Origin of the sequence: Thermocatellispora tengchongensis, assembly GCF_014202315.1 — a bacterium.
GTDB classification, from domain to species: Bacteria; Actinomycetota; Actinomycetes; order Streptosporangiales; family Streptosporangiaceae; genus Thermocatellispora; species Thermocatellispora tengchongensis.
In genome coordinates this window covers 115,344-173,014 of the sequence record NZ_JACHGN010000018.1, presented here as the reverse complement: position 1 = coordinate 173,014, position 57,671 = coordinate 115,344, and the positions used below count along the sequence as shown (strand labels likewise).

The window sequence follows — 57,671 nt, the reverse complement described above, 5'->3', positions numbered from 1 at the left end:
GAAAACCGCTCGACCACCAGCACGCCGACGCCCTCGCCCCAGCCGGTGCCGTCGGCCGCGTCCGCGTACGCCTTGCACCGGCCGTCGGCGGCCAGCCCCCGCTGCCGGGAGAACTCCACGAAAATGCCAGGGGTGGCCATGACCGTCACTCCCCCGGCCAGGGCCAGCGTGCACTCCCCCGACCTCAGCGCCTGCACCGCCAGGTGCAAGGCCACCAGGGACGACGAGCACGCGGTGTCCACCGTCACGGCCGGGCCTTCCAGGCCGAGCGCGTAGGCGACCCGCCCGGACGCCACCCCGCCGGACATCCCGGTGCTGACATAACCCTCGACATCACCGGGCACGACACCGCCCGCGCTGTAGTCGTGGTAGATCAGCCCGGTGAACACCCCGGTCGCACTGCCGTGCAGGCTGCCGATGTCGATCCCCGCGTCTTCCAGGGCCTCCCACGAGGTCTCCAGCAGCAGCCGCTGCTGCGGGTCCATCGCCAGCGCCTCACGCGGCGAGATGCCGAAGAACTGGGCGTCGAACTGGGCCGCCTCGCCCAGGAACGCGCCTTCGCGAGCGTAGCTCTTGCCCACCGCGGCCGGATCGTGGTCGAAGACGCTCTCCCACTCCGGGCCGCGATCGGCCGGGAACCCGGACACCGCGTCGGCACCGGAAGCCAGCAGGTCCCAGAACTCCCCGGCGGAGGAGACGCCACCGGGGAAACGGCAGCCCATCCCGACGATCACGATCGGATCGTCGCCGTCCTGGACGCCGGTCCGCGCCGTGGGAAGCGCCACCGAGGTGGCGTCGCCGAGCAGTTCGGCCAGCACATAGGTGACCAGCGCCGACGGCGTCGGGTAGTCGAAGACGAGCGTCGCCGGCAGCCGCAGCCCCGTCACCTCACCGAGGCGATTGCGCAACTCCACCGCAGTCAGGGAGTCGAAACCCAGCTCCCGGAAGGACCGGCCCGCATCCACCGATTCCGGCCCGCCCATGCCCAGCACCAACGCCGCCTGGGTCAGGACCAGGTCGCGCACGGTCGTCTCCCGCTCGGCCGGCGGCAGGCCGGCCAGGCGGGCGGCGAGGCCGGACCGGCCCTCCGCACCGCCCCCTCCAGCGGCTCGCCGGGTGGCTCGGGCGGACGCCGAGACCAGGCCCGACATCAGCGCCGGCACCTCGCGGCCTCGGCGGCGGAACGCGGACGGGTCGAGCCGGGCCGGGATCAGCAGGGCGCCCGCGCCGTCGAGCGGCCGGCCACCTGGCTCACCCACACCCCGCACCGCGTCCAGCAGAGCCAGACCATCGGCGGCGGTCAGAGGTTGCAGGCCCTGGGCGGCCAGACGCTGCCAGTCGGCCGGGCTGAGCTGCCCGGCCATCCCCCCGGACCGGGTGTCGGTGAGCTGCCACAATCCCCAGGCCAGGGAGGTGGCGGGAAGACCGGCCCGGCGGCGATGAGCCGCCAGGGCGTCCAGGAAGGTGTTGGCCGCCGCGTACGCGCCCTGGCCCGGGTTGCCCCAGATCCCGGCGATCGAGGAGAACAGCACGAACAGGTTCAGGTCCAGGCCGCGCGTCAGTTCGTGCAGATGCCAGGCGCCGTCCACCTTGGGCCGCATCACGGCTTCCAGGGCGGCCGGGGTGAGCGAGGTGATCACACCGTCGTCCAGGACCCCGGCGGCGTGCACGACTCCCCGCAGCGGCGTGTGGGACGGGACAGCGGCGATGACCTGGGCCAGCGCGGCACGGTCGGCGACGTCGGCGGCGACGACAGTGACCCCGGCTCCTTGAACGGCGAGCTCGGCGGCGAGCTGTGCCGTGCCGGGGACGGCCGGTCCCCGCCGGGAGACCAGGACGAGGCATTCGGCCTGCCGGTTCTGGGCCAGATGCCGGGCGACCAGGCCGCCGAGTGCGCCGGAGGCGCCGGTCACCAGGACCGTCCCCCGAGAATCGGCGGTGGCGGGCATGGTCAGGACGACCTTGCCGACGTTGCGGGCCTGACTCAAGTGCCGGAACGCGTCCGAAGCCCGGCGTACGTCCCAGCACGCCACCGGCAACGGCCGCAACACCCCAGCCGCGAACAGCTCCGACAACGCCCCCAGCATCCGGGCGATCTCATCCGGATCCAGGTCCAGGAGATCGAACGCCTGATACCTCAGACCCTCATGCTCCCGCGCCACCTGCTCCGGATCACGGATGTCCGCCTTGCCCATCTCCACGAACCGGCCCCCCGGACCGGCCGCCAACCGCAGCGACGCGTCCACGAACTCACCCGCCAGCGAGTCCAGAACCACATCCACCCCACCGCGCACCGCCCGGAACGCCGCCTCGAACTCCAGCGTCCGCGACGAGGCCACATGCGTGTCCGGCAGACCCAGCTCATACAACACCGGCCACTTCGACGGACTCGCCGTCCCGAACACCTCCGCACCCAGATGCCGCGCCAACTGCACCGCCGCGATCCCCACACCACCCGCAGCCGCATGAATCAGAATCGACTCACCCCGCTGGAGGCCGGCCAGCTCGACCAGCGCGTAATACGCGGTCAGGAACACCACCGGAGCCGCCGCCGCCTCCGAAAGCGTCCACCCCTCCGGCACCGCCGCCAGCAACCGCTGATCCGTCACCGCCTCCGGACCGAAAGCCCCCGAGAACAGCCCCATCACCAGATCACCCGGCGCGAACCCGGTCACACCCGGACCCGTCTCCAGCACCACACCGGCACCCTCAAGACCCAACCGGCCCGCATCCCCCGGATACATGCCCAGCACATTCAGCACGTCCCGGAAGTTCACCCCACCAGCCCGCAACCCCACCCGCACCTGACCGGCACCCAAAACCCGATCCGCATCGGCGGGAGCCAGGACCAGGTTCTGGAGTGTGCCGCGCTCGGTGAAGTCCAGCCGCCAGGTGTCCGTGCCCACCGGGACCTCAAGGACGGCCGCCGGCCTCACCCGCGCCAGCCGCGGGACCAGGAGCCGACCGGCCCGGACGGCGACCTGCGCCTCCCCGGTGGCCACGGCCGCGCGCACCAGGTCTCCCACACCCTCGGCACCGGGCTCGACGTCGAGATCCACCAGGACCAGCCGGCCCGGATTCTCGGCCGCGGCGACCCGGACCAATCCCCAAATGCCGGAGCCGGTCACGTCGATCGGGATGTCGCCGGAGCCGGCGGCGACGGCGCGCTCGGTCACCACCACCAGCCGCGCTTCGGCCAGGTTCTCGGCCGCCAGCCACTCCCGCACGATGTCGAGGGCACGGGCCGCCGCCGCACGGGCGCGCTCGCCGACATCGGCGCCCTCCGACCGCACCCGGCAACCCACGATGACGATCTCCGGGACCGGATCGTTGCCGGCCACCGCCGCAGTCAGCTCGCCGATGCCGGAATAGCGCGCGACGCGGGAAAGCTCGCCGAACGGTGACGGGGCGCCGAGGCCCAGCACAGCCCAGCGACTCAGATCCGCAGGCCCGTCGCCGTCACCGTTACGCACGGGGACCCAGTCAAGGGTGAACAGCGCCTCGCCGCCGATGGTGGAACCCGCCTGAACCATCGGAAGCGGACGCAGGGCCAGCGCACCCACCGTGGCGATCAGCGCACCGGCCTCATCAGCGAGGGTCAGCGACATCCCATCCCCGGTGGGGACCAGACGCACCCGGGCCGCACGAGCGCCGGTCGCGTGCACCACGACATCGGTCCAGGCGAACGGCAGCAACGGCCCCGACGCCACGCCGGTGGCCGAGATCGGGTGCAGGGCGGCGTCCAGCAGGGCCGGATGCAGCCCGAACCCGGCCACGGGCGTGTCATCGGCGAGGGCGATCTCCGCGAAGACCTCCTCACCGCGCCGCCAAAGCGCCCGCACGCCCTGGAACAACGATCCGTAGCTCAAGCCGGCCGCGGCCAGCGCGGCATAGAAGCCGTCCACATCCTGCGCGACCGCCCCGGCCGGCGGCCAGGAGCCCAGATCAGCGGCGTCCGTGCTCTCGGCCGTGCTCTCTGCCGCGGCCAGGACGCCGGTGGCATGCCGGACCCAGGCACCGGCCGGGTCCTCGTGCTCCGGCTGAGAGTAGATCGCCACCGCACCACGCGAGGCGTCGTCATCCGTCGAGTCGACCGTGACCTGAACCCGGACACCACCCCGCGCCGGAAGGACCAAAGGCGCCTCGATCACCAGCTCGGCCAGCCGAGACCGGCCGATCTCATCCCCCGCCCGGATCGCCATCTCCACCAAAGCCGCGCCCGGCAGCACCACCCGCCCGGCCACCACATGATCGGCCAGCCACGGCTGGGCGCCCAGCGACAGCCGGCCCGTCAGCACAAGCCCCCCGCTGGCCGGCAGATTCACCGCCGCGCCCAGCAACGGATGACCGGACACGCCCAGCCCCACACCGGCCACATCGCCCGGAACCCCGCCGGAAGTCAGCCAGTAGCGCTGCCGGGCGAAGGCATACGTGGGCAGGTCCACCCGGGACGCACCGGTCCCGGCGAAAAAGCGCGGCCAGTCCACCACACCGCCACGGGCGTGCAACTGCCCGACCGCTGAAACCAGGGTCAGCACCTCGTCCCGATCCCGACGCTGCGCTGGAAGCCACGCCTCCGCCGGCAGATCCTCCCCGGCCCCGGACACCGACTGCGCGCCGAGCGCGGACAGGACTCCATCCGGGCCGAGCTCGACGAACGTCCGCACCCCGCTCGCCCGCAGCGTGGCGACGGCGTCGGCGAACCGGACCGGCTCGCGCACCTGCCGCACCCAATACCCAGGGTCCGTCAGTTCGTCGGTCACCGGCGCCCCGGTCACCGTGGACACCAGGGGAATCCGCGGCGGCGCGTACGACACCGACGCCGTCACCTGGGCGAACTCGGCCAGCATGGGTTCCATCAGCGGCGAGTGGAACGCGTGTGAGACCCGCAGGTTGCGCACCCGGACGCCGCGGGCGGTGAACTCCCCGGCGACCGCGGCCACGGCCTGGGCCGATCCGGACACCACCACCGCGGCCGGGCCGTTGACGGCGGCGACGCCGACCTCGGTCAGGCCCGAAAGCACCTCCAGGACCTCGGCTTCGCCGGCCTGGACGGCGAGCATCTCGCCGCCGGACGGCAGCGCCTGCATCAGCCGGCCCCGGGCCCCGACCACGGCACACGCGTCAGACAGGGACCAGACCCCGGCCACGTGCGCGGCGGCCAGCTCACCGATCGAGTGCCCGGCCACCATCGCCGGAGTCACGCCCCACGACTCCAGCAGCCGGAACAAGGCGACCTCGACCGCGAAAAGACCCGCCTGGGCCCAGACCGTCTGGTCCAGGACGCCGTCCTCACTGCCGCCCCAGATGACCTCCTTCAGGTTCCGGCCGGGCTGATCGAGGTGTTCCTCCAGCCCCGCGCATACGGCGTCGAACGCCTGGGCGAACGCGGGATAGGCCGCGTAGAGGCCCTCCCCCATCTTCACCCGCTGGGCCCCCTGCCCGGTGAACACGAATCCGACCTTGCCCACGGATTCGACCGAGCCGGTCACCGCCGACGGCGACTGTCGGCCGGACGCCACGTGGTCCAGCCCGGCCAGCAGTTCCTGCCGGTCCGCGCCGACCACCACCGCCCGGTGGGGCAGCGCCGACCGCGTGGTGGCGAGGGACCATGCGACGTCGGCCGGGTCGAGGTCCGGCCGCGAGCCGGTGAACTCCTGCAGCCGCCGCGCCTGGGCGGCCAGCCCGTCCGCGCTCCGGGCCGAGATCAGCCACGGGACCACCGGCAGCGGCCGGGTGGCGGCGTCGCCGGGCTCCTGGGGGATCTCGGGGGCCTGCTCCAGGATGACGTGCGCGTTGGTGCCGGAGAACCCGAACGACGAGATCCCCGCCCGGCGGGGGCGGCTGGTCTGGGGCCAGGCCGTGGCCTCGGTCACCAGCTCGACCGCACCCGACTCCCAGTCCACCTGGGAGGAAGGGGCGTCCACGTGCAACGTCGCCGGGACCACGCCGTGGGACATCGCCAGCACCATCTTGATGATCCCGGCCACCCCGGCCGCGGCCTGGGTGTGGCCGATGTTCGACTTCACCGACCCCAGCAGCACCGGACGATCGTCGTCTCGGTCCTGCCCGTAGGTGGCCAGCAGCGCCTGCGCCTCGATCGGGTCGCCCAGCCGCGTGCCGGTCCCGTGCCCTTCGATCACATCGACGTCACCCGGCCGCAGACCCGCGTTCGCCAGCGCCGCCCGGATCACCCGCTGCTGGGAGGGGCCGTTCGGCGCGGTCAGGCCGTTCGAGGCGCCGTCCTGGTTGACCGCCGTCCCCCGGACCACCGCGAGCACCCGATGCCCGTTCCGGCGGGCGTCCGACAGCCGCTCCACCACGAGGACGCCGACGCCCTCGCCCCAGCCGGTGCCGTCGGCCGCGTCCGCATACGCCTTGCACCGGCCGTCGGCGGCCAGGCCACGCTGCCGGGAGAACTCAACGAAGATGCCAGGGGTGGCCATGACCGTCACTCCCCCGGCCAGGGCCAGCGTGCACTCCCCCGACCTCAGCGCCTGCACCGCCAGGTGCAGCGCCACGAGGGAGGACGAGCACGCGGTGTCCACCGTCACCGCCGGGCCTTCCAGGCCGAGCGCGTAGGCGACCCGCCCGGACGCCACCCCGCCGGACATCCCGGTGCTGACATAACCCTCGACATCACCGGGCACGACACCGCCCGTGCCGTAGTCGTGGTAGATCAGCCCGGTGAAGACCCCCGTCTGGCTGCCGTGCAGGGTGCCGATGTCGATTCCGGCGTCTTCCAGGGCCTCCCACGAGGTCTCCAGCAGCAGCCGCTGCTGCGGGTCCATCGCCAGCGCCTCACGCGGCGAGATGCCGAAGAATTGGGCGTCGAACTCGGCCGCCTCGCCCAGGAACGCGCCCTCCCGGGCGTAGCTCTTGCCCACCGCGGCCGGATCGTGGTCGAAGACGCTCTCCCACTCCGGGCCGCGATCGGCCGGGAACCCGGACACCGCGTCGGCGCCGGAGGCGAGCATGGTCCAGAAATCCCTGGCGGAGGCGACGCCGCCGGGGAATCGGCAGCCGATCCCGACGATCACGATCGGATCGTCGCCGTCCTGCACGCCCGTCCGCGCCGTCGGCGGCGCTACGGAGGTGACCTTGCCGAGCAGTTCCGCCAGGACGTACGTGACCAGCGCCGACGGCGTCGGGTAGTCGAAGACGAGCGTGGCCGGCAGCCGCAGGCCGGTCGCCTCACCGAGCCGGTTACGCAGTTCGACGGCGGTGAGCGAGTCGAAACCCAGGTCCCGGAAGGACCGGCCGGCGTCCACCGATCCCGGACCGGCCATCCCCAGCACGAGCGCCGCCTGCGTCAAGATCAGGTCGCGCACGGTCGTCTCCTGCTCCGCCGGGGACAGGCGGGCCAGGCGGGCGGCGAGGCCGGCCCCGCCGTCCGCACCGGTCCGTCCGGCGGTCCGGCGGGTGGCTCGGGCGGTCGCCGGAACCAGGCCCGACATCAGCGCCGGCACCTCGCGGCCTCGGCGGCGGAACGCGGACGGGTCGAGCCGGGCCGGGATCAGCAGGGCGTCCGCGCCGTCGAGCGGCCGGCCGCCGGGCTCGCCCACGCCCCGGACGGCGTCGAGCAGGGCCAGACCGTCGGCAGCGGTCAAGGGTTGCAGGCCCTGGGCGGCCAGGCGCTGCCAGTCGGCCGGGCTGAGCTGCCCGGCCATCCCCCCGGACGGGGTGTCGGTGAGCTGCCACAGTCCCCAGGCGAGGGAGGTGGCGGGAAGACCGGCGCGGCGGCGATGAGCCGCCAGGGCGTCCAGGAAGGTGTTGGCCGCCGCGTACGCGCCCTGGCCCGGGTTGCCCCAGATCCCGGCGATCGAGGAGAACAGCACGAACAGGTTCAGGTCCAGGCCGCGCGTCAGTTCGTGCAGATGCCAGGCGCCGTCCACCTTGGGCCGCATCACGGCTTCCAGGGCGGCCGGGGTGAGCGAGGTGATCACACCGTCGTCCAGGACCCCGGCGGCGTGCACGACTCCCCGCAGCGGCGTGTGGGACGGGACAGCGGCGATGACCTGGGCCAGCGCGGCACGGTCGGCGACGTCGGCGGCGACGACGTCGAGCCCGACGCCCTGGCCGGCGAGTTCGGCCGCGAGCCGGGCGGTGCCGGGCACGGCGGGGCCTCGCCGGGAGACCAGGACGAGGCGTTCGGCCTGCCGGTTCTCGGCCAAATGGCGGGCGACCAGGCCGCCGAGTGCGCCGGAGGCGCCGGTCAGCAGCACGGTGCCCCGGGAGTCGGCGGTGCTGGGCATGGTCAGCACGACCTTGCCGACGTTGCGAGCCTGGCTCAGATACCGGAACGCGTCCGGTGCCCGGCGTACGTCCCAGCACGCCACCGGCAACGGCCGCAACACCCCAGCCGCGAACAGCTCCGACAACGCCCCCAGCATCCGGGCGATCTCATCCGGATCGAGCTGAAGAAGATCGAACGCCTGATACCGCAACCCCTCATGCTCGGCCGCCACCTGCTCCGGATCACGGATGTCGGCCTTGCCCATCTCCACGAACCGGCCCCCCGGACCGGCCGCCAACCGCAGCGACGCGTCCACGAACTCACCCGCCAGCGAGTCCAGGACCACATCCACCCCGCCGTTCACCGCCCGGAACGCCGCCTCGAACTCCAGCGTCCGCGACGAGGCCACATGCGTCCCCGGCAAACCCAGCCCATACAACACCGGCCACTTCGACGGACTCGCCGTCCCGAACACCTCCGCACCCAAATGCCGCGCCAACTGCACCGCCGCGATCCCCACACCACCCGCAGCCGCATGAACCAGAACCGACTCACCCCGCCGCAGACCCGCCAGCTCCACCAGCGCGTAATACGCCGTCAGGAACACCACCGGAGCCGCCGCCGCCTCCGCCAGCGTCCACCCCGCCGGCACCGCCGCCAGCAACCGCTGATCCGTCACCACCTCCGGACCAAAAGCCCCCGAGAACAGACCCATCACCAGATCACCCGGCGCGAACCCGGTCACACCCGGACCCGTCTCCAGCACCACACCGGCACCCTCAAGACCCAACCGGCCCGCGTCCCCCGGATACATGCCCAGCACGTTCAGCACGTCCCGGAAGTTCACCCCACCGGCCCGCAACCCCACCCGCACCTGCCCCGGCCCCAAAACCCGATCCGCATCGGCGGGAGCCAGGACCAGGTTCTGGAGTGTGCCGCGCTCGGTGAAGTCCAGCCGCCAGGTGTCCGTGCCCACCGGGACCTCAAGGGCCGCCGCCGACCTCACCCGCGCCAGCCGCGGGACCAGGAACCGACCGGCCCTGACCGCGACCTGCGCCTCCCCGGTGGCCACAGCCGCGCGCACCAGGTCTCCCACACCCTCGGCACCGGGCTCGACGTCGAGATCCACCAGGACCAGCCGGCCCGGATTCTCGGCCGCGGCGACCCGGACCAATCCCCAGACGCCGGAGCCGGTCACGTCGATCGGGACGTCACCGGAGCCGGCGGCGACGGCGCGCTCGGTCACCACCACCAGCCGCGCCCCGGCCAGGTTCTCGGCCGCCAGCCACTCCCGCACGATGTCGAGGGCACGCGCCGCCGCCGCACGGGCCCGGTCGCCGGCGCCCTCGGAGTGCGCCGGGCAGGCGACGACGACGGTGTCCGGGGCCGGATGGCCGCCCGCCACCGCCGCCGTCAACTCGCCGACGCCGGAGTAGCGTGCGGCGTGGGTGAGGTCGCCGAACGGTGCCGGGTCGCCGAGGCCCAGCACGGCCCAGCGACTCAGATCCGCTGGCCCGTCGCCGTCACCGTTACGCACGGGGACCCAGTCGAGGGTGAACAGCGCCTCGCCGGCGACGGTGGAGCCCGCCTGAGCCGCCGGGAGCGGGCGCAGGGCCAGGCCGCCCACCGTCGCGATCAGCGCGCCGGCCTCGTCGGCCAGGGTCAGCGACATGCCGTCGCCGGTGGGGACCAGACGCACGCGGGCGGCACGGGCACCGGTCGCGTGCAGGACGACGTCGGTCCAGGCGAACGGCAGCAGCGGGCCGCGGCCGGGGCCGTCCTGGCCGATGGCGGAGATCGGGTGCAGGGCGGCGTCGAGCAGGGCCGGGTGCAGCCCGAACCCGGCGACGGGCACGTCATCGGCGAGGGCGATCTCGGCGAAGACCTCCTCGCCGCGCCGCCAGATCGTCCGCACGCCCTGGAACAGCGGCCCGTAGTCCAGGCCGGCCGCGGCCAGGGCGGGGTAGAAGCCGTCCAGATCCTGGGCGACCGCCCCGGGCGGCGGCCAGGAGCCGAAGTCGGCGTCCGTGCTCTCGGCCGTGGCGAGGACGCCGGTGGCGTGCCGGGTCCAGGCGCCGGCCGGGTCCTCGTGCTCGGGCTGGGAGTAGATCGCGACTTCACTGCGCGGGGCGTCGCCGTCCGGCTCGACGGAGTCCACGGTGACCTGAACCCGGACGCCGCCCCGAAGCGGAAGGACCAGGGGCGCTTCGATCACCAGCTCCGCGAGCCGGGGCTGGTTCGTCTCGTCCCCGGCCCGGATCGCCATCTCCACCAGGGCCGCGCCGGGCAGAACCACCCGGCCGGCGACCACGTGGCCGGCCAGCCACGGCTGGGCGCCGAGCGACAGCCGGCCGGTCAGCACAAGACCGCCGCTGGCCGGCAGATTCACGGCCGCGCCCAGCAGCGGATGACCGGACGAGCCCAGCCCCAGGCCGGCGGCGTCGCCGTGCCCGCCGCCGGAACCGAGCCAGTAGCGCTGCCGGGCGAAGGCGTAGGTGGGCAGTTCGACTCGGGCCGCGCCGGTCCCGGCGTAGAAGCGGGGCCAGTCCACGGCGCCGCCGCGGGCGTGCAACTCCCCGACCGCCGAGACCAGGGTCAGCGCCTCGTCCCGGTCCCGGCGTTGAGCCGGGAGCCACGCCTCCGCCGGCGAGTCCTCGTTCTCGCCGGTCTCGGACGCCGGCTGCGACCCGAGGGCGGACAGGACGCCGTCCGGGCCGAGTTCGACGAACGTGCGCACCCCGCTCTCGCGCAGCGTGGTGACGGCGTCGGCGAACCGGACCGGTTCGCGCACCTGCCGCACCCAGTACTCCGGGTCGGTCACCTCGTCGGTGACCGGCCGGCCGGTCAGCGTGGACACCAGCGGAATCCGGGGCAGTCCGTACGACACCGACGCGGCGACCTTCGCGAAGTCCGCCAGCATCGGTTCCATGAGGGCGGAATGGAACGCGTGCGAAACCCGCAGGTTCCGCACCCGGACCTCCTGCGCGGTGAACGCCTCGGCCACCTCCGCCACCGATCGTTCCGGACCGGACACCACCACGGCGGCCGGGCCGTTGACCGCCGCGATGTCCACGCCTTCGATGCCGGCGAGTACCCGACGGACGTCGTCCTCACCGGCGTGCACCGCCAGCATCGCCCCACCGGCGGGGAGTGCCTGCATCAACCGGCCCCGGGCCGCCACCACCGCGCACGCGTCGGCCAGCGACCACACCCCGGCCACATGCGCGGCGGCCAGCTCACCGATCGAGTGCCCGGCCACCATCGCCGGAGTCACGCCCCACGACTCCAGCAGCCGGAACAGGGCCACCTCGACCGCGAAGAGACTCGCCTGGGCCCACATCGTCTGATCCAGGGTTTCCGGCTCCGCACCGTGCACGACCGCTCGCACGGACTGGTCCAGGTGCTCTTCCAGGCCCGCGCACACCGCGTCGAACGCCTCCGCGAAGGCCGGATACGCCGCGTACAGGCCCTGTCCCATCCCGGCCCGCTGCGCGCCCTGACCGGTGAACAGGAACGCGACCTTGCCCACGGAACCGGCGCTCGCCGATTCGGTCGATTCGGTCAGGGTGGCCAGGCGTGCGATGAGTTCGGCGCGGTCTGCGCCGACGATCACGGCGCGGTGGTCGAGGTGCGCGCGGGTCGTGGCCAGCGACCACCCGACATCGACCGGGTCGAGTTCGGGCCGGGAGATCAGGTGGTCGCGCAGCCGCTCGGCCTGCGCGGCCAGCCCGTCCGTGCTCCGGGCCGAGATCAGCCACGGCACCACCGGCAGCGGCCGAACCTCGGCCTCGCCCGGCTCCTGGGGGATCTCGGGGGCCTGCTCCAGGATGACGTGCGCGTTCGTGCCGGAGAACCCGAACGAGGACACCCCGGCCCGGCGCGGACGATCCACCTGCGGCCAGGCCGTCGCCTCGGTCACCAGCTCGACCGCACCCGACTCCCAGTCCACCTGCGAGGAAGGGGCGTCCACGTGCAACGTCGCCGGGACCACCCCATGGGACATCGCCAGGACCATCTTGATGATGCCGGCCACCCCGGCCGCGGCCTGGGTGTGACCGATGTTCGACTTCACCGACCCCAGCAACACCGGCTTGTCCGCGTCCCGGTCCTGCCCGTAGGTGGCCAGCAGCGCCTGCGCCTCGATCGGGTCGCCCAGCCGGGTACCCGTTCCGTGCCCCTCGATCACATCCACATCACCGGCCGACAACCCGGCGTTCGCCAGCGCCGCCCGGATCACCCGCTGCTGGGAGGGCCCGTTCGGGGCGGTCAGACCGTTGGACGCGCCGTCCTGATTGACCGCCGTCCCCCGGACCACCGCCAGCACCCGATGCCCGTTACGGCGGGCGTCCGACAGCCGCTCCACCACCAGCACGCCGACACCCTCGCCCCAGCCGGTGCCGTCGGCCGCGTCCGCGTACGCCTTGCACCGGCCGTCGGCGGCCAGCCCTCGCTGCCGCGAGAACTCCACGAAGGTTTGCGGGGTCGCCATCACGGTCGCCCCACCGGCCAGGGCCAGGCCGCACTCCCCCGACCGCAGCGCCTGTACCGCCAGGTGCAGGGCCACCAGGGAGGACGAGCACGCGGTGTCCACCGTGACGGCCGGGCCTTCCAGGCCGAGCGCGTAGGCGACCCGGCCGGACGCCACCCCGCCCGAGTTCCCGGTGCTGACGTACCCTTCCACTTCCTCGGGGGCCGCGCTTCCGGTGCTGTAGTCGTGGTAGATCAGCCCGGTGAACACGCCGGTCGAGCTGCCCGCCAACGATCCCGGGTCGATTCCGGCGTCTTCCAGGGCCTCCCACGAGGTCTCCAGCAGCAGCCGCTGCTGCGGGTCCATCGCCAGCGCCTCGCGCGGCGAGATGCCGAAGAACTGGGCGTCGAAGTCCCCGGCGTCGTGCAGGAATCCCCCGGTATCGGCGTAACTCTTCCCGGCCGCGGCCGGGTCCGGATCGACGACGCCTTCCCAGGCCGGTCCCCGGTCCACCGGGAACCCGGTCAGGGCGTCGGTCCGCGCGGACAGCAGATCCCAGAACTCGCCCGCCGAGGCGACGCCGCCGGGGAATCGGCAGCCCATCCCGACGATCACCACCGGATCGTCGCCGTCCTGCACGCCAGTCCGCGCCGTCGGCAGCGCGACGGAGGTGACCTCGCCGAGCAGTTGCGCCAGGACGTACGTGACCAGCGCCGACGGCGTCGGGTAGTCGAAGACGAGCGTGGCCGGCAGCCGCAGGCCGGTCGCCTCACCCAGCCGGTTACGCAGTTCCACGGCGGTCAGGGAGTCGAAGCCCAGCTCCCGGAAGGACCGGCCGGCGTCCACCGACTCGGGTCCGGCCATGCCCAGCACGAGCGCCGCCTGGGTCAGGATCATGTCCCGGACGGTTTCCTCGCGTTCGGTCGCGGACAGCGCGGCCAGCCGGTCGGCGAGGCCGGTACGGCCGCCGCCGATCGCCCCGACCGTGCGCCGGGCCGTGCCGCTCGAAGCGGGGATCAGGCCGGACAGCAGCGGGTGCGTTCCCGATCCGCGACGGCGCAGGTTCGACCGGTCGAGCCGGGCCGGGATCAGCAGGGCCCGAGCCCCCTCCGGATGCCGGGCGCCCGTCACCGCGCCCAGCAGGGCGAGACCGTCGGCGTCGCCGAGCGGTCGCAGGCCCTGTGCGGCCATCCGCTGCCAGTCGGCCGGGGTGAGGTGCCCGGTCATCCCTGCGGCCGGAGCATCGTCGAGCTGCCACGGTCCCCAGGCCAGGGACACCGCGGGCAGTCCCTCGCCGCGCCGGTGGGCGGCCAGGGCGTCCAGGAAGGTGTTCGCGGCGGCGTAGTTGCCCTGGCCCGGGTTGCCCCAGATGCCGGCGATCGAGGAGAAGAGGACGAACAGGCTCAGGTCGCGGGTCCTGGTCAGCTCGTGGAGGTGCCAGGCGCCGTCGATCTTCGCGCGCATCACCGCGTCCATCCGGGCCGGCGTCAGCGAACCGATCAGCCCGTCGTCGAGCACTCCGGCGGCGTGGACGACACCGCGCAGCGGCGCCTCGGCCGGCACGCGGGCGAGGAGCGCGGCGAGCTGGTCGCGCTCGGCGACGTCGGCGGCGCGTAGCTGGACCTGGACGCCCCGGGTGGCGAGTTCGGCGGCCAGCCGGCCCATCCCGGGGGCTTCGGGCCCCCGCCGGGAGAGGAGCATCACGTTCGCCACGCCGGGACGAGCGGACAGGTGGCGGGCGACGAGACCGCCGAGTGCGCCGGAGGCGCCGGTCACCAGGACCGTCCCCCGAGAATCGGCGGTGGCGGGCATGGTCAGGACGACCTTGCCCACGTTGCGGGCCTGACTCAAATACCGGAACGCGTCCGGTGCCCGGCGTACGTCCCAGCACGCCACCGGCAACGGCCGCAACACCCCAGCCGCGAACAGCCCGGACAACACCCCCAGCATCCGACCGATCTCATCCGGATCAAGCTGAAGAAGATCGAACGCCTGATACCGCAACCCCCCGTACTCGGCCGCCACCCGCTCCGGATCACGGATGTCGGCCTTGCCCATCTCCACGAACCGGCCCCCCGGACCGGCCGCCAACCGCAGCGACGCGTCCACGAACTCACCCGCCAGCGAGTCCAGGACCACATCCACCCCGCCGTTCACCGCCCGGAACGCCGCCTCGAACTCCAGCGTCCGCGACGAGGCCACATGCGTCCCCGGCAGACCCAGCCCATACAACACCGGCCACTTCGACGGACTCGCCGTCCCGAACACCTCCGCACCCAGATGCCGCGCCAACTGCACCGCCGCGATCCCCACACCACCCGCAGCCGCATGAACCAGAACCGACTCACCCCGCCGCAGACCCGCCAGCTCCACCAGCGCGTAATACGCCGTCAGGAACACCACCGGAGCCGCCGCCGCCTCCGCCAGACTCCACCCCGCCGGCACCGGCGCCAGCAACCGCTGATCCGTCACCACCTCCGGACCAAAAGCCCCCGAGAACAGACCCATCACCAAATCACCCGGCGCGAACCCGGTCACACCCGGACCCGTCTCCAGCACCACACCGGCACCCTCAAGACCCAACCGGCCCGCATCCCCCGGATACATGCCCAGCACATTCAGCACGTCCCGGAAGTTCACCCCACCGGCCCGCAACCCCACCCGCACCTGACCGGCACCCAAAACCCGATCCGCATCGGCGGGAGCCAGGACCAGGTTCTCCAGCGTGCCGCGCTCGGTGAAGTCCAGCCGCCAGGCGGGAGCGTCGGGAACCGCCAGCCCTCCGCCGGGCCGGGCCAGTCGCGGCACGAGCACCTGCCCCTGCCGGATCGCGAACTCGGGTTCGCCCAGGGCCACGCCTGCCCGCAGCAGCGGGCCCAGGCCGATGGGATCGGCGGCCAGGTCATCGACGTCGGCCAGGGCCAGCCTGCCGGGGTTCTCGGCCGCGGCCGACCGGACCAGGCCGGTCACCGGCGACGATCGCAGCTCCGGTCCCGGACCGGCGTCGGCGGCGCGTTCGGTGACCACCAGCAGACGGGCGCCGGCCACGTTCGCGCAGGTCAGCCACTCCTGGATCACGCCCAGCACGTCAACGGCGAGCGTCCGGGCGGCCACCGGAACCGCATCGTCGGCGCCACTCGTGCGGCAGCGGACGACCGCGGTGTCGGGGACCGGGGCGCCGTCCTCGATGGCCGCCAGCAGTGCGGCCAGGTCGGCGTAGTGGACGGCGCCGGGCAGGCCCGGGAGGGTGTCGGGGCCGATCACGGCCCACGGCGTCTCCGGCCCGGCCTCGGCCGGGGTGGCCGGCACCCAGTCCAGTCCGAACAGGGCCTCGCGCACCAGCGCCGCGTCCTGGGCCGGGTCCGCCGCCGGAAGGGGCTGGAGGGCCAGCGACTCCACCGATGCGATCGGTTCGCCGGACCCGTCGGCCAGGGCCACCGTGACGCCGTCGCCCTTCGCGGCGGGGGCGATCCGTACGCGCGCGGTGGCGGCGCCGGTGGCGTGGAAGACGACGCCGGTCCAGGCGAACGGCAGCAGCGGCTCCGGCTCGGCCCGGCCGGCCGCGATGCCGTGCAGGGCGGCGTCCAGCAGGGCCGGGTGCAGCCCGAACCCGGCGACGTCCACGCCGTCGCCCAGCGCGACCTCGGCGAAGACCTCCTCGCCCCGCCGCCACAGGGCGCGCACGCCTTGGAATACCGGGCCATAGGCCAGCCCGGTCTCGGCCAGCGCGGGATAAAGGCCGTCCAGCGGCGTCTCCACCGCTCCGGCGGGTGGCCAGGAGGCGAGATCGGCGGTGGCATCGGCCGGTTCGTGTGCGGCCGGCTCAAGGACGCCGGCGGCGTGCCGGGTCCAGGCGCCGGTGACGTCGTCGTCCTCGGCCTGGGAGTAGATCGTGACCTCGGTACGGCCGGCGTCCAGCGAGTCGAGGACCACCTGGACCCGCACCCCGGACGCGGCGGAGGGCAGCACCAGCGGGGCTTCCATGACCAGTTCGGCCAGCCGGGGCGCGCCGATCTCGTCTCCGGCGCGGATCGCCATCTCGACCAGCGCCGTCCCCGGGACGATCACTCGCCCGGCCACCATGTGATCGGCCAGCCAGGGCTGCGTGCTCAGGCCGAGGCGCCCGGTGAGCATCAGGCCGCCGCTGGCGGCGAGGCTGACGGTCGCGCCCAGCAGCGGATGACCGGCCACCGACTGGCCCAGGCCGATCACGTCGGTGCTCCCGGCCCCGGGATTGAGCCAGAACCGCTGCCGGGTGAAGGCGTAGGTCGGCAGGTCCACCCGCCGGGCGCCACTGCCGTCGTAGAACCGCGCCCAGTCCACCGTGGCGCCGCGGGTGTGGAGCCGTCCCACCGCCGACACCAGGGTGACGGCGTCGTCCCGGCCGCGCCGCAGCGCGGGCACCCACTCCTCCGTCTTCGCCGGGTCGTCCGCGGCCTGGGGGCCCAGCGCGGACAGCACGCCGTCCGGGCCGATCTCCACGAAGGTGCGCACGTCCCGCTCGCGCAGGGCGGTGACGGCGTCGGCGAACCGGACCGGCTCGCGCACCTGGCGGACCCAGTACTCCGGGTCGGTCACCTCGTCGGTGACCGGCAGGCCGGTCACCGTGGACACCAGGGGGATGGCCGGAGGCCGGTACGACACCGACGCCGTGACCCGCGCGAACTCGGCCAGCATCGGCTCCATCAGCGACGAGTGGAAGGCGTGCGACACCCGCAGGTTGCGGACCCGCACGTTGCGGGCCTCGAACCGCTCCCGCAGCGCCGACACCGCCTCGGCCGGTCCCGAGACCACCAGCGCGGCCGGGCCGTTCACCGCCGCGATCCCGACCCCGTCGCCCAGCAGTGGACGGACCTCGTCCTCCCCGGCCTGGACGGCGAGCATCGCGCCGCCGGCCGGGAGGGCCTGCATCAGGCGGCCCCGCGCGGCGACCACCGCGCACGCGTCCTCCAGCGACCAGACCCCGGCCACGTGCGCGGCGGCCAGCTCACCGATCGAGTGCCCGGCCACCGCGTCCGGGCTCACTCCCCACGACTGGAGCAGCCGGAACAGCGCGACCTCGACCGCGAACAGCCCGGCCTGCGCCCACATCGTCTGGTCCAGCAGCTCGGCGTCGTCCCGGATGACGGCGGCCAGGGACCGGCCCGGCTGACCGAGGTGCCGGTCCAGGCCGGCGCAGACGGCGTCGAACGCCTGCGCGAACGCCGGGTAGGCCGCGTACAGGCCCTGTCCCATCCCGAGCCGCTGCGCGCCCTGGCCGGTGAAGACGAACCCGATCCGGCCAAGGCTCCCGGCCGTGCCGGTCGCGGCCTCACCCGACGACGGCGACGCCGCCAATGCGGCCACACCGGCGAGGAGCTCATCGCGGCCGGCCCCGACGACGACCGCGCGGTGCGGCAGACCGGAGCGGGACGCCGCCAGCGACCAGCCGACGTCGGCCGGGTCCAGGTCCGGGCGGGAACGGAGGTACGCCCCCAGCCGCTCGGCCTGCGCGGCCAGCCCGTCCGCGCTCCGGGCCGAGATCAGCCACGGCACCGCCGGCAGCGGCCTTGTGGCGTCGTCGCCGGGCTCCTGGGGGAGCTCGGGGGCCTGTTCCAGGATGACGTGCGCGTTGGTGCCGGAGAAGCCGAACGACGAGACCGCGGCCCGGCGGGGGCGATCGGTCCGCGGCCAGGGGGTCGCCTCGGTCACCAGCTCGACCGCGCCGGCCGTCCAGTCGATGTGCGAGGACGGCGCGTCCACGTGCAAGGTCGCCGGTACGACGCCGTGCGCCATCGCCTGGATCATCTTGATGACGCCGGCCACCCCGGCCGCGGCCTGGGTGTGACCGATGTTCGACTTCACCGACCCCAGCAGCACCGGGTTGCCGGCGTCACGGTCCTGCCCGTAGGTGGCCAGCAGGGCCTCGGCCTCGATGGGGTCGCCCAGCCGGGTGCCGGTGCCGTGACCCTCGATCACGTCCACCTCGCCGGCCGACAGCCCGGCGCCGGCCAGGGCCGACCGGATCACCCGCTGCTGGGAGGGGCCGTTGGGGGCGGTCAGCCCGTTGGAGGCGCCGTCCTGGTTCACGGCGCTGCCGCGGACCACCGCCAGCACCCGATGCCCGTTCCGGCGGGCGTCGGACAGCCTCTCCATGACCAGGACCCCGACACCCTCGCCCCAGCCGGTGCCGTCGGCCGCCTCGGCGAACGCTTTGCACCGGCCGTCCGCGGCCAGCCCGCGCTGGCGGGAGAACTCCACGAAGGTGCCCGGCCGGGCCATCACCGTGACCCCGCCGGCCAGCGCGAGCGTGCACTCGCCCGAGCGCAGCGAGGCCGCGGCCAGGTGTATCGCCACCAGTGACGACGAGCACGCCGTGTCCACGGTGACCGCCGGGCCCTCCAGGCCGAGCGTGTACGCGACCCGGCCGGAGGCGACGCCGCCCGAGATCCCGGTGCTGACGTATCCTTCGACGTCGCCCACCCCGCCGGCGGCGTAGTCGTGGTAGATCAGCCCGGCGAACACCCCGGTGGCCGTGCCGCGCAACGAGACCGGGTCGATCCCGGCGTGCTCCAGGGCTTCCCAGGACGTCTCCAGCAGCAGCCGCTGCTGCGGATCCATCGCCAGCGCCTCACGCGGCGAGATGCCGAAGAACTGCGCGTCGAAGCCGGCCGCCTCGCCGAGGAACCCGCCCTCGCGCGCATAGCTCTTGCCGGCCGCCGCCGGATCGGGATCGTAGACGCTGCCCCACTCCGGGCCCCGGTCCTGCGGGAACGGCGAGATCGCGTCCGTTCCCGAGATCAGCAGGGTCCAGAAGTCGTCCGGTGACGCCACCCCGCCCGGGAACCGGCAGGCCATCCCGACGACGGCCATGGGTTCCAGCCGCTCGTCCTCCAGCTCGCGCAGGCGCTTGCGAGTCTGGTGAAGATCGGTGGTGACCCGCTTGAGGTAGTCACGAAGCTTCTCTTCGTTCGCCATCCGACGACCCTTTCCGTCAACCACGAATGCGCTTCGGCCGCGCTCTAAATTCCGAGCTCTTTGTCGATGAATTCGAAGATGTCGTCGTCACCGGCCGCCTCGATCCGGTCGGCGACCGAGATCTCCTCGGTCTCGGTGGTCTCGACCTTGCGCAGCGCGGAGAGCAGTTCCTGGACCCGCGCCGTCACCCGGGTCCGGGCGGCGTCGTCCTGGAGTATCCGGGTGAGGGCGGATTCGACCTTCTCCAGCCCGGAGAATGCCTGAAGAACGATGTTCTCCTCCGCGGCCGGCCCGCCCAGTTGCCGGTTGATGTGGGCGGTCAGCGCGTCGGGGGTGGGGTGGTCGAAGACGACGGCCGCTCCGAGCCGCAGCCCGGTCGCCGTGCCGAGCCGGTTGCGCAGTTCGACCGCCGTCAGCGAGTCGAACCCGAGTTCCCGGAAGGACCGGCCGATGTCCACGGCGCCGGCGCCGGGCAGGCCGAGCACCAGGGCCGCCTGCGTGACGACGAGATCCCGGATCGCCTTCTCGCGGTCGTCCGGTCCGAGGGCGGCCAGCCGCGCGGCGAAGTCGTTCTGGCCGCCGGGGCTCGCGCCCACCGCCCGCCGCGCCGGGCCGGACGCCGGCCTCGCGATCAGACCGGCGAGGACCGGCGATGGTCCGGCGCCGTCGAGGTCGCGCAGGGCGGCCCGGTCGAAGCGGGCCGGGACCAGCAGGGCCCGTCCCGCGCCCGGGGTGTGGCCGTCCACGCCGGCCGATCCGGTCGCGAGGTCCAGCAGGGCCAGGCCGTCGGCGGCGGTCAGCGGCACGAAGCCCTGACGGGCGAGGCGCCGGCGATCGGCGTCCGACAGGGTCCCGGCCATGCCGGCGGTGGTGCCGGTGACGTCCGGGTCGAGTTCCCACGGCCCCCAGGCCAGCGACGAGGCCGCCAGACCGGCGCGCCGGCGCGCCACGGCCAGGGCGTCCAGCGCGGTGTTGGCCGCGGCGTAGTTGCCCTGCCCCGGATTGCCGCAGATCCCGGCGCTGGACGAGAACAGCGCGAACAGGTCCAGATCCAGGTCCCTGGTGAGCTCGTGCAGGTTCCAGGCTCCGTCCACCTTCGGGCGCATGACCGACTCGATCATGTCCGGGGTGAGCGAGCCGATGACGGCGTCGTCCAGGACCCCGGCGGCGTGGACCACGCCCCGCAGCGGTGTGGTGTCAGCGATGTCCGCGAGCACCGCGCCCAGCCCGTCCCGGTCGGCGGCGTCGCCGGCGACGGCCTGAACCCGGACGCCCGACTCGGCGAGCCCGGCCGCCAGCCGCGCCGCGCCGGGAGCGGCCGGGCCCCGCCGGGAGAGCAGCACGAGCGACTCGGTGTTCCCGGCGGCGGCCAGATGCCGGGCCACCAGGCCACCCAGTGCCCCCGACGCGCCGGTCACCAGCACGGTCCCGCCCCGGGGCGGCGCCGGGATCGTGAGCACGACCTTGCCGACGTTGCGGCCCTGGCTCAGGTACCGGAACGCCTCCGGCGCCCGCCGGACGTCCCACGACGCCACCGGCAACGGCCGCAGAATCCCCTGCTCGAACAGGGCCGACAGGGCCGCGAACATGCCCGCGATCAGATCCGGGGCACAGTCGAGCAGATCGAACGCCTGGTACGACAACCCCTCGTGGTCGGCGGCGACCCGCTGCGGGTCGCGGACGTCCGTCTTGCCCATCTCGACGAACCGGCCGCCCGCCCCGGCGGCCAGCCGCAGGGAGGCGTCCACGAACTCGCCGGCCAGGGAGTTGAGCACCACGTCGATCCTGGAGCCGCCGGTCGCGGTGCGGAACGCGTCCTCGAACTCCACCGTGCGGGACGACGCCACCCGGGACCGGCTCAGCCCCAGCCCGTGCAGCACCGGCCATTTCGGCGGGCTCGCCGTCCCGAACACGTCCGCGCCCAGGTAGCGGGCCACCTGCACGGCGGCGATCCCGACGCCGCCGGCGGCGGCGTGGATCAGCACCGACTCGCCCGCACGCAGCCCGGCCAGCACCACCAGCGCGTACCAGGCGGTCAGGTACACGACCGGCGCCGCGGCCGCCTCCGCCATCGTCCACCCGGCCGGGACCGGAGCCAGCAGCCGGGCATCGGTGACCGCCACCGGGCCGAACGCGCCGGAGAACAGGCCCATCACGCGGTCGCCGGGCCGCAGGCCGGTCACGCCGGGGCCCACCTCCAGCACGACACCCGCGCCCTCAAGGCCCAGCAGGCCGGCCTCGCCCGGGTACATCCCCAGCACGTTGAGCACGTCGCGGAAGTTCACCCCGGCCGCCCGCAGGCCGACCCGGACCTCGCCGGCGGCCAGCGTCCGCGTTCCGGCGCCGGCCGGGACCAGGGCCAGGTTCTCCAGCGTGCCCCGGCCGGTGCACTCCAGCCGCCAGCCGGTACCCTCGGCCGCCGTCCCGCCGGCCGGGATCGGCAGGCCGGTGGTCGCGCGGGCGAGCCGCGGGACCAGGACCTGACCGGCCCGGACGGCGACCTGGGCCTCGCCGGCGGCGAGCGCCGCCGTCAGCGCCTCCATCGCGCCCGCCTGCGCGTCCAGGTCCACCAGGACGATCCGGCCGGGGTTCTCGGCGGCGGCGACCCGGCCCAGACCCCAGACGCCGGCCCCGGCGAGATCGACGGCCGTCGCTCCGGCGTCCACCGCCTGCCGGGTGAGCAGCACCAGGCGCGAGCCGGCCAGGTCGTCCGCGGCCAGCCAGGACCGCACCACGGCGAGGACGCCGGCCGTCGTCGCCCGCACCGCGGCGGCGGTCCCGGCGTCGCCGTCCTGGTCGTCGTCGAGACCGCAGGGCAGGATCACGGTGTGCGGGGACGCGGTGCGGTCCGCCGTCAGGGCCTCGATGTCCGGGTAGCGGGCCACTCCGGGGAGATCCAGGGCGGTGCCGAGGACCGCCCAGCCGCCGGCCTCGGCGTCCGTTCCGGGACTCGCGGCCCGTGCCGGCACCCAGTCCAGCTCGAACAGCGCTTCCTGGGCCGCCCGGGCGCCGCCGGTGGCGACCCCGGCCGGAAGGGCGCGCAGGACCAGCGATCCGATCGAGGCGATGAGGGCGCCGGTCTCGTCGGCCAGGGTCACGGACATGCCCTCGCCCGAGGCGGCGGGGGCCAGCCGCACCCGGGCCGCGGTGGCGCCGGTGGAGTGCACCTCGACGTCGGTCCAGGCGAACGGGAGCATCGGGCCCGGCTCGCCGTCCGCCGGATACGCCGTTCCCATCAGGTGCAGGGCGGCGTCGAGCAGGACCGGGTGCACTCCGAAGCCGGCCACGGACAGCTCGTCGCCGAGGGCGACCTCGGCGAAGATCTCCTCGCCGCGGCGCCAGGCCGCCCGCACTCCCCGGAAGAGCGGCCCGTAGGCCAGCCCGGTGGCGGCCAGTGCCGGGTAGAGGCCGTCCAGGTCCTCCCCCGTCGCATCCGCCGGGGGCCACTGGCGCATATCGGGGGCGCCGGGCGCGGCCGGACCCGCACTCGCGGCGAGCACGCCGGTGGCATGCGGCGTCCAGGCTCCGGGATCGTCCTCGCGGCGGGAGTGGACGGTGACCTCCCGGTCGCCGTCCGGGCCTGGCTCGGCCACCGTGACCTGGATCCGGACCGCGTCCTGGCGGGAGAGCACCAGAGGCGTCCGGATGACCAGTTCGCGGAGCCGGGCGCATCCGGCCTCGTGGCCGGCTCGGACCGCCATCTCGACCAGCGCCGCGCCGGGCACCACGACCTGCCCGGCCACGACGTGGTCGGCCAGCCACGGCTGGGAGCTCGGCGACAGCCGTCCGGTCATGACCAGGCCGCCGCCGGCGGACAGGTCCAGGGCGGCGCCCAGCAGCGGGTGGTCGGAGGACTCGAAGCCCCGCCCGGCGGCGTCGATCCGGGTGCTCGCGGGGTTGAGCCAGTAGGTCTGCCGGGTGAACGCGTAGGTCGGCAGATCCACCCGCCTGGCCCCGCTGCCGGCGTAGAGGCGGGTCCAGTCCACGGCACCGCCGCGGACGTGGATCCGGCCGACGGCGGAGACCACGCTGCGGGCCTCGTCCCGGGTGCGGCGCAGCGCCGGGACCCACGCCTCGGCGTCGGACGAGGCGGATTCGCCGGCCGTCTCGTCCCCCGCCGACTGCGCGCCGAGGGCGGACAGGACGCCGTCCGGGCCGATCTCGACGAAGGTGCGGACCCCGCTCTCGCGGAGCGTGGCGACGGCGTCGGCGAACCGGACCGGCTCGCGCACCTGCCGCACCCAGTACTCCGGATCGAGGACCTCGGTCGTCACCGCCGTGCCGGTGAGGGTGGACACCAGCGGGACCCGCGGCACCGCGTACGAGACGGACCGGGTCACCTCCGCGAAGCCGGCCAGCATCGGCTCCATCAGGGAGGAGTGGAACGCGTGCGACACCCGCAGGCGCCGCACCCTGCGGCCCTCGGCCGACAACTGCCCGGCGAGCGCGCCGACGGCGGCCTCCGGCCCCGACACGACGACCGCCTCCGGCCCGTTGACGGCGGCGATCCCGACTTCAGGGAAGCCGGACAGGGCGGCCAGCACGTCGTCCTCGGCCGCCGACACGGCGAGCATCGCGCCGCCGGCCGGCAGCGCCTGCATCAGACGGCCGCGGGCGGCCACCACCGCGCACGCGTCCGGCAGGGACCAGACCCCGGCCACATGCGCGGCGGCCAGCTCACCGATCGAATGCCCGGCCACGGCCGCCGGGGTCACCTTCCAGGATTCCAGCAGCCGGAACAACGCCACCTCGATCGCGAACAGCCCGGCCTGCGCCCACACGGTCTGGTCGAGAAGTCCGGCGCCGCCCTGAACGTCGCCCTGGATGACCTCTCTGAGCGAGTGGTCCGGCTGGTCCAGGTGCTCCTCCAGACCGGCGATGACGGCGTCGAAGGCGTCGGCGAACGCCGGGTACGCCGCGTACAGGCCCTGCCCCATGCCGGGCCGCTGGGCGCCCTGGCCGGTGAAGACGAACCCGACCTTGCCGGCGCTTCCGGTGGTCCCGATCACCGCTTCCGGCGGAACCGGCGCCGGCGTGGTCGCGTCCGACAGCGACTCGGCCAGGCCGGTCAGGGCGGCCCGGAGGTCGTCCGGGCCGGTGCCGACGACGACGGCGCGGTGGGACAGTGCCGGCCGGGTCGTCGCCAGCGACCAGCCGATGTCCGCGGCGTCGGTCCGGCTGGGAGCCTCTGACCGGGCCGAGACGAATTCGGCCAGCCGGGCGGCCTGGGCGGCCAGCCCGGCCCGGCTGCGGGCCGAGACGAGCCAGGGCACGACCGGCAGCCCGGGGCGGGCGGCGGCGTCCTGGCCGTCATCGGCGGCGACCGGCTCGTCCGGGGCCTGTTCCAGGATGACGTGCGCGTTCGTCCCGGAGAAGCCGAAGGACGACACGCCGGCCCGGCGAGGGCGGCCGGTCTCCGGCCAGGCCGTCGCCTCGGTGGCCAGCCTCACCGCGCCCGCCTCCCAGTCCACGTGCGACGACGGGGCGTCCACGTGCAGGGTCGCCGGTACGACGCCGTGGGCCATCGCCAGGACCATCTTGATGATCCCGGCCACCCCCGCCGCCGCCTGGGTGTGACCGATGTTCGACTTCACCGACCCCAGCAGCACCGGACGATCGGCGTCCCGGTCCTGCCCGTAGGTGGCCAGCAGCGCCTGCGCCTCGATCGGGTCCCCCAGCCGCGTGCCGGTCCCGTGCCCCTCGACGACGTCCACGTCACCCGGCCGGAGACCCGCGTTCGCCAGCGCCGCCCGGATCACCCGCTGCTGCGACGGCCCGTTGGGCGCGGTCAGGCCGTTGGAGGCGCCGTCCTGGTTCATCGCGCTGCCCCGGACCACGGCCAGGACGCGGTGGCCGTTGCGCCGGGCGTCCGAAAGCCGCTCCAGGACCAGGACGCCGACGCCCTCGCCCCAGCCGGTGCCGTCGGCCGCGTCGGCGTACGCCTTGCACCGGCCGTCGGCGGCCAGGCCGCGCTGCCGGGAGAACTCCACGAACGTGCCCGGGGTCGCCATCACGGTCACGCCGCCCGCCAGGGCCAGCGTGCACTCCCCGGACCGCAGCGCCTGCGCGGCCAGGTGCACGGCCACCAGGGACGACGAGCAGGCCGTGTCCACCGTCACCGCCGGCCCCTCCAGGCCGAGCGCGTAGGCCACCCGGCCCGAGGCCACGCCCCCGGAGGTCCCGGTGCTGACGTACCCCTCGACCTCGCCCGGCGTCCCGCCGCCGGTCCCGTAGTCGTGGTAGATCAGGCCGGCGAACACGCCGGTCTCGCTGCCGTGCAACGAGACCGGGTCGATCCCGGCGTGCTCCAGGGCCTCCCACGAGGTCTCCAGCAGCAGCCGCTGCTGCGGGTCCATCGCCAGCGCCTCACGTGGCGAGATCCCGAAGAACTGCGCGTCGAAGTCCCCGGCGTCGTAGAGGAAGGCGCCCTCGGACGCGTAACTCTTCCCGGTGGCGGCCGGGTCGGGGTCCACCACGCCGGCCCACTGCGGGCCCCGGTCCTGCGGGAAGCCGGCCACCGTGTCGGTGCCGTCGGCCAGGAGCCGCCAGAACTCCGCGGCGGAACCGGCACCGCCGGGGAACCGGCAGCCGATGCCCACGATCGCCACATCGTCCTCGGCCGAGGCGGCCCGGGAGAGGGGCTGCGGCGCGACCTCGTCGGCGTCGCGGCCGGCGAGCTCGGCCCGGATGTGCCCGGCCAGCGTGGCCGGCGTCGGGTAGTCGAAGACGAGCGTGGCCGGCAGCCGCAGCCCGGTGACGGTGTTGAGCCGGTTGCGCAGCTCCAGCGCGGTCAGGGAATCGACGCCCAGTTCCTTGAACGTGTCCCCCGCGTTGATCGACTCGGGTCCGGGCAGCCCCAGGACCAGTGCCGCCTGCGCGTGGATCAGGTCCAGCACCACCGCTTCCCGCTCGGGCTCCGGCAGCGCCGCCAGCCGGTCGGCCAGGGCGTTCCCGGTGTCGCGACCGGCCGCGCCGCCCGCCCCGGCCCTGCGCCGCGACGCGCGGCGGATCAGCGCCGACAGCAGCGGAGCCACATCGCCGCCCGCCTCCAGTGCCGCCGGGTCGAGGCGGACCGGGACCAGCATGGACTTCCCGGTCGCGGCGGCGGCGTCCAGCAGGGCCAGGCCCTCGCTCTCGGGCAACGGCAGCGCCCCGGACCTGCCGAGCCGTTCCCAGTCGGCCCGGCCGAGCGCCGCGGTCATGCCGTCCTGCTGCTCCCACGGTCCCCAGGCCAGGGACACCGCGGGCAGCCCCTGGGCCCGCCGGCAGGCGGCCAGCGCGTCCAGGAAGGTGTTCGCCGCCGCGTAGTTGCCCTGGCCGGGGTTGCCCCAGATCCCGGCGATCGAGGAGAACAGCACGAACAGGTCCAGGTCCAGGCTCCGGGTCAGCTCGTGCAGGTGCCAGGCGCCGTCCACCTTGGGCCGCATCACCGCCTCCAGGGCGGCCGGGGTGAGCGACGTGATCACGCCGTCGTCCAGGAGCCCGGCCGCGTGCACCACCCCGCGCAGCGGCGCCGACTCGGGCACCCCGGCGAGGATCGCGGCGAGCTGGTCCCGGTCGGCGACGTCGGCGGCCCGGACCCGGACCGTGACCCCCTGACCGGCCAGGTCGGCGGCCAGCGTGGCCATGCCGGGGGCCTGCGGCCCGCGGCGGGACAGCAGCGCGAGCGACCGGACGCCCCGGCGGCCGGCCAGATGCCGGGCGACCAGTGCGCCGAGCGCCCCCGACGCGCCGGTGATCAGCACCGTCCCGGCCGGGTCGGTGGGAGCGGGGACGGTCAGGACGATCTTGCCGACGTTGCGGGCCTGGCTCAGGTACCGGAACGCCTCCGGCGCCCGGCGGACGTCCCAGCAGGTCACCGGCAGCGGCCTGAGATCTCCCTGGGCGAACAGCACCGACAGGACCGCGAACATCTCCGCGATCCGGTCCGGATCTGTGTCGAACAGGTCGAAGGCCCGGTAGACGAGGCCGTCGTGGTCGGCGGCGATCCGCTCCGGGTCGCGCACGTCGGTCTTGCCCATCTCGATGAACCGGCGGCCGGGACCGGCCGCCAGCCGGGCCGAGGCATCGACGAAGGGCCCGGCCAGGGAGTCCAGGACCACGTCCACCCCGGCGCCGCCGGTCGCGGCCCGGAAGGCGTCCTCGAAGTCCAGGGTCCGGGACGAGGCCACGTGCATCTCCGGCAGGCCGAGCTCCCGCAGCACCGGCCATTTCGACGGGCCGGCGGTGCCGAACACCTCCGCGCCCAGGTACCGGGCGAGCTGGACGGCGGCGATTCCGACGCCACCGGCGGCGGCGTGGATCAGGACGCTCTCGCCGCGGTCGAGCCCGGCCAGGTCCACCAGGGCGTAGTAGGCGGTGAGGAAGGCCACCGGAGCCGCGGCCGCCTCGGTCAGGGTCCAGCCCGCCGGGACCGGGACCAGCAGCCGCTGGTCGGTGACGCCCACCGGCCCGAAGGCGCCGGTGAACAGCCCCATCACCTGGTCCCCGGGGGTCAGGCCGGTCACGCCGGGCCCGGTCTCCAGCACGATCCCGGCGCCCTCAAGGCCGAGCAGGCCGGCGTCACCCGGGTACATGCCCAGGACGTTGAGAACGTCGCGGAAGTTCACCCCGGCGGCGCGCAGTCCCACCCGCACCTGGCCCGGTCCGAGCGGTGCCTGCTCGCCGCCGGCCGGGACCAGGACCAGGTTCTCCAGGGTTCCGCGCTCGGTGAAGCCGAGCCGCCAGGCGCCGGCGTCCGCGGGCACCGGCAGGGCATCGGCCGGGCGGCCGAGCCGGGGCAGCCGGATCTCTCCCTGCCGGACGGCGAACTCCGGCTCGCCGAGGTTCATTCCGGCGGCCAGAAGCGATCGGACGCCGGACGCTTCGTCGATGTCGGCCAGGACGATGCGGCCCGGGTTCTCCGCCGCGGCCACGCGGATCAGCCCGTGGACCGAGGCCGAGGCCGGGTCCGGCACCGCGCCGGGGCCCGCGTCCACGGCCCGCCGGGTGACGACCAGCAGCCGGGCCTCGGAGAGGCTCTCCGCGGCCAGCCAGTCCTGGACCGCGCCGAGCGTGGCCGCCGCCAGTGCGTGCGCGGTACCGGGGACGCCGGTGGCGCGGGCGCCGGACGGGACGGGCAGCACGACGACCTCGGGGACCGCGGCACCGGCCGCCACCGCCGTCAGCAGCCCGGCGACATCGGCGTAACGGGCCGCGCCGGGCAGATCCGGATCGAGATCGCCGCCGTCGGCTTCTCCGGCTCCTTCCGCCAGGACGGCCCAGCCGGCGGCCGGGCCGGTGGCCTCGCCGGGGCCGGCGTCGAGGCGAGCCGGGATCCAGGCGACCTCGAACAGCGCCTCCGCGCCGGACGTCACGTCGTCGCCGAACCCGGTGGCCGGAAGAGGCCGCAGGACGAGGGATCGCACCGAGGCGACCGGTACGCCGGTCTCGTCGGCCAGGGTGACCGACATGCCCTCGCCTTCCTCGGCCGGGGCCAGCCGGACCCGGACCGTGGCGGCGTCGGTGGCGTGCACGACGACGTCGGTCCAGGCGAACGGGAGCAGCGGGCCGCTCCCGGCGCCGTCCGAGGGCAGGCCGATCAGGTGCAGGCAGGCGTCCAGGAGGGCCGGGTGGACGGCGAACCCGGCCACACTCGTCCCCTCGCCGAGCGCGACCTCGGCGAAGACCTCCTCGCCGCGCCGCCAGCCCTTGCGGACCGCGCGGAACGCCGGCCCGTAGCCGAGACCGGACTCGGCCAGCGCCGGGTACAGCCCGTCGAGATCCTGCTCGATCGCCCCGGCCGGCGGCCACCGGGTCAGGCCGGCACCGCTCGGCGCGTGATCCTCGGCCGGGGCCAGGACGCCGGTGGCGTGCCGGGTCCACGCGCCCGGACCGGTCGGCGTCTTCTCGGGCTGGGAGTAGATGCCGACGGCACTGCGCCCGGTCTCGTCGGCCGCCTCTACGGTGACCTGGATCCGGGTGCCGCCGTCGGCGGGCAGGATCAGCGGCTTGTCGATCACCAGTTCCGCGAGCCGGGTCTGGCCGGTCTCGTCCCCCGCCCGGACGGCCATCTCGACCAGGGCGGCGCCGGGCACGACGATCCGGCCCGCCACCACGTGGTCGCCCAGCCACGGGTGGGTCCGCAGCGACAGCCGGCCGGTCAGCATCACACCGCCGGTGGCCATGGTGGTGCTCGCGCCGAGCAGAGGGTGCGCGGCCCCGGACTGGCCGAGACCGGCCGGGTCCGCCGTGCCGGCGGCGGCGTCCAGCCAGTACCGCCGCCGGGCGAAGGCGTAGGTGGGCAGGTCCACCCGCCGGGCGCCGGTCCCGGCGTAGAACGCCGGCCAGTCCACGGTTCCGCCGCGGACCTGGACCTCGGCCACCGCCGACGCCAGGGTGAACGCCTCGTCCCGGTCGCGGCGCAGCACCGGAATCCACGTTTCCCCGGCGTCGCCGGTCTGCGAGCCCAGGGCGGTGAGCACCGCGTCCGGGCCGATCTCCACGAACGTGCGCACGCCGCTCTCCCGCAGCGCGGTGACCGCGGCGGCGAAGCGCACCGGCTCGCGGACCTGGCGCACCCAGTACGCCGGGTCCAGCGCCTCATCGGTGACCGGCCGGCCGGTCAGCGTCGAGACGATCGGGATGCGCGGCGGCGCGTACGACACCGACGCCGTCACCTCGGCGAAGCCGGCCAGCATCGGCTCCATCAGCGGCGAGTGGAACGCGTGCGACACCCGCGGCCGCCGCACCCGCACCCCGCGCGCCGAGAACTCCTCCTCCAGCGCGGAGACCGCCGCCTCGGCCCCGGAGACCACGATCGCGTCCGGGCCGTTCACCGCCGCGATGTCCACGCCGTCCACGCCCTCGGCCCCGGCCAGAACCGAACGGACCTCGTCCTCGCTCGCCCGCACCGAGAGCATCGCCCCGCCGGCGGGCAGCGCCTGCATCAGCCGGCCCCGGGCCGCCACCACGGCACAGGCGTCGGCCAGCGACCAGACCCCGGCCACGTGCGCGGCGGCCAGCTCACCGATCGAGTGCCCGGCCACCATCGCCGGGGTCACACCCCAGGACTCCAGGAGCCGGAACAGCGCGACCTCGACCGCGAACAGCCCGGCCTGCGCCCACATCGTCTGATCCACGGCCACGGGCTCGGCGCCGTGCACGACCGCTCTGACGGGCTGCTCCAGGTGCTCGTCCAGCCCGGCGCAGACCGCGTCGAACGCCTGCGCGAACACCGGATGCGCCGCGTACAGCCGCCGGCCCATGCCGATCCGCTGCGCGCCCTGACCGGTGAACACGAAACCGACCTTGCCCGCCGAGCCCGCCCTGCCGGTCACCACACCGGCCGGCGGCCCGCCGGGCGGCGCCGCCGCCAGTCCGGCCAGCCGGGACAGCAGTTCGTCCCGATCCGAACCCAGCACGACCGCCCGCTCGGGCAGACCCGCCCGCGCCGTCGCCAGCGACCAGCCGACATCGACAGGGTCCAGCTCCGGACGGCCGAGCAGGAACTCCCGCAACCGGTCCGCCTGCGCGGCCAGGCCGTCGGTGCTCCGCGCCGAGATCGGCCACAGCAGCACCGGCGGCTGACCCGGCGCGCCCTCGCCGATCGGCGGGTCCGGGTCCTCGCCCGGAGCCTGCTCCAGGATGATGTGCGCGTTGGTGCCGGAGAACCCGAAGGAGGACACGCCGGCCCGGCGCGGGCGGCCCGTCTCCGGCCACGCCGTCGCCTCGGTCACCAGCCGGACCGAACCGGCGTCCCAGTCCACGTGCGCCGACGGCTCGTCCACGTGCAGCGTGGCCGGGACGACGCCGTGGGCCATCGCCTGCACCATCTTGATGACCCCGGCCACCCCGGCCGCCGCCTGGGTGTGACCGATGTTCGACTTCACCGATCCCAGCAGGACCGGACGGCCGGGGTCGCGGCCCTGGCCGTAGGTCGCGATCAGCGCCTCGGCCTCGATCGGGTCGCCCAGCCGGGTGCCGGTCCCGTGGCCCTCGATCACGTCCACGTCCCCCGGCCGCAGGCCGGCGCTGTCCAGCGCGGCGCGGATCACCCGCTGCTGGGACGGCCCGCTGGGGGCGGTCAGGCCGTTGGAGGCGCCGTCCTGGTTCACCGCGGTCCCGGCCACCACGGCGAGCACCCGGTGACCGTTGCGGCGGGCGTCCGAGAGCCGTTCGACGACCAGGACCCCGACGCCCTCGCCCCAGCCGGTGCCGTCGGCGGCCTGCGCGTACGCCTTGCACCGGCCGTCCGCCGCCAGACCACGTTGCCGGGCGAACTCCAGGAACGTGCCGGGCGTCGCCATCACGGTGACGCCGCCGGCCAGGGCGAGATCGCACTCCCCCGACCTCAGCGCCTGGACGGCGAGATGCAGGGCCACCAGCGACGACGAACACGCGGTGTCCACCGTCACCGCGGGCCCCTCCAGCCCCAGGGCGTACGCCACCCGGCCGGACGCGACCCCGCCGGAACCGCCGGTGCTCAGGTAGCCCTGGACCTCCTCGGGCATCGCCGCGCCGGCGCCGTAGTCGTGATAGATCAGACCGGCGAACACGCCGGTCGAGCTGCCGTGCAACGACAGGGGGTCGATGCCGGCGTCCTCCAGGGCCTCCCAGGACGTCTCCAGCAGCAGCCGCTGCTGCGGGTCCATCGCCAGCGCCTCGCGCGGCGAGATCCCGAAGAACTGGGCGTCGAAGTCCCCGGCGTCGTAGAGGAAGGCCCCTACGCGCGCGTGCGGGTCCGCGTCCTGCTCGAAGACGCCTTCCCACAGCGGGCCGCGATCCCGCGGGAACGGCGAGACCGCGTCGGTGCCGGTGGAGACCAGGTCCCAGAAGTCACCGGCGGAACCGGCCCCGCCCGGGAACCGGCAGCCGATTCCGACGATCGCGATCTGGTCGCCGTCCGGCGGTTCCGCCCGGGACCGGGTCGCCGTCGTGCTCGCCGAGGCCGGGCCGGTCGTCGTCCCCAGCGCGGTCGTGGCCAGGAAGCCGGCCAGCAGGGCCGGTGTCGGGTAGTCGAAGACGACGCCGGCGGGCAGCCGCAGGCCGGTGGCCGTGTTCAGCCGGTTGCGCAGCTCGACCGCCGTCAGGGAGTCGATCCCGAGCTCCCGGAAGGACCGGCCGGCCTCCACCGCCGCGGGGCCGGACATGCCCAGCACGAGCGCGGCCTGGGTCCGGACCAGGTCCTGGACGGCTTCGCCGCGATCGGCCTCGGGCAGCGCGGCCAGCCGCTCGGCGAACTCGCCTCGGCCGTCCTCAGGTGCCGAGCGCACCGTGCGGCGGGTGCGCCTCGCCGGGGCCGTCAGACCGGACAACAGCGCGGGGTAGGCGGCGCCGGGACGCAGGTCGAGACGGGCCGGGACGAGCATGGCCTGTCCGAGGGCGGCGGCGGCGTCCAGCAGGCCGAGTCCGTCGGCGCCGGTGAGGGGGGCCAGGCCGTGCCGGGCCATCCGCCGCCAGTCCGCCTCCGCCAGGTTCGCGGCCATGCCCCCGGTGGGCGTCTCGCCGACCTGCCAGGGCCCCCAGGCCAGGGACGTCGCCGGTAGACCGGCCCGGCGCCGGTGCCCGGCGAGCGCGTCCAGGAAGGTGTTCGCGGCGGCGTATCCGGCCTGCCCGGGGTTGCCCCAGAGCCCGGCGACCGAGGAGAAGAGGACGAACCGGTCCAGGTCGAGATGGCGGGTGAGGCGGTGCAGGTTCCAGGCGCCGTCCGCCTTGGGCCGCATCACGGCGTCGATCCGGGCGGGGGTCAGGGCGTGGACGACGCCGTCGTCGAGCACCCCGGCGGCGTGGACGACGGCGCGCAGCGGTGATTCGGCGGGCACGCCCGCGAGGACGGCGGCGACGTGGTCGTGGTCGGCCACGTCGGCGGCGACCATTCGCACGCCGGCGCCGAGAGTGGCCAGCTCGGCGGCAAGGGCGCCCATCCCGGGCGCGTCCGGGCCGCGCCGGGACAGCAGCAGCAGGTTCTCAGGGCGCGTCGCGCCGGAGGCCAGGTGCCGGGCGATCAGACCGCCCAGGGCGCCCGATACCCCGGTCACCAGCGTGGTTCCCCGCGATTCGGCGGCGGGCATGGTCAGGACGACCTTGCCGACGTTGCGGGCCTGGCTCAGGTACCGGAACGCCTCCGGCGCCCGGCGGACGTCCCAGCAGGTCACCGGCAGCGGCCGGAGCACCTGCCGGGCGAACAGCCCGGACAGGGCGGCGAACATCCGCGCGATCCGCTCCGGGTCGAGTCGCAGCAGGTCGAACGCCTGATAGGCAAGGCCCTGATGGTCACGGGCGACCTGGCCGGCGTCCCGGATGTCGGTCTTGCCGATCTCGATGAACCGGCCGCCCGCCCCGGCGGCCAGCCGCAGCGACGCGTCGGTGAACTCCCCCGCCAGCGAGTTCAGGACGACGTCGATCCCGGCCGGGAACCGGGTCTCGAAGTCGAGCGTGCGCGAGGAGGCGAGATGGGCCTCGTCCAGGCCGGCTTCGCGCAGCAGGCCCCACTTGGACGGGCCGGCGGTGCCGAACACCTCGGCGCCCAGATGCCGCGCCACCTGCACGGCGGCCGAGCCGACGCCACCGGCGGCGGCGTGGATCAGCACGGACTCACCGGCGCGCAGCCCGGCCAGTTCGACCAGCGCGTGCCAGGCGGTGAGGTAGACGACCGGGGCGGCGGCGGCCTCGGCCAGGGTCCACCCGGCCGGGACCGGGGCCAGCAGGCGGGCGTCCGTGACCGCCACGGGGGTGAAGGCCCCGGAGAACAGGCCCATCACGAGGTCGCCGGGGCGCAGGCCGGTGACGTCCGGGCCGGTCTCCAGGACGACGCCGGCGCCCTCCAGGCCGAGCAGGCCCGGGTCGCCGGGATACATGCCCAGGACGTTCAGCACGTCCCGGAAGTTCACTCCGGCCGCGCGCAGGGCGACCCGGACCTCGTTGCGGGCCAGTGGCCGGCGGCCGGCTTCGGCAGGCGCCAGGACGATGTTCTCCAGCGTGCCGCGCTCGGTGCACTCCAGCCGCCAGCCGTCCTGTTCCGGGACCGGCAGGCCAGGACTCACCCGGGCCAGCCTCGGCGCCAGGAGCCGGCCCGCCCGCACGGCGATCTGCGGTTCGCGCGAGCTCACGGCCTCGGCGAGCGTCCGCGCGGTCCCGGCGTCGTCGAGGTCGGCCAGGACGATGCGGTCCGGGTGCTCGGACTGGGCCACCCGGACCAGACCCCACACGCCGGCGGCGGTGACGTCCACGTCCACGGCTCCGGCGTCCACGGCCCGCTCGGTCAGCACCAGCAGCCGCGACGCGCTCAGCTCGTCGGCGCGAAGGACCTCCTGGACCACCCGCAGGGCGTCCAGGGTCGTGCCGCGCGCACGCGCCGCCATGCCGGAGGCACCACGGGAAGGATCTCGGGGGCGGAAGAGGATGATCTCGGGGACGGGGGCGCCGGCGCCGATCGCGGCCAGCAGGGCGGCCACGTCGTCGTACGCGGTCGCCTCCGGCGGGGCGGCCCGGCGATCGGAGCCCAGCACGGCCCAGCGGCTCGGATCGGGAGCGGCGGCCGTGGGCTCGGCCGGGACCCAGTCCAGCTCGAACAGGGCTTCCCCGGCGACGGCGCCGGCCGGTGCCGCCATGGGGCGCAGGACCAGGGACCCGACGGTCGCGATCAGGCCGCCGCTCTCGTCGGCCAGGGTCAGCGACACGCCCTCGCCGGTGGCGGAGGGCGCGATGCGGACCCTGGCGGTGGACGCGCCGGTGGCGTGGACGACGGCGTCGGTCCAGGCGAACGGCAGCAGCGGACCGGGCTCGGCGTCGCCGCCGGGCCGGGCGATCAGGTGCAGGGCGGCGTCGAGAAGGGCCGGGTGGAGGCCGAAGCCGGCCAGGTCCGTACCCTCGCCGAGCCCGACCTCGGCGAAGATCTCCTCACCGCGCCGCCAGGCCCGGCGCACCCCCTGGAACGCGGGGCCGTAGGGCAGTCCGGCGCGGGCCAGGGCCGGGTAGAGGCCGGTCAGGTCCTCGGCGACCGCTCCCCGCGGCGGCCAGGACGCCGGCGCCGCGGCGGCCTCGGCGCCGTCGGGTCCGGGGGCGCCGGCCGGGGCCAGGACGCCGGTGGCGTGGCCGGTCCAGGGGCCGGTCTCGTCCTCGGGCCGGGAGTGGACGGTCAGCTCCCGGTCGCCGTGCTCGTCCGGCTCGCCGACCGTGATCCGCACCTGGATCCCGCGGCGGGCGGGCAGCACCATCGGCACCTGGATGATCATTTCGGCCAGCCGGGAGCAGCCGGCCTCGTCGCCGGCCCGGATCGCCATCTCGACCAGGGCGGCTCCGGGGACGACCACCCGGCCCGCGACGACGTGGTCGGCCAGCCACGGCTGGGCGGTCAGGGACAGCCGTCCGGTGAGCACCAGGCCGCCGTTCGCGGGCAGCTCGACCACGGTGCCGAGCAGCGGGTGCCCGGAGGCGGTCAGCCCGATGTCCCGGGGGCGTGCCGTGGCCGGCGGGGTCAGCCAGTACCGCTGCCGGTCGAACGCGTACGTGGGCAGGTCCACCCGCCGGGCTCCGGTGCCGGCGTAGAACCGCGACCAGTCCACGTCGCCGCCGCGGGCGGCGAGCCGGCCCACCGCCGACACGAGGGTGTGCGCCTCGTCGCGGTCCCGGCGCAGCGTCGCAATCCAGTCCTCGCCGGCGTTCTCTGACTCGCCGCTCGCCGAGCCGAGGGCGGTCAGCACGGCGTCGGGGCCGATCTCGACGAACGTGCGGACGCCGGCGTCCCGGAGCGCGGTGACGGCGTCGGCGAACCGGACCGGCTCGCGCACCTGCCGCACCCAGTACCCCGGGTCCAGCAGTTCGTCCGTCACCGGCCGGCCGGTCAGCGTCGAGACGATCGGGATGCGCGGCTGTGCGTACGACACCGACGCCGTCACGTCGGCGAAGCCGGCCAGCATCGGCTCCATCAGCGGCGAGTGGAACGCGTGCGACACCCGCAGCCGCCGCACCCGCACCCCACGGGCCGAGAACGCGTCCTCCACCGCCGAAACCGCCGCCTCGGGCCCGGAGACCACCACGGCCTCCGGGCCGTTGACCGCCGCTATCTCCACGCCCTCGGCCCCGGCCAGAACCGGACGGACGTCGTCCTCGCCCGCCTGGACCGAGAGCATCGCCCCGCCCGGCGGCAGGGCCTGCATCAGCCGGCCGCGCGCCGCCACGACGGCGCACGCGTCGGCGAGCGACCACACCCCGGCCAGGTGCGCGGCCGCCAGCTCGCCGATCGAGTGCCCGGCCATGGCCGCGGGCGTCACACCCCACGACTCCAGCAGCCGGAAGACGGCCACCTCGACCGCGAACAGGCCCGCCTGCGCCCACACCGTGTCGTCGATGCGCCCGGCGCCGCCGATGACCTCCTTCAGCGACAGGCCCGGCCGATCCAGGTGCTTCTCCAGCCCGGCGCACACCTCGTCGAACGCGGCGGCGAAGGCCGGATAGGCCGCATACAACCGCCGGCCCATCCCGATCCGCTGTGCGCCCTGACCGGTGAACACGAACCCGATCCGGCCCGCCGACCCGGCCCGCGCGCCGGAGGGCGCTGCCGCCAGATCGGCCAGCCCGGAGATCAGCTCGTCCCGGTCCGCGCCCACCACGACGGCCCGCTCGGGCAGCGCGGTCCGGGTCGTCGCCAGCGACCAGCCGACGTCGGCCGGGTCCAGCTCCGGCCGGGCCAGCACGTACTCGCGCAACCGCCGCGCCTGAGCGGCGAGGCCGGTCTCGTCACGCGCCGACAGCAGCCACGGCACCGCCGGCAGCCGCCCCTTCCGGACATCCTCGGAAACGCCGTCGTCGGGCGCCTGTTCCAGGATGACGTGCGCGTTGGTGCCGCTGATCCCGAACGCCGACACCCCGGCCCGGCGCGGTCGTCCCCGCTCCGGCCAGTCCTGCGGCTCGGTCAGGAGCCGCACCGCTCCGGACGACCAGTCCACGTGCGGGGACGGCACGTCGGCGTGCAACGTGCGCGGGAGCGTGCCGTGCCGCAGGGCCAGGACCATCTTGATGATCCCGGCCGCTCCGGCCGCCCACTGGGTGTGGCCGATGTTCGACTTCACCGTGCCCAGCAGCAGCGGCCGGTCGGAGTCCCGGTCCTGCCCGTAGGTGGCCAGCAGGGCCTGGGCCTCGATCGGGTCGCCGAGCACGGTCCCGGTTCCGTGCGCCTCCACCACATCGACGTCGTCCGCGCCGAGCCCGGCGCCGGCCAGGGCGGCCCGGATGACGCGTTGCTGGGACGGCCCGTTGGGGGCCGTCAGGCCGTTGGAGGCGCCGTCCTGGTTGACGGCGCTGCCGGCCACCACGGCGAGCACCGGGTGCCCGTTCCGGTGGGCGTCGGACAGCCGTTCCAGCAGCACGACGCCGGCGCCCTCGGCCATGCCCATGCCGTCGGCGGCGGCCGAGAACGCCTTGCACCGGCCGTCGGAGGCCAGCCCGTGCTGCCGGGCGAACCAGGTCAGCCAGGACGCGGTGGCGTGCACGGTCACCCCTCCGGCGAGGGCCAGCCCGCATTCCCCGTTCCGCAGCGCCTGCGCGGCCAGGTGCAGGGCCACCAGGGACGACGAGCAGGCCGTGTCCACGGTCACCGCCGGCCCCTCGAACCCGAAGGTGTAGGCGACCCGGCCGGACAGCACGCTGGTGGCGCCGCCGGTCCGCAGGTGTCCCTCCAGCTCCCGGGGGCCGCCGTCGCCGTAGCCGGAGGAGGCGGCGCCGACGAAGACGCCGGTGGCCGAACCGCGCAACCGCTGGACGTCGATCCCGGCGCGTTCCAGGGCTTCCCAGGAGATCTCCAGCAGGAGCCGCTGCTGCGGGTCCATCGCCAGCGCCTCGCGCGGGCTGATCCCGAAGAAGGCCGGGTCGAAGCCGGCGACGTCGGACAGGTACCCGCCGCGAAGCGCCGGACCGAGATCGGGGTCGTTCACGACGTCGAGGTCCCAGCCGCGGTCGGTGGGGACGTCCCCGATCGCGTCCCCGCCGGCGGCGAGCAGCTCCCACAGGCTCTCCGGGTCGTGCACGCCGCCGGGGAACCGGCAGCTCATGGCCACGATCGCGATCGGCTCGTCCGTGACCGCACCGGCCGCGGCCCGGGTGAGCGGGACATCGGCGGCGCCGAGCAGCCTGGCTCGGAGGAATCCGGTCAGGGCGGCCGGGGTGGGGTAGTCGAAGATCAGCGTGGTGGGCAACTCCAGGCCGGTGGCCGCGTTCAGCCGGGTGCGCAGTTCCACCCCGGCCAGGGAGTCGAACCCGATCTCCTTGAACGTGCGGCCCGGCTGGACCGCCTCGGGCGTGGGCTGGCCGAGCACTGCGGCGGCGTGGGCCCGGATCAGTTCCAGCACGGCCTGAACCTGTTCCCCGGCCGGGAGGCCGGCGATCCGGTCCCGCAGCCCGCCGCCGCTTCCGGCGACGGGGTCCTCCTCCGGCGGCGCCGGCACGGCGGCGCCATGGGAGGTGCCGGCGTCGAGCCAGAACCGCCGGTGCTCGAACGCGTAGGTGGGCAGGTCGATCCGCCGGGCACGCGGCAGCACCGCCGGCCAGTCCACCTGTACGCCGCGGACGTGCACCTCGGCCAGCGAGGCGAGCATCCGGTCCTGGCCGCCGGCGTCGCGGCGCAGCGTTCCGGTGACGACCGGGGCCGAGCGCAGCAGGGCGCTGCCGGAACCGGCCTCGGCGGCCTCGGGCACAGCGCCGGGAGTGTCGAGCTCGGCCTCGGCCTCGCGCCGGACCTGCTCCAGGGTGGCGCTGATCGCCCCGGTCAGCACCGGATGCGGGGAGACCTCGACGAACACGTCATATCCGGCCCGGTCCAGCGTCCGGACGGCGTTGGCGAACCGCACGGGGCGGCGCAGATTGGCGTACCAGTACTCGGCTCCGGCCGTCGTGCCGTCCAGGAACTCGCCGGTGACCGCAGAGACCATCGCGGTCGTCCCCGGCCCGGGGGTGATGCCGGCCAGGGCGGCGAGGAGGTCGTCGCGGATGCGGTCCACCTGCGGGCTGTGCGAGGCGTAGTCCACGGGAAGGAGCCGGGTCCGGACGCCGTCCCGCTCGCAGTCGGCGGCGATCCGCCCCAGGACGTCCAGGTCGCCGGTGATGACGGTCGCGTCCGGGCTGTTGACGACGCCGACCGTGGCCTGCCCCGAGTACGGCGCCAGCCGGGCCGTGACCGCCTCCGGCGACTCGGCGATCGACAGCATCCCGCCATACCCGGCCAGGGCCCGGACCATCCGGCTGCGCAGGGCGGTCACCTTCGCCGCGTCCTCCAGCGAGAGGATGCCGGCCACGCAGGCCGCCGCGATCTCACCCTGACTGTGGCCGGCCACCACCTCCGGGGTCACTCCGGCGGCCTGCCAGACGGCGGCCAGGGAGACCATCACCGCGAACAGGGCCGGCTGGACGACGTCGTCGCGGTCGAGACCGGGTGCGCCGTCGGCGCCGGCCAGGACGTCGGACAGGTTCCAGTCCACGTACGGGGACAGCGCCCGCTCGCACTCGCCCAGCCGGGCGGCGAACACGGGTGACGCCGCGGCCAGGTCGCGGCCCATGCCCAGCCACTGCGATCCCTGGCCGGGGAAGACGAACACCACTCGGCGCCCACGCTCACCGGCCGGATCGGCCACACCGCTGACCAGCGCGGGCGACGGGCGGCCGGCGGCCAGCGCCTCCAGACCTGCGGTCAACTCCGCCGAGCCGGAGCCAATGATCACCGCCCGGTGCTCGAACGCGCTCCGGGTCGTGGCCAGCGACCAGGCGACATCGGCCGGATCAGCAGGGCCGTGGACCGCCGCGCCGGTGACATCTTCGCGACGCGAACCGGCCGCGACGAACTCGGCCAGGCGTCCGGCCTGCCCGCTCAGGGCCGTCGCGGAACGTGCCGAGACCAGCCACGCCGTCGGGCCGCCCGGACGGGCGAACGGCACCGCCCGGGTGTCATCGGCAGGGCTCTGACCAGCCGGAGGGGCCTGCTCCAGTACGGCGTGGGCGTTGGTGCCGCTGATCCCGAACGAGGACACCCCGGCCCGGCGGGCGCGGCCGGACTCGGGCCACGGCCGGGCTTCGGTGAGCAGCCGCAGCCCCGAGGAGGACCAGTCGATGTGCGGATTGGGCTCACCGATGTTGAGCGTGGCCGGCAGCACACCGTGCCGCAGCGCCATCACCGTCTTGATGACCCCGGCCACCCCGGCCGCGGCCTGGGTGTGGCCGATGTTGGACTTCACCGATCCGATCAGCAGCGGGCGCTCCGGGGAACGCCCCCGGCCGTAGGCGGCGGCCAGCGCGCGGGACTCGGTCCGGTCGCCGAGCGGGGTGCCGGTGCCGTGGGCCTCGACGGCGTCGATGTCGTCGGTGGTCAGTCCCGCGTCGGCCAGGGCCCGCGCGATGACGTCCGCCTGGGCCAGGCCGTTCGGGGCGGTGAGGCCGTCGCTGGCGCCGTCGGAGTTGATCGCCGTGCCGCGTACGAGGGCGAGCACGCGGTGGCCGTTGCGCAGGGCGTCGGGCAGGCGCTCCAGGACGAGGACGCCGACGCCTTCGGACCAGGCGGTGCCGTCGGCGTCGGCGGAGAAGGGCTTGCAGCGGCCGTCCGGGGCCAGGCCGCGCAGCCGGCTGAAGGCGACGAAGTTGCCCGGGGTGGCCATCACGGACACCCCGCCGGCCAGCGCCAGGGAGCATTCGCCGTGGCGGAGGGCCTGGGCGGCCAGGTGCAGGGCGACGAGGGAACTGGAGGCGGAGGTGTCCACGGTCAGGGCCGGGCCGTGCAGCCCGAGGGAGTAGGCGATCCGCCCGGACAGCACGCTGGTCGTGGTGCCGGTGAGCAGGTGCGCCTCGATCCCGTCGGGCGCCTCGGACAGGCGCGGGCCGTACTCGCGCGGCTCGCCCCCGACGAAGACCCCGGTCCGGCTCCCCCGCAGGCTCAGCGGGTCCAGGCCGGCTCGCTCCAGGGCCTCCCAGGCGACCTCCAGGAGCAGACGCTGCTGCGGGTCCATCGCGGTCGCCTCACGCGCCGAGATCCCGAAGAAGCCCGAATCGAACCCCGCGACGTCGTCCAGGAAACCGCCCCGGTCCACATAGGACGTCCCGGGGTGGCCGGGGTCGTCGTCGTGCAGGGATTCGAGGTTCCAGCCGCGGTCGCGCGGGAACGACGAGAGGACCTCGCGCCCGTTGACGACGACCTGCCACAGGTCCTCCGGCGAGCGCACCCCGCCGGGGTACCGGCAGCTCATGCCGACGATGGCCAGGTGATCGGACTCGCTCATGGTGTGCTCCACATTCCCTCCCCGAAGCGGCTGTCTGTCCGGCGCGGCGACGGTCCTAGATCGACGCCGCCACGGTCAGATCGGGTGAGACGAGCCGCATCGTGGCCGGCCCCTCACGGCGCGCGGTGACCAGGTGCAGGCACTGGATGTCACCGCCGTCGATGAAACTCTTGATCCCGCTGAGGCAGTCGCACGGATCCTGGGTGAAACCGGCGAAGCGGTAGGCGATCTCCATCATCCGGTTGCGATCGGTCGGCCGGAAGTCGGCGGCCAGGTGGACGCCGGCCTGGGCGGCCTGGTCGACCAGCCAGTTCAGCAGCACCGTCCCGGCGCCGTAGGTGACCACCCGGCAGGAGGTCGCGAGCAGCTTGAGGTGCCAGACGTCGGGGTGGCGTTCCAGCAGCAGGACGCCGACCGCGCCGTGCGGGCCGAATTTGTCCGTGAGGGTGACGGTGAGGACCTCGTGGCCGGGGTCGGCCAGCAGGCCGCGCAGGACCTGGTCGGGGTAGTGCACCCCGGTGGCGTTCATCTGGCTGGTGCGCAGCGTCAGCTCCTCGACCCGGGACAGGTCGTCCTCGTCGGCGCGCTTGATCGCCATCACCAGGTCCAGGGAGCGCAGGAACTCCTCGTCCGGGCCGTTGAAGGAGTCCTTGGCCACCGTGCGCAGCGCGTTGGCCTGATACATCTCACGGCGGCGCCGGGCGTCGGCGGTGACGACCGCCGGGCTGAACTCGGGCCGATCGACCAGGGACAGCACGTCCTCGTGGGTGTAGCAGCGAACCTCGGGGGCGTGGTAGGTGACCTCGGCCCGCTCCGCCGGCGTGTCGTCCACGAAGGCGATGGTGGAGAGGGCGAACTGGAGCTCCTTCGCGATGGCGATCACGGAGTCGGACTTGCGGCCCCAGCCGATCTGCGGGACCAGGAAGTACTCGGCGACGCCGAGCTCCTCCAGCCGCTTCCAGGCCAGGTCGTGATCGTTCTTGCTGGCGACGGACTGCAGGATGCCGCGGGAGTCGAGCTCGACGATGACGGCGCGGACCTCCTCGGACAGACGGACCTCCGAGTCCTCCAGCAGGGTGCCCTGCCAGAGGGTGTTGTCGAGGTCCCAGACCAGGCACTTGACGAGAGGGGGCTTTTCGGACATGCGCGGGGCCTCCATGCGGGACCGCATTCCTTACGGTGTCAAAACGAGGTGGACAGAGCGTGGTCGGCCAGGATGAGCTGGCAGATCTCGTTGCTGCCTTCGATGAGTTCCATCAGCTTGGCGTCGCGGTAGGCGCGGGCGACCACGTGCCCGTCCGTCGCCCCGGCCGAGCCGAGGACCTGGACGGCGGTGGCGGCGCTGCTGGCGGCCTGCCCGGCGCTGACATGCTTGGCCAGCACGGTCGCGATCACCATGTCCGGTGAGAACGACTGCCAGGCCGCGCTGGCGTGCTCGCACGCTCGGGTCGCGACCTGTTCGGCGACGAGGAGTTCGGCGAGGTGGCGGGCGACGAGCTGGTGCTCGCCGATCGGCTTGCCGAACTGCTCACGGCGCCTGGCGTGCTCGGTGGCCGCTTTCAGGCAGGCCCGGACGATCCCGGTGCAGCCCCAGGCGACCGAGATCCGGCCGTAGGACAGGGCGGTGGTGAAGAGCATGGACAGGTCCTGGCCGCCACCGCCGAGCAGATGGCCTGCCGGGAGCCGGACGTCGTTCAGGCGGACGTGCCAGTGCCCGGCGGCGCGGCAGCCGAGCACCGGCGTGGCGATCGGGACCAGCTCGACCCCGGGCGCGGACGTGGGGACGACGACGACGCCGGCCTCGTCCCCCTGCCGGCCGAGGATCATCAGGTAGTCGGCGTACCGGGCGCCGGTCACCCACTTCTTCTCACCGGTGACCACGACGCCGTCGCCGTCGCGCCGGATCCGCGTCCGCATCGCGGCCAGGTCGCTTCCGGCGCCGGGCTCGCTGAAGCCCACGGCGGCCAGTTGCCCGCTGGTCAACTCGGCCAGGTACGCGCGCCGCTGAGTCCGGTCCCCGAAGCGGGACACCATCCAGGCGGCCATCCCGTGCGAGGTCATGATGCTGCGGGTCGAGCTGCACAAGCTGCCGACGTAGGCGGTGAGCTCGCCGCTCTGCCGGCTGTCCAGGCCGAGACCCCCGAAGGAGGTGGGCACCTCGGCGCAGAGCAGGCCCCGGGCGCCGAGTTTGCGCAGCAGCTCGATCGGCAGTTCGCCGGAGAGATCCCACTGCTCGGCCTGGTCGGCGACGAGCTCACGGATCAGGGCGCGCTCGTCGTCCAGCAGCCGGGTCTGCTCAGGCATCGGAGGCCACGCCGTCCTCGGACAGGCGCAGCACCAGTGCGGCCATCACCTTGGCGGTGCGGAAGTTGTCGATCTTCAGCTCGGGCCCGATGATCGCGATGTCGTAGGTCGATTCGAGGTGCACGACCAACTCCATGGCGAACATCGAGGAGACCAGGCCGGAGGCGAAGATGTCGTCGTCGGGCTTGACCTCGGTCTTGGTCCGCTCGGTGAGATAGGCGGTCATCGCGCTTTCGATGGCCTCGGCCGTCAGCGGGCTCGTCTTCATGACGCCACCTTTCCGTAGTCGTAGAAGCCTTCGCCGGTCTTGCGGCCGTGCTTGCCCGCGCCCACCAGGTCGAGCAGGAGATCACAGGGCCGGCAACCGGGGTCGCCGGTCCGCGCGTACAGAACGTTGAGGGAGTCGACCAGGTTGTCCAGGCCGATCAGGTCGGCCGTCCGCAGCGGCCCGGTCGAGTGCCCGAGGCAGCCCTCCAGCAGGCCGTCCACCACCTCGACCGGGGCGACGCCGTCCTGGACCAGCTTGGCCGCGGTGTTGATCAGCGGGTGCAGCACCCGGTTGATCACGAAGCCGGGCGCGTCGTTCACCACGAGGCCCTTACGGCCGAGGGCGCCGAGCAGATCGGTGACCGCCGTCATGGTCGCGTCGCCGGTACGGGGGCCGCGGATCACCTCGACCATCTCGATCATGTAGGCGGGGTTCATGAAGTGGACGCCGACGAGTTCGTCGGGGCGGGCCACCGAGGACGCCATCTCGTCGATCGGGATGCACGAGGTGTTCGAGATCAGCAGGGTCCCGGGCCGGACGATCTGGGAGACCTCGCTGAGCACCTTGGCCTTGGTCTCCGGGATCTCGGTGACGGCCTCGATCACGGTCGTGGCGTCGGCCGCGTCCGTCAGCGACACGCTGGTGACCAGCTCCGCCTGAGTGCGGCCGGCGGGCAGCTTGCCCATGAGCTGGGCGTGTCGCAGCTTCAAGGCGATCGTCTGCTTCGCCTGGGCCAGCACCTGTTCGCTGACGTCCACGAGCACGACGGGGACCCCATGGCCGATGGCCAGGGCGCTGATATTCGTTCCCATCACACCGCCGCCCACGACGGCCAGGCGGTGATCGGGTGGATTGGCGCTCACATGCGACTCCTTCACAGTTCGGTGAGCCACTGGTTGATCGTCTGCGCGGTCGTGTCCGCGTGACCGCCCGTGCCTTCGCCCCAGCCGGTAGCGCCGATCACGACGGCACCGGTCCGCCCGTGGGGACGTTCATGTCGAGCGCGGTGCCCTCGGTCCAGGGCTCGGGCCGAGTCAGGAACACCGAGTCGCCATCGGTGCCCTCCTGCATCCGCACCCACTGCCGCATGGCGGCCTGGGAGGCCGGTGACATCATGCTCGTCAATGCGGCGGCGGCCTCTTGGCTGAGACTGGCCCTGGCCGAGGCGGCATGGGCGTCATTGAAGATCCGCTTCTGCAGGGCCACGGTCTTGCGCGGCCGCCTGGCATATCGCTCCGCCATCCGCTGGACGGTGTCCAGCAGGTCCTCGGCCGGCACGACCCGGTTCACCAAGCCCAGCTCCAGCGCTTCCCGCGGTGCGTAGAACCGCGCTTCGAGCATCATCTCCAAGGCCCGGGACGGCCCGACGAGCTGGGCGAGCCGCTGGGCGCCCAGGGTGGTGGTCAACCCCAGCGACAGTTCGGGCAGGCCGAAGCAGGCGTCACGATCAGCCGACACGCGCATGTCGAAGAAGACCGACATCTCCAGGCCACCGCCGCCGCACGGCCCGTTCACCGCGGCGATCCACACCGCCGGGGAGTACATCAGCCGCAGTGCCATGTCCTGGAACCGCACCCCCGCGAGCAGTCCTTTCAGTGAGGAACGCGCGAGCAGACGTTCACCCCCCCAGCGGATCATGGCCCGCACACCCCGGTACAGGTTCCGGGCGCGCGCGCCCGAGATCTCCACTGCGCCGTCCGTCCCGGAGGACATCTGAGCGATGTCGAAGTGGGTGATGAATCGGCCGGGCAGGGCGCCCGTGACGACGACCGCGCCGACCGAATCGTCGTGCTCCACCGCCTCGACGAGCCGGATGAAGTCCTGTTGCATCGCCGAGGTCATGTAGTTGAAGGGCGGGGCGTCCACCCACGCCGTCAGCACCCGGCCCGACTGCTCAAGCCGCAGGGTGGGCAGCCGGAGACCCGCTGCGCCACCGTCCACCGGCCGACGATCCGTCTGTTCACCACCGGGCGGAGCTGCACGATCCATTGGCCTGTCAAACCCTTCTGCCGCGTATGCCACGTCCTACTCAGGTTTCGCCGGGTCAGGGTTCCGGGCGGAACCAGTCCTCGATCAGGCGAGCCGTGTCCTCTGCCTTCTCGGCGAGCATCGAGAAGTGGTCCGCCTCGATCGTCCGTACGGCATGCGAGGGGTCCAACGGCGTCGCCCGCCAGTAGTCCGACTCGGGTGCGACCTCGGAGAACGGCTGTGTGCACTGCACGAACAGCACGGGCGCTCTCACCTCTGCCGGTTCGAGGTCCTGCGCGATGGCAGACCAGTGCACCATGGCGGACAGCCGCGTGCCGTCGAACCGGCCGAAGACCTCCTCCATGCCCATGATGTACTGCAGCACCTGCTCGGAGAGCATCTCCGAATCGCCACCTGTGCTGGGAGGGAAGCTGTCCAGCATCACCACCCCCGCGGGGGAGATGCCCGACCTCTCCAGCACACTCGCCGCGCCGTAAGCGAGAATGCCGCCGGCCGAATGACCGACGAGCACGAACGGTTCCCCCTCGGCAGCCCGCGCGACGCCGTCCGCGATGCTCCTGAGGGCGATGTCGATCGTGGCGGGCAGGGCCTCACCGGAGGCGTAGCCGAGCAGGGGAAGCGCCGAGACGTGCCTTTCCCCGCGGAAGTGCGCGGCGAAGCGCGCATATTGATGAACGCCACCGGTCACCGTGGACGAACTCACGCAGATCACACGAGGCAGGGCCGCACCACTGGCCAGCGTCACCGGCCGAGGGACATCCCCCGGGGCGACAGGCGTGTCGTGCATGGGCCGGGTCCTCGCCACGGCATACAGCAAGCCGAACGCTTCCGGCACCTTCCCAGAACGGAAAGCACCCCGGAACAGCTCCGCCACGGTGTCGTCCGCCGCCGGGGTCGCCTGGCCGGTCTTCTCCGCGGTGACGAGCTCGCGCCGCAGCCAACGGGCGAGACCGGCGGAGCTTTCGCTGTCGAACACCGCCATCAGCGGGAACTGCCAACCCACCGCCTTGGCCAGAGAGTTACGCAGTTCGGTCGCGCCGAACGAGTCGAAGCCCAATTCGAAGAAGTGACGTTCGGGATCAACGGCCGAGGCATCGCTGTGACCGAGAACCGCGGCCACATGACGCAGCACCAGGTCCCGCAGCAGCTCGTCCTGCTGCGCCTCGCCGAGCCCGCTCAGCTCCCGCCGCCACGCCGCCACCGACTGCTCCTCGCCGAGCGGACCACCGGCATCCACCTCCGGCGCAACCGCCGGACCGGCATCGTCACCCCGCTCGACCGCGGCCCGGGACTGCGCCTGCGTCGCCGAACCCGAACCGGCGGGCAGCGTACCCGCCCCGGCGCCGAGCGTCAGCGAGACCTGCGGCCAGAACCGCTGCTGCTGGAACGCGTACGTGGGCAGATCAACCCGCTGTCCAGGCTTCAGGACGGCCGGCCAGTCGACCGTCACTCCCTCGACATGGGCCCTGGCCAGCCCGGTCAGCACCGCCTCCGCCGCCGGCAGGGACGGGTTCAGCATCGGAACGAACCGTGCCTCGCCGGTGAGTGCGGCCTGGCCCATCCCCGACAGGGTTCCGTCCGGGCCGATCTCGATGAACACCGAGACCCCCAGACCGGCCATCGTGGTCACCGCATCGGCGAACCGGACCGGCTGCCGCGCCTGAGCCGCCCAATACCCGGCCTCCGGCGCCGTCACCACCTCACCGGACAGAGCCCCGACCCACGTCACCGCCGGCGACGCATAGGCCAGACCCGCAGCCACCTCGCCCAGCTCATCCAGCACCGGATCCATCCGCGCCGAATGGAACGCGTGACTCACCCGCAGGCGGCGCACTCGCCGGCCCCGCTCCCGCCACTCTTCGACGATGCGTTCCACGGCGGCGGCCTCACCCGAGATCACCACCGATTCCGGGCCGTTCAGCGCCGCCAGCGACACCTCCGGCTCACCTTCCAAGGCGGCGGCGATCTCGGCCTCGCTCGCCCCGATCGCGGCCATCGCCCCACCGCCCGGAAGGTCCTGCATCAGCCGCGCCCGCGCCGCCACCAACCGGCACGCGTCCTCCAGGCTCAGCACCCCCGCCGCATACGCCGCCGCGATCTCACCCACCGAATGACCGGCCACCGCATCCGGCACGACCCCGGCCGCACCCAGCAACGCGACCAGACCCACCTGCACCGCGAACAACCCGGTCTGCGCGAACAAGGTCTGATCCGCACGGGCCGGACCGTCGCCGTCCGGACCGTCGCCGCCGGCGACGCCCAGGACCACGTCCCGGACCGAAACCCCCAGCTCGATCTCCAGCAGATCCGCCGCCCGATCGAATGCCGCCGCGAACACCGGGCTGGCGTCATACAACTCACGGCCCATCCCGGCCCGCTGCGCGCCCTGGCCCGCGAACACGAACCCGACCCGGCCCGGCCCGCCCGCCGGGACCGCCCCCGAGACCACACCCGCCGCCGGCTCACCGGCGGCCAGCGCCGCCACGCGCGAGACCAGCTCATCCGCACCGGCGCCCAGCACGACCGCCCGATGCTCGAAGGTCGACCGTGTCGTCGCCAGTGACCAGGCCACATCGGTGAGATCCAGCTCCATACGAGCGGCCACATGAGCCGCCAGCCGATCCGCCTGCGCCGCCAGCGCCTTACCCGACCGCCCCGACACCAGCCACACCAGCGGCCCGCCCGTCAGCACCGGCGCGTCCTCCACCGTCACCGTGTCGGCGTCCTCATCCCCAGGACCAGGCTCCGGCTCCGGCTCCGCAACGAGCGGGGGTGCTTCCTCGATGATGACGTGCGCGTTGGTGCCGCTGATCCCGAACGAGGACACACCCGCCCGGCGCGGACGGCCGTTCGCCGGCCATTCCTGCGGCTCGGCCAGCAACCGGATGTTCCCCGCGGTCCAGTCCACATGCGGCGACGGCTCGTCGGCGTACAAGGACTTGGGCAGCAGGCCGTGCTGCATCGCGAGCACCATCTTCATCACCCCGGCCGCACCCGCGGCCGCCTGGGTGTGGGCGATGTTGGACTTCACCGACCCCAGCCACAACGGCCGGTCCTCCGGCCGGCCCTGACCATAGGTCGCCAGCAACGCCTGCGCCTCGATCGGGTCACCGAGCACCGTGCCGGTGCCGTGCGCCTCCACCACGTCCACGTCCGAGGTGGAGAGCCGGGCGCTGGCCAGCGCGGCCCGGATGACCCGCTGCTGGGCGGGTCCGTTCGGCGCGGTCAGGCCGTTGGAGGCGCCGTCCTGGTTGATCGCGCTGCCGGCCACCACCGCCAGCACCGGATGCCCGTTCCGCCGCGCATCGGACAGCCGTTCCAGTACCAGCACGCCCACGCCCTCGGCCCACCCGGTGCCGTCCGCACCCGCCGAGAAGGACTTGCACCGGCCGTCGGAGGCCAGGCCCTGCTGCTCGGCGAACGCCGCGAACGCCGCCGGCGTCGCCATCACCATCACGCCACTGGCCAACGCCAGCGAACACTCCCCCGCCCGCAACGCCTGCGCCGCCAGATGCAACGTCACCAGGGACGAGGAGCATGCGGTGTCCACCGTCACCGACGGACCTTCCAGGCCCAGGACGTAGGAGACCCGGCCGGACAGCACCGCACCTGAGGTGCCGGTCAGCAGGAAGCGTTCCGAACCGCTGCCTTCCAGGCCAGCGCCGTACCCGGTGGGGGCGCCGCCGGCGAACACGCCGGTCTGGCTGCCGCGCAGCGACCGCGGCTGGATCCCGGCCCGCTCCAGCGCCTCCCAGGAGGTCTCCAGCAGCAACCGCTGCTGGGGATCCATCGCCAGCGCCTCACGCGGGCTGATCCCGAAGAACCCCGGATCGAACTCACCCGCGTCATACAGAAAGCCGCCCTGAGCCGCGGACAAGGCCGCACCATCGAGCATGCCGATGTCCCAGCCCCGATCCACCGGGAAACCCGACACCGCGTCCGTCCCGGAGACCACTAGCTCCCACAACTCCTCGGGACTACGCACCCCGCCGGGGTAACGACACCCCATCCCGACGATCACGATCGGGTCGCCAACCGTCTCCGCCGTTACCACAGGCACGGCGGCTGGGACGTCGGCCGTATCGCCCAGGAGTTCCGACTTCAGATACTCGGCCAGCCGGGCCGGAGTCGGGTAGTCGAAGATCAGCGTCGCCGGGAGCCGGACCCCGGCAAGGGCCGAAAGCCGATTGCGCAGCTCCACCGCGGTCAGAGAGTCGAAGCCGACATCGCTGAAGGCCCGGTCGGCCTCGATCGCCTCCGGCGTGGGGTGATGCAGCACCGCCGCCGCCTCCGCGCGGACCAGCTCGGTGAGGATCTGGTGCTGTTCGGCCGACGCACGCCCCGTCATCCGCACGGCCAGTTCTCCGGCCGACCGGGATTCGGGAGCAACGGCACCACCGGCGGGAACGAGCGCCCGGATGTCGGGCAGTTCCCGGAGGAAGGGAATCTGCTCCGGGTCGCTCAGGCCCATGGCGATCTGGGACCAGTCGATGGCCGACACCGTCAGGCCGGCCTCGCCGTCCTCCAGCGCCTGCCCCAGCACCTGCAAGGCAACATCGGGGTCCAGCGCAGTACTGGGCCCGCCGGCGACCCGCCGCGCCACGGTCGCATCGGACTGGGCCATTCCGCCGCCGGCCCACGCCCCCCAGGCGAGCGAGGTCGCGGCCAGGCCACGACCACGCCGATTGTCCGCCAGCGCGTCCAGGAACGCGTTCGCCGCCGCGTAGTTGCCCTGACCACCGGCGCCGAACGTCGCCGCCGCGGAGGAGAACAGCACGAACGCCGACAGATCCAGATGCGCCGTCAGCTCATCGAGATGAACCGCGCCGCCCGCCTTGGCCGCGAGCACATTACCCAGCCGGGCCGGGCTCATCCGATCCAGCACCCCGTCATCCAGCACACCCGCGGTATGCATCACCCCCGCCAGCGCCGGACCATCCGCGGCGATCCACCCGAGCAGAGCGGCCACCTCGTCCTTGCGGGCCACGTCACCCGCCATGACCGCGACCGCCGTCCCGGCGGCGGCGATCCGCGCGGCCAGAGCGGCGATCCCCGCCGCGCCCGGACCCGAACGGCTCCACAACACCACCCGCGCCGCACCACGCTCCGCCAGCCACACACCCACACGCCCGCCCAGCGCACCGGTTCCGCCGGTCACCAGCACCGTGCCCTGGGAGAAGGAGTCACGGACGGTGGAATCGGGGGCACCCACCGGACGGGGGGCGCGCACCAGCCGCCGGCCGAAGATGCCGGCGGCACGGATCGCGACCTGGTCCTCACCACACCCGGCCAGCACACCCGCCAGCCGAGCCGCGGCCCGCGCGTCGAACACCACCGGCAGATCGATCAGCCCGCCCCACCGGTCCGGACTCTCCATCGGCAAGACCCGGCCGAGCCCCAGAACCTGGGCCTGCACCGGACGCGACACCGACTCCTGCGCACCGGCGGCCACCGCACCCTGGGTGACCATCCACAGCGGCGCTCCGATCCCGGCATCCTCCAACGCCTGCATCAGGCCCACCGACCCGGCCACACCGGCCGGCACATAGGGGTGGTCGGCCAGTGGCGTCTCCTCCAACGCCAGCAAGGACACCACCCCGGCCGGGTCACTGTCCGCCAGCACCTCACCGATCCGGACCGCCAGCACCTCCCGCGAGACGTCCTCCGCCGCCACCGACACCACAACGGCCCGCGCCCCTTGAGCGTCCAGCGCCCGGACGCATTCGGCGGCCTGGTCCACTGCCGACGGGCCCGCCACCACCAGCCAGGTCCCCGTCAGGCGCGCCGGTTCCGGATCGGCGACCGGCACCCACGAGACCCGGTAGCGCACATCCGCGACCGCCGCCGCCTCCCGCTCACGCTGCCGCCACGACGCCAGCACCGGCAGCACCTCGTCGAGCCGGCTTCCGGCATCCACCTCCAAAGCACCGGCCAGACCGGCCACATCGCCACGCTCGACCGCCGCCCAGAACTGCGCCTCCATCGCCGACCCCGCACCGGCCGGCAGCACACCCGCCCCAACCCAGGGCGCCAGCGAGACCTCCGGCCAGAACCGCTGCTGCTGGAACGCATACGTGGGCAGATCAACCCGCTGCCCGGCCGGCAGCACCGCCGGCCAGTCCACCTTCACACCCTGAACATGCGCCCGGGCCAGCCCGGCCAGCACCGCCTCCGCCGCGGGCAGGGACGGGTTCAGCACCGGGATGAACGGCACCTCTTCGGAGAGCGTGGCCGGGCCCATCCCCGACAGGGTCCCGTCCGGGCCGATCTCGATGAACACAGAGACCTCCAGACCGGCCATCGTGGTCACCGCATCGGCGAACCGGACCGGCTGCCGCGCCTGAGCCGCCCAATACCCGGCCTCCGGCGCCGTCACCACCTCACCGGACAGAGCCCCGACCCACGTCACCGCCGGCGACGCATAGGCCAGACCCGCAGCCACCTCACCCAGCTCCTCCAGCACCGGGTCCATGAGCGCCGAATGGAAGGCATGACTCACCCGCAGCCGCCGCACCCGCCTGCCCCGACCCCGCCACTCTTCGACGAGCCGCTCCACGGCGGCGGCCTCACCCGAGATCACCACCGACGACGGCCCGTTCACCGCCGCCAGCGACACCCCCTCCACCCCGGCCAGCTCCGCCAGGACCTCCGCCTCACTCGCCCCGATCGCGGCCATCGCCCCACCCGACGGCAGGTCCTGCATCAACCGCGCCCGATTCGCCACCAACCGGCACGCGTCCTGCAAGGTCAACACCCCGGCCGCATACGCCGCAGCGATCTCACCCACCGAATGACCCGCCACCACGTCCGGGACGATCCCGGCCGCGGCCAGCAGCGCGACCAGACCCACCTCCACGGCGAACAACCCGGTCTGCGCGAACAGGGTCTGGTCCGCACGCTCCGGCCCGGCGCCGTCGTCCCCGACGCCTCCCAGGACCACGTCCCGGACCGAAACCCCCAGCTCGATCTCCAGCAGATCCGCCGCCCGATCAAACGCCGCCGCGAACACCGGAGACGCCTCATACAACTCACGGCCCATCCCGGCCCGCTGCGCACCCTGACCCGCGAACACGAACCCGACCCGCCCCGGCCCACCGGCAGGAGCCGCACCCGAGATCACACCTGCCACCCGCTCACCAGCGGCCAGCGCCCCCAGACCCGCGACCAGCTCATCCGCGCCCGCGCCCAGCACGACCGCCCGATGCTCGAAGATTGACCGCGTCGTCGCCAGCGACCAGGCCACATCCGCCGCGTCCAGCTCCGGACGAGCGACGACATGACTCAGCAGCCGACCGGCCTGCGCGCTCAACGCCTTACCCGACCGCCCCGACACCAGCCACATCAGCGGCCCGCCGGACAGCACCGGCACCGGCACATCCTCCACGGGCATGCCCTCGGAGAAGCCCTCACCGATCGCATCCTCCGCCACCGGCTCGGGCGCTTCCTCGATGATGACGTGCGCGTTCGTGCCGCTGATCCCGAAGGACGACACACCCGCCCGGCGCGGACGGCCATCCGCGGGCCATTCCTGCGGCTCGGCCAGCAACCGGATGTTCCCCGCCGTCCAGTCCACATGCGGCGACGGCTCATCGGCATGCAACGACTTCGGCAGCAGACCGTGCTGCATCGCGAGCACCATCTTCATCACCCCGGCCGCACCCGCCGCCGCCTGAGTGTGCGCGATGTTCGACTTCACCGACCCCAGCCACAACGGCCGATCCTCCGGCCGGCCCTGACCATAGGTCGCCAGCAACGCCTGCGCCTCGATCGGATCGCCGAGAACCGTGCCGGTGCCGTGCGCCTCGACGGCGTCCACGTCGGCGGCCGACAGCCGGGCACTGGCCAGCGCCGCCCGGATCACCCGCTGCTGCGCAGGACCGTTCGGCGCGGTCAGGCCGTTGGACGCGCCGTCCTGGTTGACCGCGCTACCGGCCACCACCGCCAGCACCGGATGCCCATTACGCCGCGCATCCGACAACCGCTCCAGCACCAGCACGCCCACGCCCTCGGCCCACCCGGTGCCATCCGCACCCGCCGCGAACGACTTGCACCGGCCATCGGAGGCCAGGCCCTGCTGCTCGGCGAACGCCGCGAACGCCGCCGGCGTCGCCATCACCGTCACCCCACTGGCCAACGCCAGCGAACACTCCCCCGCCCGCAACGCCTGCGCCGCCAAATGCAACGTCACCAACGACGACGAACACGCCGTGTCCACCGTCACCGACGGCCCCTCCAGACCCAGCACATACGACACCCGGCCCGACAGCACCGCACCTGAAGTGCCCGTCAGCAGGAAACTCTCCGAACCACTGCCTTCCAGCCCCACGCCATACCCCGTCGGGGCGCCACCGGCGAACACACCGGTCTGGCTGCCCCGCAGCGACCGCGGCTGGATCCCGGCCCGCTCCAGCGCCTCCCACGAGGTCTCCAGCAGCAACCGCTGCTGCGGATCCATCGCCAGCGCCTCACGCGGACTGATCCCGAAGAACCCCGGATCGAACTCACCCGCGTCATACAAGAACCCACCCTGAGCCGCGGACAAGGCGGCACCATCGAGCATGCCGATGTCCCAGCCCCGATCCACCGGGAAACCCGACACCGCATCCGTCCCCGAAACCACCAACTCCCACAACTGCTCTGGGCTACGCACTCCACCGGGGTAGCGGCAGCCCATCCCGACGATCGCGATCGGGTCGCCGTCCACCACCGCCGCCGCCACAGGCACGGCAGCGGCCGGAACATCGGGCGCATCGCCGAGCAGTTCCGACCTCAGATGCCGCGCCAACTGGGCCGGGGTCGGGTAGTCGAAGATCAGCGTCGCCGGCAGGCGCACCCCTGCGAGAGCGGAGAGCCGATTGCGCAGCTCGACCGCGGTCAGGGAGTCGAAGCCCACATCGCTGAAGGCCCGGTCGGCCTCGATCGCCTCCGGCGTGGGGTGATGCAGCACCGCCGCCGCCTCCGCGCGGACCAGCTCGGTGAGGATCTCCTCCTGCTCCTCCGACGGACGACCCACCAGCCGCACCGCCAGCTCGCCCGCGGGCCGGGACTCGGCAACGGCGGCACCGCCCGCAGCGACCAACGCCCGGATATCGGGCAGCTCCCGCAGGAACGGCACCTGCTCCGGATCGCTCAGCCCCATGGCAATCTGGGACCAGTCGATGGCCGACACCGTCAGCCCCGCCTCGCCGTCCTCCAGCGCCTGCCCCAGCACCTGCAACGCAACATCGGGGTCCAGCGCACTACTGGGCCCACCGGCCACGCGCCGCGCCACCGTCGCATCGGACTGGGCCATGCCACCACCGGCCCACGCCCCCCAGGCGAGCGACGTCGCGGCCAGGCCACGACCACGCCGATTGTCCGCCAGCGCGTCCAGGAACGCGTTCGCCGCCGCATAGTTACCCTGACCACCGGCGCCGAACGTCGCCGCCGCGGAAGAGAACAGCACGAACGCCGACAGATCCAGGTCCGCCGTCAGCTCATCGAGATGAACCGCCCCGCCCGCCTTGGCCGCGAGCACGTTGCCCAGCCGGGCCGGGCTCATCCGGTCCAGCACCCCGTCATCCAGCACACCCGCGGTATGCATCACCCCGGCCAGCGCCGGACCATCCGCGGCGATCCACCCCAGCAGAGCCGCCACCTCGTCCTTGCGGGCCACATCCCCGGACAGCACCGACACGGCCGTCCCCGCGGCCGCCATCCGCGCAGCGAGCCGGGAGACTCCTGCGGCCTCCGGGCCGGAGCGACTCCACAACACCACCCGCGCCGCGCCACGCTCGGCCAGCCACGCCCCCACACGCCGGCCGAGCGCGCCGGTTCCGCCGGTCACCAGCACCGTGCCCCGGGAGAAGGAGTCACGGACGGTGAAGTCGGGGGCACCCACCGGACGAGGAGCGCGCACCAGCCGCCGGCCGAAGATACCGGCGGCACGGATCGCGACCTGATCCTCACCACACCCGGCCAGCACACCCACCAGCCGGCCCGCAGCCCGCCCGTCGAACACCACCGGCAGATCGACCAGCCCGCCCCACCGATCCGGACTCTCCATCGGCAAGACCCGGCCCACGCCCAGAACCTGGGCCTGCACCGGACGCGACACCGACTCCTGCGCACCGGCGGCCACCGCACCCTGCGTCACCATCCACAACGGCGCACCGATCCCGGCATCCTCCAACGCCTGGACCAGACCCACCGACCCGGCCACACCGGCCGCCACATAGGGGTGATCGGGCAGCGGCGTCTCCTCCAACGCCAGCAGCGACAACACCCCGGCCACCGGACCGTCCCCGGCCACCTCACCGATCCGCCCCGCCAGCACCTCCCGGGAGACGTCCTCCGCCGAGACGGGCGCCACGACGACCCGCGCCCCCTGAGCGTCCAACGCCCGGACACATTCGGCGGCCAGGTCCACACCCGACGGACCCGCCACCACCAGCCAGGTCCCCGCCAGGCGGGACACCTGCGGATCGGCGACCGGCACCCACGAGACCCGATAGCGGACATCCGCGACCGCCGACGCCTCGCGGTCCCGCTGCCGCCAGGAGGCCAGCACCGGCAGCACCTCACTGAACGGCCGCTGCGCGTCTACTTCCAGGGCACCGGTCAGTCCAGCGAGGTCGCCGCGCTCGACCGCGGCCCAGAACTGCGCCTCCGCCTCCGTCGCGCCGCCGACCTGAAGCCGCCCGACGGCCTGCGCCAGCGAGACCTCCGGCCAGAACCGCTGCTGCTGGAACGCATACGTCGGCAGATCGACCCGCTGACCGGCCGGCAGCACCGCCGGCCAGTCCACCTTCACACCCTGAACATGCGCCCGGGCCAGCCCGGCCAGCACCGCCTCCGCCGCGGGCAGGGACGGGTTCAGCACCGGGATGAACGGCACCTCTTCGGAGAGCGTGGCCGGGCCCATCCCCGACAGGGTCCCGTCCGGGCCGATCTCGATGAACACCGAGACCCCCAGACCCGCCATCGTGGCCACCGCGTCCGCGAACCGAACCGCACCACGCGCCTGCTCCGGCCAGTACCCGGCCTCCGGCGCCGTCACCACCTCACCCGAGAGTGCTCCCACCCACGTCACCGTCGGCGACGCATGCTGCAAACCGGCGGCCACCTCGCCGAGCTCATCCAGCACCGGGTCCATGAGCGCCGAATGGAAGGCATGACTCACCCGCAGCCGCCGCACCCGCCGGCCTCGCTCCCGCCACTGTTCAGCGATGCGCT

8 protein-coding genes (2 of these 8 cut by a window edge) are annotated in these 57,671 nt (G+C 74.0%); all 8 read right to left on the bottom strand.

What is annotated here, in order from left to right; genetic code table 11:
* Positions 1-19,661, bottom strand: the 5' portion of a protein-coding gene (locus tag HNP84_RS55480) for a type I polyketide synthase (protein ID WP_281396389.1). Its footprint begins 4,705 nt before the window's first position; only the first 19,661 of its 24,366 coding nucleotides appear in the window; it begins with the start codon at positions 19,659-19,661; its stop codon lies beyond the left edge, outside the window.
* Between the two features lie 44 nt (positions 19,662-19,705).
* Positions 19,706-41,896: a type I polyketide synthase gene (locus tag HNP84_RS51910; RefSeq protein WP_221337176.1), complete on the bottom strand. Its 22,191-nt coding sequence runs from the start codon at positions 41,894-41,896 to the stop codon at positions 19,706-19,708.
* Between the two features lie 55 nt (positions 41,897-41,951).
* The gene (locus HNP84_RS35365) at positions 41,952-43,040 is read right to left on the bottom strand and encodes an HAD-IIIC family phosphatase (protein WP_185054388.1); all 1,089 of its coding nucleotides are present in this window, start codon (positions 43,038-43,040) and stop codon (positions 41,952-41,954) included.
* A 38-nt stretch (positions 43,041-43,078) separates the two neighbouring features.
* A complete protein-coding gene (locus HNP84_RS35360) occupies positions 43,079-44,200 on the bottom strand; it encodes an acyl-CoA dehydrogenase family protein (RefSeq protein WP_185054387.1) in 1,122 nt (373 codons plus the stop codon).
* Complete coding sequence (locus tag HNP84_RS35355; protein WP_185054386.1) at positions 44,193-44,468, bottom strand: acyl carrier protein; 276 nt, start codon at positions 44,466-44,468, stop codon at positions 44,193-44,195. Before HNP84_RS35355 ends, HNP84_RS35360 begins: the two co-directional genes overlap by 8 nt.
* Positions 44,465-45,331 carry a 3-hydroxyacyl-CoA dehydrogenase family protein gene (locus HNP84_RS35350; protein WP_312926485.1) on the bottom strand — a complete coding sequence of 289 codons (867 nt, stop codon included), beginning with the start codon at positions 45,329-45,331 and terminating at the stop codon, positions 44,465-44,467. The genes HNP84_RS35355 and HNP84_RS35350 overlap by 4 nt, the downstream gene beginning before the upstream one ends.
* Positions 45,332-45,428: 97 nt before the next feature.
* On the bottom strand, positions 45,429-46,490 hold the full coding sequence (locus tag HNP84_RS56385; protein ID WP_185054385.1) for an enoyl-CoA hydratase/isomerase family protein: 1,062 nt from the start codon (positions 46,488-46,490) through the stop codon (positions 45,429-45,431).
* A 22-nt stretch (positions 46,491-46,512) separates the two neighbouring features.
* On the bottom strand, positions 46,513-57,671 hold the 3' portion of the coding sequence (locus HNP84_RS55475; protein ID WP_281396388.1) for a type I polyketide synthase. Its footprint extends 25,639 nt past the window's final position; 11,159 of the gene's 36,798 nt are visible here — the last part of the coding sequence; its start codon lies off the right edge, out of view — the gene reads right to left on this strand; the stop codon is at positions 46,513-46,515.

What these genes read in the sequence shown, in the direction of transcription:
- HNP84_RS51910 (WP_221337176.1), bottom strand. Translation starts at nt 41,896, where the DNA reads ATGAGCGAGTCCGATCACCTGGCCATCGTCGGCATGAGCTGCCGGTAC.
- HNP84_RS35365 (WP_185054388.1), bottom strand. Translation starts at nt 43,040, where the DNA reads ATGTCCGAAAAGCCCCCTCTCGTCAAGTGCCTGGTCTGGGACCTCGAC.
- HNP84_RS35360 (WP_185054387.1), bottom strand. Translation starts at nt 44,200, where the DNA reads ATGCCTGAGCAGACCCGGCTGCTGGACGACGAGCGCGCCCTGATCCGT.
- HNP84_RS35355 (WP_185054386.1), bottom strand. Translation starts at nt 44,468, where the DNA reads ATGAAGACGAGCCCGCTGACGGCCGAGGCCATCGAAAGCGCGATGACC.